Source organism: Micromonospora sp. HM5-17 (assembly GCF_003762835.1).
In the GTDB taxonomy this organism is placed as follows: domain Bacteria; phylum Actinomycetota; class Actinomycetes; order Mycobacteriales; family Micromonosporaceae; genus Plantactinospora.
In genome coordinates, this window is record NZ_RJWA01000005.1 from 288356 (window position 1) to 344075 (window position 55720).

Annotated in this window: 54 protein-coding genes and 6 pseudogenes (2 of these 60 cut by a window edge); 28 read left to right on the forward strand and 32 right to left on the reverse strand. The window is 72.5% G+C overall.

The annotated features are described in order from the left end of the window. Positions 1-112, reverse strand: the beginning of a protein-coding gene (tuf, locus tag EF879_RS16875; protein ID WP_123559681.1) for an elongation factor Tu. 1076 nt of this gene lie to the left of the window's left edge; 112 of the gene's 1188 nt are visible here — the first part of the coding sequence; its start codon is at positions 110-112; the stop codon falls past the left edge of the window. A gap of 449 nt (positions 113-561) precedes the next feature. Between tuf and bla the strand changes: the two genes are divergently transcribed. The 3 genes from bla (at position 562) to EF879_RS16890 (ending at position 2695) form a co-directional block, all read left to right on the forward strand. After that, positions 562-1425 (forward strand): class A beta-lactamase, encoded by an 864-nt coding sequence (gene bla, locus EF879_RS16880; protein WP_199736488.1) that lies wholly within the window; start codon positions 562-564, stop codon positions 1423-1425. Between the two features lie 94 nt (positions 1426-1519). Next, positions 1520-2176 carry a hypothetical protein gene (locus tag EF879_RS16885; RefSeq protein ID WP_123559685.1) on the forward strand — a complete coding sequence of 219 codons (657 nt, stop codon included), beginning with the start codon at positions 1520-1522 and terminating at the stop codon, positions 2174-2176. Positions 2177-2224: 48 nt separating this feature from the next. Then, a complete protein-coding gene (locus tag EF879_RS16890) occupies positions 2225-2695 on the forward strand; it encodes a hypothetical protein (RefSeq protein ID WP_199736470.1) in 471 nt (156 codons plus the stop codon). Positions 2696-2783: 88 nt separating this feature from the next. Here EF879_RS16890 and EF879_RS16895 read toward each other — a convergent pair whose 3' ends face one another. Next, on the reverse strand, positions 2784-3173 hold the full coding sequence (locus tag EF879_RS16895) for a hypothetical protein (protein ID WP_123559687.1): 390 nt from the start codon (positions 3171-3173) through the stop codon (positions 2784-2786). A gap of 494 nt (positions 3174-3667) precedes the next feature. Between EF879_RS16895 and EF879_RS16900 the strand changes: the two genes are divergently transcribed. From EF879_RS16900 to EF879_RS16910, 3 genes are all read left to right on the forward strand, one after another. Continuing rightward, positions 3668-4465, forward strand: a complete 798-nt coding sequence (locus tag EF879_RS16900; protein WP_123559689.1) for a helix-turn-helix transcriptional regulator — start codon at positions 3668-3670, stop codon at positions 4463-4465. Continuing rightward, a complete protein-coding gene (locus EF879_RS16905) occupies positions 4456-4656 on the forward strand; it encodes a DUF397 domain-containing protein (RefSeq protein WP_123559691.1) in 201 nt (66 codons plus the stop codon). The genes EF879_RS16900 and EF879_RS16905 overlap by 10 nt, the downstream gene beginning before the upstream one ends. A 234-nt stretch (positions 4657-4890) precedes the next feature. After that, the gene (locus EF879_RS16910; protein WP_123560009.1) at positions 4891-5913 is read left to right on the forward strand and encodes a DUF4331 family protein; all 1023 of its coding nucleotides are present in this window, start codon (positions 4891-4893) and stop codon (positions 5911-5913) included. Positions 5914-5967: 54 nt separating this feature from the next. Here the strand turns inward: EF879_RS16910 and EF879_RS16915 are convergent, their stop codons facing one another. Continuing rightward, positions 5968-6360 (reverse strand): DUF4260 family protein, encoded by a 393-nt coding sequence (locus EF879_RS16915; RefSeq protein ID WP_123559693.1) that lies wholly within the window; start codon positions 6358-6360, stop codon positions 5968-5970. A gap of 669 nt (positions 6361-7029) precedes the next feature. Continuing rightward, a complete protein-coding gene (locus EF879_RS16920; protein ID WP_123559695.1) occupies positions 7030-7836 on the reverse strand; it encodes a BTAD domain-containing putative transcriptional regulator in 807 nt (268 codons plus the stop codon). 233 nt (positions 7837-8069) lie between these two features. Between EF879_RS16920 and EF879_RS27695 the strand changes: the two genes are divergently transcribed. Beyond that, the gene (locus tag EF879_RS27695) at positions 8070-8975 is read left to right on the forward strand and encodes an NBR1-Ig-like domain-containing protein (protein WP_199736471.1); all 906 of its coding nucleotides are present in this window, start codon (positions 8070-8072) and stop codon (positions 8973-8975) included. Between the two features lie 155 nt (positions 8976-9130). Here EF879_RS27695 and EF879_RS16930 read toward each other — a convergent pair whose 3' ends face one another. The 5 genes from EF879_RS16930 to EF879_RS16950 form a co-directional block, all read right to left on the reverse strand. Then, complete coding sequence (locus EF879_RS16930; protein ID WP_123559697.1) at positions 9131-9532, reverse strand: serine/threonine protein kinase; 402 nt, start codon at positions 9530-9532, stop codon at positions 9131-9133. 116 nt (positions 9533-9648) lie between these two features. Then, positions 9649-10608 carry a S41 family peptidase gene (locus EF879_RS16935; protein WP_123559699.1) on the reverse strand — a complete coding sequence of 320 codons (960 nt, stop codon included), beginning with the start codon at positions 10606-10608 and terminating at the stop codon, positions 9649-9651. Between the two features lie 142 nt (positions 10609-10750). Beyond that, positions 10751-11098 carry a 2'-5' RNA ligase family protein gene (locus EF879_RS16940; protein WP_370375511.1) on the reverse strand — a complete coding sequence of 116 codons (348 nt, stop codon included), beginning with the start codon at positions 11096-11098 and terminating at the stop codon, positions 10751-10753. Positions 11099-11303: 205 nt separating this feature from the next. After that, a complete protein-coding gene (locus EF879_RS16945) occupies positions 11304-12047 on the reverse strand; it encodes an SDR family NAD(P)-dependent oxidoreductase (RefSeq protein ID WP_123559701.1) in 744 nt (247 codons plus the stop codon). Beyond that, positions 12044-12862, reverse strand: a complete 819-nt coding sequence (locus tag EF879_RS16950; protein ID WP_123559702.1) for an alpha/beta fold hydrolase — start codon at positions 12860-12862, stop codon at positions 12044-12046. The genes EF879_RS16945 and EF879_RS16950 overlap by 4 nt, the downstream gene beginning before the upstream one ends. A 114-nt stretch (positions 12863-12976) precedes the next feature. Between EF879_RS16950 and EF879_RS16955 the strand changes: the two genes are divergently transcribed. Further along, positions 12977-14314 (forward strand): PLP-dependent aminotransferase family protein, encoded by a 1338-nt coding sequence (locus tag EF879_RS16955; RefSeq protein WP_123559704.1) that lies wholly within the window; start codon positions 12977-12979, stop codon positions 14312-14314. Positions 14315-14390: 76 nt separating this feature from the next. Here EF879_RS16955 and EF879_RS16960 read toward each other — a convergent pair whose 3' ends face one another. From EF879_RS16960 to EF879_RS16970, 3 genes and pseudogenes are all read right to left on the reverse strand, one after another. After that, positions 14391-15989: a glycosyl hydrolase family 18 protein gene (locus EF879_RS16960; protein WP_123559706.1), complete on the reverse strand. Its 1599-nt coding sequence runs from the start codon at positions 15987-15989 to the stop codon at positions 14391-14393. 191 nt (positions 15990-16180) lie between these two features. Then, a pseudogene (locus EF879_RS16965) lies at positions 16181-16731 on the reverse strand (YceI family protein); the annotation flags it as partial. Positions 16732-16749: 18 nt separating this feature from the next. Beyond that, positions 16750-17718: a TrmB family transcriptional regulator gene (locus EF879_RS16970; protein WP_123559711.1), complete on the reverse strand. Its 969-nt coding sequence runs from the start codon at positions 17716-17718 to the stop codon at positions 16750-16752. A gap of 244 nt (positions 17719-17962) precedes the next feature. On the opposite strand from EF879_RS16970, the gene EF879_RS16975 reads away from it, so the two are divergent. After that, positions 17963-21688 (forward strand): S8 family serine peptidase, encoded by a 3726-nt coding sequence (locus EF879_RS16975; RefSeq protein ID WP_123559712.1) that lies wholly within the window; start codon positions 17963-17965, stop codon positions 21686-21688. A gap of 209 nt (positions 21689-21897) precedes the next feature. On the opposite strand, the gene EF879_RS16980 is transcribed toward EF879_RS16975, so the two are convergent. The 4 genes from EF879_RS16980 to EF879_RS16995 form a co-directional block, all read right to left on the reverse strand. After that, positions 21898-22248, reverse strand: a complete 351-nt coding sequence (locus EF879_RS16980; protein ID WP_123559714.1) for a DUF2203 domain-containing protein — start codon at positions 22246-22248, stop codon at positions 21898-21900. A 100-nt stretch (positions 22249-22348) separates the two neighbouring features. Beyond that, positions 22349-23167 carry a pyrroline-5-carboxylate reductase gene (gene proC / locus EF879_RS16985; RefSeq protein WP_123559716.1) on the reverse strand — a complete coding sequence of 273 codons (819 nt, stop codon included), beginning with the start codon at positions 23165-23167 and terminating at the stop codon, positions 22349-22351. A gap of 234 nt (positions 23168-23401) precedes the next feature. Beyond that, positions 23402-24430: a 6-phosphofructokinase gene (locus EF879_RS16990; protein ID WP_123559718.1), complete on the reverse strand. Its 1029-nt coding sequence runs from the start codon at positions 24428-24430 to the stop codon at positions 23402-23404. Between the two features lie 469 nt (positions 24431-24899). Next, entirely contained in the window at positions 24900-25394 is a 495-nt protein-coding gene (locus EF879_RS16995) for a polyadenylate-specific 3'-exoribonuclease AS (protein ID WP_123560013.1), read from the reverse strand. Positions 25395-25788: 394 nt separating this feature from the next. Between EF879_RS16995 and EF879_RS17000 the strand changes: the two genes are divergently transcribed. Beyond that, on the forward strand, positions 25789-26481 hold the full coding sequence (locus EF879_RS17000; protein ID WP_123559720.1) for a Crp/Fnr family transcriptional regulator: 693 nt from the start codon (positions 25789-25791) through the stop codon (positions 26479-26481). Between the two features lie 160 nt (positions 26482-26641). On the opposite strand, the gene EF879_RS17005 is transcribed toward EF879_RS17000, so the two are convergent. After that, positions 26642-26833, reverse strand: coding sequence for a hypothetical protein (locus EF879_RS17005; protein WP_123559722.1), 192 nt, complete (start codon positions 26831-26833; stop codon positions 26642-26644). A 252-nt stretch (positions 26834-27085) separates the two neighbouring features. Here EF879_RS17005 and EF879_RS17010 point away from each other — a divergent pair, with 252 nt between their 5' ends. After that, positions 27086-30691 (forward strand): adenylate/guanylate cyclase domain-containing protein, encoded by a 3606-nt coding sequence (locus EF879_RS17010; RefSeq protein WP_123559724.1) that lies wholly within the window; start codon positions 27086-27088, stop codon positions 30689-30691. Between the two features lie 232 nt (positions 30692-30923). Here EF879_RS17010 and EF879_RS17015 read toward each other — a convergent pair. Further along, positions 30924-31604 (reverse strand): annotated as a pseudogene (locus EF879_RS17015) (lysophospholipid acyltransferase family protein); the annotation flags it as partial. A gap of 242 nt (positions 31605-31846) precedes the next feature. On the opposite strand from EF879_RS17015, the gene EF879_RS17020 reads away from it, so the two are divergent. Further along, positions 31847-32689, forward strand: a complete 843-nt coding sequence (locus EF879_RS17020) for a DUF308 domain-containing protein (protein WP_123559728.1) — start codon at positions 31847-31849, stop codon at positions 32687-32689. A gap of 163 nt (positions 32690-32852) precedes the next feature. After that, complete coding sequence (locus EF879_RS17025; protein WP_123559730.1) at positions 32853-34265, forward strand: trehalose-6-phosphate synthase; 1413 nt, start codon at positions 32853-32855, stop codon at positions 34263-34265. A 69-nt stretch (positions 34266-34334) separates the two neighbouring features. Here the strand turns inward: EF879_RS17025 and EF879_RS17030 are convergent, their stop codons facing one another. From EF879_RS17030 to EF879_RS17050, 5 genes are all read right to left on the reverse strand, one after another. Further along, positions 34335-35156 carry an alpha/beta hydrolase gene (locus EF879_RS17030; protein WP_123559732.1) on the reverse strand — a complete coding sequence of 274 codons (822 nt, stop codon included), beginning with the start codon at positions 35154-35156 and terminating at the stop codon, positions 34335-34337. After that, entirely contained in the window at positions 35153-36553 is a 1401-nt protein-coding gene (locus tag EF879_RS17035; protein ID WP_123559734.1) for an NAD(P)/FAD-dependent oxidoreductase, read from the reverse strand. The genes EF879_RS17030 and EF879_RS17035 overlap by 4 nt, the downstream gene beginning before the upstream one ends. 186 nt (positions 36554-36739) lie before the next feature. Beyond that, a complete protein-coding gene (locus tag EF879_RS17040) occupies positions 36740-38824 on the reverse strand; it encodes an NACHT domain-containing protein (RefSeq protein WP_148086467.1) in 2085 nt (694 codons plus the stop codon). 181 nt (positions 38825-39005) lie between these two features. Beyond that, positions 39006-39305, reverse strand: coding sequence for a helix-turn-helix transcriptional regulator (locus EF879_RS17045; protein WP_123560015.1), 300 nt, complete (start codon positions 39303-39305; stop codon positions 39006-39008). Between the two features lie 4 nt (positions 39306-39309). Next, entirely contained in the window at positions 39310-39660 is a 351-nt protein-coding gene (locus EF879_RS17050; RefSeq protein WP_123559738.1) for a type II toxin-antitoxin system RelE/ParE family toxin, read from the reverse strand. A 74-nt stretch (positions 39661-39734) separates the two neighbouring features. Here EF879_RS17050 and EF879_RS27280 point away from each other — a divergent pair, with 74 nt between their 5' ends. Both EF879_RS27280 and EF879_RS17055 read left to right on the forward strand, forming a co-directional pair. Further along, the gene (locus EF879_RS27280; RefSeq protein WP_158624192.1) at positions 39735-39911 is read left to right on the forward strand and encodes a hypothetical protein; all 177 of its coding nucleotides are present in this window, start codon (positions 39735-39737) and stop codon (positions 39909-39911) included. A gap of 141 nt (positions 39912-40052) precedes the next feature. Continuing rightward, positions 40053-40973: a phosphotransferase gene (locus EF879_RS17055; RefSeq protein WP_233604525.1), complete on the forward strand. Its 921-nt coding sequence runs from the start codon at positions 40053-40055 to the stop codon at positions 40971-40973. A gap of 36 nt (positions 40974-41009) precedes the next feature. Here EF879_RS17055 and EF879_RS17060 read toward each other — a convergent pair whose 3' ends face one another. Beyond that, positions 41010-41381 carry a hypothetical protein gene (locus EF879_RS17060; protein ID WP_233604526.1) on the reverse strand — a complete coding sequence of 124 codons (372 nt, stop codon included), beginning with the start codon at positions 41379-41381 and terminating at the stop codon, positions 41010-41012. After that, positions 41378-41788, reverse strand: coding sequence for a hypothetical protein (locus EF879_RS17065; RefSeq protein ID WP_123559742.1), 411 nt, complete (start codon positions 41786-41788; stop codon positions 41378-41380). Before EF879_RS17065 ends, EF879_RS17060 begins: the two co-directional genes overlap by 4 nt. Before the next feature lie 329 nt (positions 41789-42117). On the opposite strand from EF879_RS17065, the gene EF879_RS17070 reads away from it, so the two are divergent. From EF879_RS17070 to EF879_RS17085, 4 genes are all read left to right on the forward strand, one after another. After that, positions 42118-42717: a Scr1 family TA system antitoxin-like transcriptional regulator gene (locus EF879_RS17070; RefSeq protein WP_199736473.1), complete on the forward strand. Its 600-nt coding sequence runs from the start codon at positions 42118-42120 to the stop codon at positions 42715-42717. Then, entirely contained in the window at positions 42708-42899 is a 192-nt protein-coding gene (locus tag EF879_RS17075; protein WP_123559744.1) for a DUF397 domain-containing protein, read from the forward strand. Before EF879_RS17070 ends, EF879_RS17075 begins: the two co-directional genes overlap by 10 nt. Positions 42900-43167: 268 nt before the next feature. Further along, positions 43168-43356 (forward strand): DUF397 domain-containing protein, encoded by a 189-nt coding sequence (locus tag EF879_RS17080; protein ID WP_123559746.1) that lies wholly within the window; start codon positions 43168-43170, stop codon positions 43354-43356. Positions 43357-43659: 303 nt separating this feature from the next. After that, complete coding sequence (locus EF879_RS17085) at positions 43660-44106, forward strand: hypothetical protein (RefSeq protein WP_123559748.1); 447 nt, start codon at positions 43660-43662, stop codon at positions 44104-44106. A gap of 106 nt (positions 44107-44212) precedes the next feature. Here EF879_RS17085 and EF879_RS17090 read toward each other — a convergent pair whose 3' ends face one another. Next, positions 44213-44800: a DUF4386 family protein gene (locus tag EF879_RS17090; RefSeq protein WP_123559750.1), complete on the reverse strand. Its 588-nt coding sequence runs from the start codon at positions 44798-44800 to the stop codon at positions 44213-44215. Positions 44801-44901: 101 nt separating this feature from the next. Between EF879_RS17090 and EF879_RS17095 the strand changes: the two genes are divergently transcribed. After that, on the forward strand, positions 44902-45564 hold the full coding sequence (locus EF879_RS17095) for a TetR/AcrR family transcriptional regulator (protein WP_233604527.1): 663 nt from the start codon (positions 44902-44904) through the stop codon (positions 45562-45564). A gap of 286 nt (positions 45565-45850) precedes the next feature. Next, positions 45851-46303 (forward strand): annotated as a pseudogene (locus EF879_RS17100) (SitI3 family protein). A gap of 73 nt (positions 46304-46376) precedes the next feature. Here the strand turns inward: EF879_RS17100 and EF879_RS17105 are convergent. After that, a complete protein-coding gene (locus EF879_RS17105) occupies positions 46377-46835 on the reverse strand; it encodes a hypothetical protein (protein WP_123559754.1) in 459 nt (152 codons plus the stop codon). Positions 46836-46962: 127 nt separating this feature from the next. Between EF879_RS17105 and EF879_RS17110 the strand changes: the two are divergent. From EF879_RS17110 to EF879_RS17130, 5 genes and pseudogenes are all read left to right on the forward strand, one after another. Further along, positions 46963-47388, forward strand: a pseudogene (locus EF879_RS17110) (ATP-binding cassette domain-containing protein); the annotation flags it as partial. Positions 47389-47413: 25 nt separating this feature from the next. After that, on the forward strand, positions 47414-48565 hold the full coding sequence (locus EF879_RS17115) for a sensor histidine kinase (protein ID WP_233604528.1): 1152 nt from the start codon (positions 47414-47416) through the stop codon (positions 48563-48565). After that, on the forward strand, positions 48562-49191 hold the full coding sequence (locus EF879_RS17120) for a response regulator transcription factor (protein ID WP_123559758.1): 630 nt from the start codon (positions 48562-48564) through the stop codon (positions 49189-49191). The genes EF879_RS17115 and EF879_RS17120 overlap by 4 nt, the downstream gene beginning before the upstream one ends. 59 nt (positions 49192-49250) lie before the next feature. Further along, on the forward strand, positions 49251-49916 hold the full coding sequence (locus EF879_RS17125) for a class I SAM-dependent methyltransferase (RefSeq protein WP_233604529.1): 666 nt from the start codon (positions 49251-49253) through the stop codon (positions 49914-49916). 191 nt (positions 49917-50107) lie between these two features. Beyond that, on the forward strand, positions 50108-50446 hold the full coding sequence (locus tag EF879_RS17130; RefSeq protein ID WP_123559762.1) for an antibiotic biosynthesis monooxygenase: 339 nt from the start codon (positions 50108-50110) through the stop codon (positions 50444-50446). A gap of 155 nt (positions 50447-50601) precedes the next feature. On the opposite strand, the gene EF879_RS17135 is transcribed toward EF879_RS17130, so the two are convergent. Next, positions 50602-51102: an Rrf2 family transcriptional regulator gene (locus tag EF879_RS17135; RefSeq protein WP_123559763.1), complete on the reverse strand. Its 501-nt coding sequence runs from the start codon at positions 51100-51102 to the stop codon at positions 50602-50604. 90 nt (positions 51103-51192) lie between these two features. Between EF879_RS17135 and EF879_RS17140 the strand changes: the two are divergent. Then, a pseudogene (locus EF879_RS17140) lies at positions 51193-51938 on the forward strand (SDR family oxidoreductase). A gap of 45 nt (positions 51939-51983) precedes the next feature. Here EF879_RS17140 and EF879_RS17145 read toward each other — a convergent pair. From EF879_RS17145 to EF879_RS17160, 4 genes and pseudogenes are all read right to left on the reverse strand, one after another. After that, a complete protein-coding gene (locus EF879_RS17145) occupies positions 51984-52691 on the reverse strand; it encodes an endonuclease/exonuclease/phosphatase family protein (RefSeq protein ID WP_123559765.1) in 708 nt (235 codons plus the stop codon). A gap of 28 nt (positions 52692-52719) precedes the next feature. Next, positions 52720-53667 carry an ROK family glucokinase gene (locus EF879_RS17150; protein WP_123559767.1) on the reverse strand — a complete coding sequence of 316 codons (948 nt, stop codon included), beginning with the start codon at positions 53665-53667 and terminating at the stop codon, positions 52720-52722. Positions 53668-54237: 570 nt separating this feature from the next. Beyond that, positions 54238-54840: pseudogene (locus tag EF879_RS28840) on the reverse strand (hypothetical protein); the annotation flags it as partial. A 38-nt stretch (positions 54841-54878) separates the two neighbouring features. After that, positions 54879-55334, reverse strand: coding sequence for an SRPBCC family protein (locus tag EF879_RS17160; RefSeq protein WP_123559769.1), 456 nt, complete (start codon positions 55332-55334; stop codon positions 54879-54881). 236 nt (positions 55335-55570) lie between these two features. Here EF879_RS17160 and EF879_RS17165 point away from each other — a divergent pair, with 236 nt between their 5' ends. Beyond that, a protein-coding gene (locus tag EF879_RS17165) for a long-chain fatty acid--CoA ligase (RefSeq protein WP_123560021.1) crosses the window boundary here: on the forward strand, positions 55571-55720 show its 5' end (the start). The gene runs 1662 nt beyond the window's last position; the window shows 150 of its 1812 coding nt (coding positions 1-150); the start codon lies at positions 55571-55573; the stop codon falls past the right edge of the window.

A 55720-nucleotide genomic window follows, 5' to 3' on the forward strand; every position in this document is an offset into this window, starting at 1 on the left:
CGGCGAGCACCTTGGTGATCGCGGCCGTGAGGGTGGTCTTGCCGTGGTCGACGTGCCCCATCGTGCCGATGTTCAGGTGGGGCTTGTTCCTGACGAACTGGCTCTTGGCCATGGCTCTGTCTGTCCTCAATGGATAGTCGTGGCTGGCGAACGACGAGCGCGGGCGGGTGCCACACCGCAATCGAGAGAAACCGCGCCAGAACCGCGCACCGGTGCGCGCGCACCGAACAGGGGGCGGCACCGGGATGGGCCACCCTCCTCCGTGGGTTCTGCTGGGGCGGGAGGAGGGTCAGCCTCGCGCGCCGGTATCCAGCCGAGCCATCGCCAGGGACACGGCGGTGGGGCCCAGCAGGAGGACCCCTGCGGGCCACGCCGAACCGGCCGTGCCAAACATGGCGCTCACGCTAGCGCCACACCCGGGGCACCGCGACCGATATTTCGCGCCCCCCGCGCGTACGAGAGGATCGCCGCATGCCACTCCACCGTCGGGCCGGCGCCGTCGGACGCGCCATCCTGGTGGCCACCGCCGCGCTGGCCCTCGCACCACTCGGCTCCTGCTCCATGGGCGACCCGCCGGACCGGGGCGGGCCGGCCTCGGCCGTTCCACCGGCACCGACCACGGCGCCGGCACCGACCACGCCGGCGACCAGCCCCGAGTTCGGCCGGCTCGAGTCGAGGTTCGACGCGCGGCTCGGCGTCTACGCGGTCGACACCGGCACCGGCCGGACCGTCGAGTACCGCGCCGACGAGCGGTTCGGCTACGCGTCGACGTTCAAGGCCCTGGCCGCCGCCGCGCTGCTGGACGCCACCACGTCGGCCGAGCTCGACCGGGTGGTCCGCTACACCGAGGCGGACCTCCTGGCGCACGCGCCGATCACGAGGCAACGGGTGCGCACCGGCATGACGCTGCGCGAACTCGCCGAGGCGGCGGTGCGGTACAGCGACAACACCGCGGCCAACCTGATCCTGGACCGGCTCGGCGGTCCGGACGGCTTTGAACGGGCCCTACGGGACCTCGGCGACCGGGTCACCAACCCGGAGCGCCGCGAACCCGGGCTCAACGACGTGCGGCCGGGCGACACCCGGGACACCAGCTCGCCCCGGGCGCTCGCGACCGACCTGCGGGCGTACGTCCTCGGCGACGCCCTCGCCGCCGAGGACCGTGACCTGCTGGTCGACTGGCTCCGGCGGAACACCACCGGCGACCGGCTGATCCGGGCCGGCGTCCCGGCGGGCTGGACCGTCGGGGACAAGACCGGCTCCGGTTCCTACGGCACCCGCAACGACATCGCCGTGGTGTGGCCGCCCGACGGCGCGCCCATCGTGCTCGCCGTCATGTCCCGGCGGGACGAGCGGCACGCCACGTACGACGACGCGCTGATCGCGGCCGCGACGAGGGCGGTGATCGCCGTGCTGCGTCCGTAGCCGGGACGCGCCGCACGGTTCGCGCCGGTCGCGCCCGGTCCGCGGCCGGCATCGTAGGGTCGATCCCACCCCCCCCCGATCCGGAGGACGGACGATGATCATTCCTGCCCGCTTCAACGGCCCTCCGACCTCGGGCAACGGCGGCTATTCGGCCGGGCTCTTCGCCGGCCCGGCCGGCGAGGTCCACCGGGAGGTCACGCTGCGGATGCCGCCGCCCCTGGACACCCCGCTCACGCTCCTCGACGGGATCGTCCGTGGGCCGGACGGCGCCGTCGTGGCCGAGGTCCGCCCGGCCGGCGACCTGGACACCGTGGTTCCGCCGATCGGGTACGCCGAGGCGGTGGAGGCCAGCACCCACTACGCCGGTTTCACCGACCATCCCTTCCCCACCTGCTACGTCTGCGGGCCTGAGCGGACCGACGGGTTACGGATCTTCCCCGGCCGGCTGGCCGACGGCACCACCGCCGCCCCCTGGACGGTCCCGGACGACGTCTCGGCCGCCACCGTCTGGGCCGCACTGGACTGCCCCGGCGGCTGGGCCATCATCGAGGCGGGTCGGCCGTACGTGCTGGGACGGATCGCGGCCCGCCTGGACCGGGTGCCCAGCCCCGGGGAGCGCTGCGTGGTCCGTGGCGCCCTGGTCGGGGTCGAGGGCCGCAAGGCTCTCGTTAACACCACGGTGTACGGCCCGTACGGCGACCCGCTGGCCCGCGCCCGCGCCACCTGGATCGCCATCGTCGCCGCGCACTGACGCGGGTGGCCGCGGGGTCGGGTTGACCGTCCGGGATACCCTGACGGCATGGTGCAGGCTCGCAGGCACAGTGTCTGGCGCAACCGGTACGACATCATGGTCGACGGCCGGACCGTCGCGACGTGGGACCCGGCCACCTGGCGCAGCGGCGGCAGCTTCACCCTCGAGGGGCGGAGCTACCAGCTCCGCAGCAACGCCTGGGGCAGCCGCTACACGCTGCTCGACGCGGCCGGTGCCCCGGTCGCCTCGGCGGACCGGGTCGGGCGGAAGCGCTGGACGGTCGAGTCGGACGGGCGGAGGTACGACTTCCAGCGGGCCTCGATCTGGGGCACCGAACACGAGCTGGTCGTCGACGGCCGGCGGGTGGGATCGGTGCGGCGGACCAGCTCCTGGCGAGGCGACCTGGCCGCCGACCTGCCGGGTATGCCCCTCCCGCTGCAGATCTTCGTCCTCGGAATCCTCATCATCACCTGGAACGAGGTGTCCGTCGCCGCCACCGCCGCGGCCGCCAGCGCCTGAGCACGCGCAGCCCGCGGCATCGAGCGGAGTACAGGTCTCCGGCCTGTTTCTCTTCGACCTGTTTCGCGGCGCCACGCCGGAACGGCGGTCACCGCAGGCCATGATCGTCATCGGTCTGCTCTGGCTCACCCCGCTCGCCACCCGCCTGCTGCCCCGCCTCACCGAGACCACCGCTCCTCGCGCGCGAGGCTGAGGTCGCGTCGGTGCCCCCGGCTCCGGTGTCGTCCCGACTCGCGGGCAGCGCGGCCCGGCGGACGTGCACGGCACGGGCGCGACCGTCGGTCCCGTTCGGCCGCACCTCCACCCCGAGCACCGGAATCCACTCCCCCGCCAGGATTTCCGGGCTACGCGGCGCGTACTGCACGCGGAGTCGGAGCGCGCTGGTGCCGTACTCGACGCGGTCCACGCCGTACCGGTAGTCGCCGGGGGCGAGCTGGAGCACGTCGCCGACCCGGACCGGCGGCCGCACCCCGGTCACCGCCCGATCCCCCGCCGGCCCACCCGTCGCCGGCCGACCGGCGGGGCCGGCACGACCGGGTCGCGATGGGCGTCCGGTCGGCGCGGCGGGACCGCGACCGCCGGCACCGACTGTGGCATCAGCACCGACAGCTCCCGGTACGGGCAGGAGCCCCACCGGCGGCCGCGTCGACAATAGATCCACAGTCGACGCCAATTCCGTCGGTGATGGAACACGAGTGGCACGGGCGAACCTTGATCAGCATTTCTCATCACGTCTCCTCGCTGGCGTTGGATGGGGGCCGACTCCCCGGAGAGGGAAGGCGGAAGTCGGCCCCCGCAGGTTCCGCCCGGCGGGTCACTGTGCCGCGTGGAATCCGGGCGGTTCCGCTACTGGAAGTCTGATGAGGAACACACTACGGTCGATACGTGCTCGCGCCGTCCGCGCAGGTCAGCGCAGCTCTTGGGCGGGTGTTGGAGGAACACCGTCGGCCACGAGCAGGAATGGGTGAATCAATGGGTCTCGCCACCCAGTACGTCATCGACGAACTGCGGATCTTCCGTACCGGGCAGAAGTTGAGCCAGGAGGAGTTTGGTCGCAAGATCGGTTATTCGGGGTCGCACGTCAGCTCGGTCGAGACCGGTCAACGACCGCCGACCGAGGAATACATGGCGCAGATTGACGCGGCATTCGACACCGGGGGCCGATTCACCCGGATGCTGGAGAAGCTCGGCCGGCTGGACCTCACCCCGGCGTGGCTGCGGGAGTGGATCGAGTTCGAGCGCAGCGCCAAGCTCCTACGCTGGTACGAACCCGCCTTCGTCCCGGGTCTACTCCAGACCGAGGCGTACGCCACCGCGATGTTGAGCGGAACGCGCCGGACGCCGGAGCAGGTCCAGCAGCGGGTCCGGGCTCGGCTCGACCGGCAGGCGGTGCTCGCCGTTGAGAATCCACCGCAGTGCGTCTTCGTGATCGACGAGATGGTGCTGCGCCGTAAGGTACGTGGAGATCGAAAAATCATGGCCGAGCAGCTCGACCACCTGCTGGCCTGCACCGAACTCCCGCACGTGCAGATCCTCGTGGTGCCTGAGGAAGTAGGGATCTACGCTGGACTCCAGGGCGGCTTCATCCTGGCGACGCTCGACGACAAGACGGGGATATCCCACCTCGACCACCAGGTGCGGGCCCAGATCGTCGACCGGGCGGAGGACCTACTCATCCTGGAGGGGACCTGGGAGGATATCCGCAGCGAGGCCCTGCCCCGGGCCCAGTCACTCAACCTGATCAAGGAAGCGGCGAAGAGATGGACCTGAGCAGCGCGATCTGGCGGAAGTCGACCCGGTCCGGCACCAACGGCGGCTCCTGCGTGGAGGTCGCCGACAACCTGCCCGGCGTGGTGCTCGTCCGCGACAGCAAGGACCCCAACGGCGCCGTCCTCGCCTTCACCCCGACCCAGTGGCAAGCCTTCGTCCGCCTCGCCCGCACCATCGACCCGGCCCGCTGAGACCGACCCCACCCGATCCGCCTGTACCCGCTCCTCGCCCGGGTCCAGTGTCCTCACGTCGCCGGGGTGGATGATTCACGCCTCATGCTGCGGCGACGCGGGAGGCCCCGGCCCCGCTGCCCGAGCCGGGGCCGGTGCGGTCGGGCGAGGCAGATTTCGACAATTCAGACTAGGGGATAAATCCGCGCGGGTATGGTCAAAACGACCTGAACTCACGGGCCGGGAGTGACCCCGATGTCGCACCACCTTGATACTCCGCTCGCGGCGCAGAGCGGCCAGCTCTTCATCACCGACCTGTACGTCTTCGACGGCGAGCACGGCACCGTCTTCGTCATGAACGTCAACAGCTCGATCACCGGCGCCGACATCAAACCCGGATTTCACCACGAGGCCCGCTACGAATTCAAAGTCCACGTTGACGGCGGCGAGGATGAGGAGCTGACCTACCGCGTGACCTTCGACGAGCCGGACCCGGAGGGCCGGCAGGCCCTGCAGGTGTACGCGCTCACCGGGTCCGAGGCCCGAGACGACCTGGCGACCGGCACGCTCGTACTCGAAGGCCGGACCGGCGAGACCGTCGGCGACCAGCGGCTGCGGGTCTGGGCCGGCCGGATCCGCGACCCCTTCTACATCGACCTCGACCAGCTCGCCGCCATCAACAAGGCCTTCAAGCACGGCACCCGGCTCGACCGGTCGGCCTGGCACCCCGAGAACCCCCGAAACAGCTTCGCCGACGCCACGGTCGAGTCGATCGTCCTGGAGGTGGGTGGGCAGGACTCGATGCTGCGGGACGGCATGCAGGTCGGCGTCTGGTGCGCCACCAAGCTGGCCACGGACGCGGGTGGCTGGTGGCAGATCAACCGCGCCGGCCACCCGATGATGTGGCCGATCTTCTGGCCCACCGACACCGACTTTTCCAACCCGGCCAACGTCCGGCACCCCCGTGACGATGCGAAGGGCGCGGGCGACGAGATAGCCAGCATCGTCGCCCGGGTCATCGACGCGAATGGAACCAGCGCCGACCCGGCGGCGTGTGGTCGTAGCGTGGCGCGGCAACTCCTTCCCGACGTGCTCTCGTACCGCATCGGTTCCCGCGCCATCTTCGGGTTCGCGGAACGCAACGGCCGGCAGATCCGGGACAACGCACCGGAGGTGATGTTCTCCCTGGTGATGAACACCGGGATCACCACCGGGTTCGACGCGGACGTGGCCCTGGAGGCCCGCAGCGAGAGCTTCCCCTACGTGGTGGCCGCCTGACCGGGTTCGCGGTCACCACCGGACCGACGCGTCCACGACCGTCCCCGGCCGCGCTCACCTGGCGTCGCCGCGCCGGGCCGGGCCGATCGGACCGAGGTGGGTGTGCGCGAAGCCCCTGGTCGTCTTGAGCCCGTAGCCGAGGGCGCGGTCGACGGCGATGTGGAACACCCAGGCGACGGCGACGACCCCGAGCCAGGTGACCGGTTCGTCGCGCGCGGCCATGACCACCGCCACCGCGCCGAGCAGCGCCGGCAGCGCGTAGGAGTGGCCGAGGTTGTAGCAGAGGGCACCGACACGGGGGCCCCGGAGGTAGCCGAGCATCGAGAGGTCGAAGAGGAGGAAGAGGGCCAGCAGCCACCACCACGCGTAGCCGGCGGCGACGGTCACCACGACCGCCAGGGCGGCGATCACCCCCGCCTCGACCCGCTGCGCGAGGACGGGATTCATCAGTCGGACCTCCTGGCCCCGTCGCCGGGTGCCCGCCCGGGCGCCTGCGGGTCAGAGCCTACCGGCCCGGTCCGCCTGACCGGAGCGGTGACCCGCCTGGAGGCGACCGAGGGGTAACGGGCGGCCGCCGGGGAGAACCGCCGTCCCCGGTACGCCGGGTTCGGCACCGTGGCGTCGCGCCGTACCCGGGCGCCGTCGCGGCGTACCCGGGTCGCGGCCCGCGGGCGGCGCCGGCGGCCGGCGTAATGCGGTACCTGGGAGGGGCCGGCCGGCCTGCCCTCGGTCTCGCCGGCCGGCGACGCAGGACGAGCCAGACCGCGAGCCCGCCCAGCGCGGCGCCCATCAGGGCCGCCAGCACGATCCGCACCGTCCCGGTGACGAGGACCTGCCCGACCGCCGTGGCCAGCACCCACCGGGTCACCCACCCCGTGGGTCCCGTTCTGCCGCGAGAACCGCCGCTCGCCTCCGCCGACATCACCCCTCCCCGGGATGCTCACCGATGCCGTCAAGGCCACAATGCCCCGTCGCGTACCTCGGAAACACCGTCACGACCGCCCGATGGCACGACGTGAAAAGTGGCATCGCGGGCCGGTGAGCCGCCGCACACTCGGGAACCGTGGCCCGGCTGGTCCTGCGGCTACCGAATCACCACGGCACCGCGCCGCCGGGTCACCACGGCACGGCGGAGCACAGGGGTGGCGTGACCGGCACCGGGGTCCCGGTACGGCGGTCCGTGGGTTCGCCGCGCAGGATCGCCCGGTGGAGGGCGCGCACCTCGGTCCCCGGTTCCACGCCAACCTCCTCGACCAGCCGGTGCCGGAGCCGGACGTAGCGGTCGAGGGCGTCGGCGGTACGGCCGGCCGCGTGCAACGCCCGCATCAGGGCGGCGGCCAGGTGCTCCGCCAACGGATGCTCGCCAACCAGGGCGGTCAGCGGCCCGATCACCCCGGCGGGATTGCCGATCTCCACCTCCGCCTGCGCCCAGGCTGCCACGGCACCGAGATAGTGCTGCCGCCAGGCCTCCCGGACGCGTCCTGCCCACTCCCCGGGTACGTCGGCGAGCGGCTCGCCCCGCCACAGCGCCATCGCCTGCCGCAGCGCCGTCACCCGCTCGGCCGCGTTCGAGGCCACATCGGCCTGCGCGACGAGACGGTAGAAGCGGTGCAGGTCGACCCGTTCGGCGTCGACATTCAGCACGTACCCGCCCGGCCGCCGGAGCAACCGGACCGGCGCGGACCCCGGGACACCCCGCTGCCCAAGCATCCGGCGAATCCGGCTGATGTGGGTGTGCAGCGTACGCCGGGCTCGCTCCGGCGGCCGATCGCCCCAGATCCGGTCGATGAGCGCCTCGGTACGGACCATCCGGTTGGCGTCGACGGCCAGCATCGCGAGTACCGCCGTCTGCTGCGGGCGCGCGGCGACCAGCGCCCGCCCGTCGACCCACACCTCGACCGGCCCCAGAACTCGAAAATCCATCGCCTTTCCGCCCCCACCGAATAATCGAACAACATCATTTCTGTCGTCGAGTCCGATTGCTGCCACCAGACCGGCGCAACGGCTTCAGGATCTCGATAGATCGATGGTGTTCGGTAGACTCTGACATCGGCTGACAACAGTTCTGACATCTTTACAGGGGGGCCTTGATGCCAGAGCGCGTCCCGCCCGATCGTGATCAACGAAAGCAAGCGATCACACAGTTTGCCGATGAGTTGCAGGCATTACGGGCAGCCAACGGAAATCCCTCGTTCCGAAAACTGGCCGGCCGGTCGGGACGCATCTCCCACACCGCGCTGCACGAGGCCGTCGCCGGCAACCGCCTCGCCTCCTGGGCGACGACCCGCGAGTTCGTCCGGGCGTGCGGTGGTGACGAGGCGGCGTGGCGGGCCCGCTGGGAACGGGCGGCGGCGCTCGCGCTCGGCCAGGCCGACGAGTCCTCACCGGACGGTCCGGCGACGTTCGAGAATGGGGAGCGACCGGCGGAATCCGAGCCGGCGCGGCCGGAGCCGGCCATCCCGCCGGCGCCGCTGGCGACATCCGGCGCGCCGGCGGAATCCGAACCGGTACGACCCGAGGCGTCCCGCCCCGCCCGTCGGTTCAGCCGAACAATCGCCGTGGTCGCCGGGATCATCACCATACTCGTCGCGGTCGGCGGCGCGGGCCTCATGCTGCGCTCCGGCTCCGACGAGACGCCGGACCCGGCGGCCGCCACGCCGGCAGGGCCGCGCGTCAGCGGCGACCGGAGTCGGTTCATCGCCGACGTCACCATCCCGGACGGTACGTCGGTGACGACGAACGAAACCTTCGTCAAGGTGTGGGAGATCCAGAACAGCGGCACCGTGCCGTGGTACGGCCGCTATCTTCAGCGCGAGGACCTGCCGCCGGCACCGGGTAGTTGCCGTACACCGGACCGGGTTCCGATCGGCAACACGTTGCCCAACGAACGGGTCAAGATCAGTGTGACCGTCACCGCCCCGGACCGTCCGGGAAGCTGCATGGTCAAGTGGAAGATGGTCGACGAGCAGGGCCGGCTCTTCTTTCCCAGCGCCCGGCCGGTCTACTTCCTCGTCAACGTCGTCGCCCCGGAGGAGCCGTCGCCGGAGGCCGAGGCGAACTGAGCCCCCGAGGGCCGAGGCGTCCGGAGATTCCCACGCGGCCTGGCCCGGACCGAGCCCCCCCGCGGCCACTCGGTCCGGGCCAGGCCGTCGCCTACCCGCTGATCCGCGCGGTCCGGCGGGCCGCCCCGTGGCCCGCCGAACCGCGCCGGCCGAGCTCAGCCGCAGTTACCCCACGGGCTGGTGTAGTTCTCGCCGCCGTGGTAGCCGAAGAAGCGGACGCACTTGCCCGCCGCCCGCGCCTTCACCGGCCCGGCGTAGTAGCGGTAAAGGCCGGTGTCCAACGCCCAGCCCTGGCCCTCCACCTGGAGCCCGGCGGTGATCCGCGTCGGCGTACCGACCGACGAGGTCTTGATGGCCACCACGCAGTTGTACGACCCGTTGTAGAGCAGGTAGACCCGGGCGCCGGACAGCCCGTGCGACCGCTGGACGTAGTAGTCGCTGCCGCACACCCCCTGCGGCGTGTACGCGGCCTGCGCCTGGCCCGGCGTCAGGGTGAGCGCAGCACCGACAGCGACCGCGGTCGCCCCGATCCTGGTCAATGCCTTGCGGGACAACATGATCCCTCTCCTCCTCGGGACGTCGGTATCCCTTGCCGGCTTCCAGGTTCCGGTGACCGTGTCGGCCGAAAGCTTGCCGCGTTGTCAACACGATCCGGGGTGTGGCGGGTGCGGGGTCACGCCGGATGGGTGGGACCGCCGAGCCGGTCGAGGGCGGCCCGAGCCTCGGCGCGGATCCCGGGCGCGGTGGTGGTGGCCAGGACGTGTTCCAGCGCCCGGCGGTAGGCGACGTCGTACGCCTGGTCCGCCGGCACCGGCACGTCGGGCTCGACGCCGGTCCCCTCCCAGTTGGTGCCGGTCACCGGATTGACGGACCGGGCGTACGGCACGGTGATCTCCAGGGTGGGGGTGATCGGGACGACGCGGGTCGGGTGGGCCCCGCCCCGGGTGGTCTCGCCGACCAGCGTGGCCCGGCCCTGGGCCTGGAGGTTGTAGCAGAACTCCTCGCCACCGGAGAACGTCGTTCCGCTGGTCAGCACGAAGACCGGCCGGTCGAGGTAGCGCTCCCCCGGCAGGTACGCCAGGCTCCAGTACTGCCGGGTCGTGCCGCTCTCCCTGTCGTGGATGCTGTTCAGGTGGGTCTGGTCGTCGGGGAAGAAGTAGCTGGTCCAGAAGATGACCCCGTTCGGTGAGCCGCCCCGGTTCCGCCGCAGGTCCACGATGAGCGCGTGGGTGTGCGCGACCAGTTCCATCGCGGCGGCGATGGCCCGGCCGCCGGCGCCGGCCTCGGCGATCATCCGCAGGTCGAGATAGCCGACGTTGCCGTCGAGCCGCTCGACCCGGGCGATCCCGTAGTTGTCGAGCCGCATCTGGGTGTGCCGGGCGGCCGCCCGGTCCGCCTCGGTCGTCGCCGCGGCGAGCGTCTCGTCCCGGAGCCGGACCCGCAGGTGCCGGTCCGCGCAGATCGCGAAGAGGTCCGCGGTCAGCCGCTCGGCCAACGCCTCGTCGGCGAGACCGTCGTACGCGCCGGCCGCCCGCCGGGCGCGGATCTCCTCGACGGCCCGCGCCGCCCGCTCCGGAAGGACGTACCCGGTGCGGAGCAGGGCCAATGCCTCCTCGATCGGGTCGACCGTCATGGTCGGAACCCTACCGAGCCCCGGGCCGGCGATTCCCCCCTCGGTCACCTCGCCGCCGGCACGGCGTGGTAGCCCTCGGCCGACTCCTGGCCACAGAGTCCCCGGAGCGCGGCCACTGGCGCGTCGGTGACCGCCCGGCCCCTCAGGGCAGCGGCCGGACGATGTCCCGCGCGTGGTCGACGACCGCGGCACCGACCACGGTCGCCTCGATCGGCAGCACCTCCAGGCACCGACGGACCGCCGCGGTCATCAGCGGATTCGGTACCCGCATCGAGAGGGTGCAGTGCGGCACCCAGTACCCCGGCCGGTGCTGGTCGCTCACCGCCACCCCGGCCCGGGTCAGCCGGTCGTACACCGTCGCCTGGTGGGCGAGGAGGTCGGCGGTGGGCGACGGGCCGAGCCACAGGACCCGGCCGACGAACTGGCCGGCGTACTGGAAGGTCAGCCGCAGCGGTGCCGCCACGACCATCCCGGCCAGCGCCGCGGCCACCCGCTCCGGGTCGAGCCGCGGGGCGACCGCCAGCGAGACGTGCGGCCGGTGCCGCCGGCCGAGCAGCGCTCTGCACCCCCTCGGACTCCAGCGCCTCCCAGAGCACCCGGATCCGCCGGGTGGCGTCGGTGTCGAGGTACAACTCCAGCGCCGCGACCACCGGCCCACCCTAGAGAGTGGCCGGTGGCCGACCCACGGCGGGTCGTCAGCGGGGTCGGCGATCCACCTGGAACGGGGCGAAACTCTGTGCGACCGGCATCAGCTCGATGGTGTTGACGTTGACGTGCGGCGGCTGCGCCACGCTCCAGTACACCGCCTCCGCCACGTCGTCGGCGGTGAGCGGCTCCATGCCCGCGTAGACCTGGGCCGCCCGCTCGGCGTCGCCGCCGAACCGGACGACCGAGAACTCGGTACCCCCGACCATGCCGGGCTCGATGCAGGTCACCCGTACCCCGGTGCCGTGCAGGTCGCTGCGGAGGTTGAGGCTGAACTGCCGGACGAACGCCTTGGTGGCGCCGTACACGTTGCCACCCGGATACGGGTACGTCGCCGCCGTGGAACCGATGTTGACGACGTGACCGCGCCCCCGGGCGACCATTCCGGGCAGGACCGCGTGCGTGCAGTAGATCAACCCTCGGCAGTTGGTGTCGAGCATCCGCTCCCAGTCGTCGAGGTCGGCCCGGTGCGCCGGTTCCAGTCCCCGGGCGAGGCCGGCGTTGTTGACCAGGATGTCGATGTCGGCGTGGGACGGGGGCAGGGCCTCGATGGCGGCGGCGACCGCGGCGCGGTCCCGTACGTCGAGCACCAGCGGGAGCACGTCCGAGCCGAGTGCGGCGAGCCGGTCGGCGCGCCGGGCGCAGGCGACGACCCGGGCACCGGCGGCGGCGAAGCGTCGGGCGATGGCGGCACCGAAACCGCTGCTGGCACCGGTCACGAAAACCGTCGTCACCGCCGCACCCCCGCTGCCGCGACCCGCTGGAGCAGCCGCCCGAGCGCGTCGTTGAAGGCCGCTTCCCGCTCCAGGTTGGGCAGGTGGCCGGCGCCGTCGACCACCACCAGCTCCGCGCCCGGCACGCACTCGGCGATGAGTTCGGCGTCGGGAAGCGGGGTGAACGCGTCCTCGCTGCCCACCACGACCAGGGTCGGCACCGCGACCTGGCGCAGCGTCGCCACGTAGTCCGGGCGGTCGGCGCGGCCCCGCAGCGCGGCGGCGGCACCGACCGGCGAGGTCGTGTGCATCATGACGCTCACCCGTCGGGCGACCTCCGGCATGGCCGCGAGGTTGTCGGGGGCGAGCATCTTCGGCAGCGTTTCCTCGGCGTACCCGGCCATCCCCTCGCGGAGCAGGCGGTCGGCGAGATCGTTGCGCCACCTCCGGCCCGACTCGGTTTCGGCGGTCGCCGAGGTGGCGGCGAGCAGGACCCCGGTGACGCGGTCGGGGAACAGCCGCAGGCACTCCAGGACGATCTGTCCCCCCATCGACAGCCCACCGAGGACGAACCTCGCTACGTCGAGCCGGTCGAGCAGGCCGGCGATGTCCCGGGCGAAGACGTCCAGGGTGGTGCGGCCCGGCACCACCGTGCTCTCGCCGTAGCCGCGCAGGTCCGCCACGATCACCCGCCAGCCCGTCCGGACGGCGTACGCGACCTGGGGTTGCCACATCGAGCGGTCGAACGGGTGGCCGTGGACCAGGACCAGGGTCTGTTCCCCGGTGCCGTGGTCGTCGTAGGCGATCTCGATGCCGTTGACCGGTGCAGTTGCCATGCCGGCTCCTTCGCGTTCGTGTCGCGCTGACCCGCTGATCTCGACAGCCGAGGCTATTCCGTGCAATATGCGAGTGCAATGGGATCAATATCCTCGGAGCAATCGGAGCGACGTGTGGACGACTACCGCCGGATCGCGGATCGGATCGCCGCGGACATCGCCGCCGGCCGGCTCACCGCCGGCCAGCGCCTGCCGACGCAGCGGGCCTTCGCCCGCCAACGTGGCATCGCCGCCTCCACCGCGGCCCGGGTCTACGCCGAACTCGCCCGGCGCGGCCTCGTCACCGGCGAGGTCGGCCGAGGCACCTTCGTCCGGGCCAGCACCCCACCGCCGGAGCCCGCCCTCGCCGAACCGGCCGACGCCCGGGTCGACCTGGAACTGAGTTTCTCGGTGCTGCCGGACCAACCCGCGCTCCAGGCCCGCGCCCTGGCCAGCCTGGTGCGACCCGACGCCCTGGCGGCCAGCCTGTCCCCGATCGGCGCCGCCGGCACACCCGCCGCGCGGGAGGCCGCCGCCCACCTGCTCGACCGGCCCGGCTGGGCCCCGGACCCCGACCGGCTGCTCTTCACCGGCAACGGCCGGCAGGCGATCGCCGCCGCCATCGCCGCCCTCGTCCCGGTGGGCGAACGGCTCGGCGTCGAGGCGCTCACCTACCCGGTCGTCAAGGCCCTGGCCAGCCGGCTCGGCGTCACCCTGGTCCCGCTACCCGTCGACGGGGACGGCCTGCTGCCCGAGGCGGTCGCCGAGGCACACCGCGCCGCTCCGCTACGGGCGATCTATGTGCAGCCGACCCTGCACAACCCCCTCGGGACGACGATGCCGGCGCACCGGCGCACCGCACTCGCCGACCTGGTCGACCGACTCGGGATATTCGTCGTGGAGGACGCCGTCTGGTCGTTCCTCACCGACGCCCCGGCGCCGCTGGCCGCCCTGGCCCCGTCCCGGACCGTGCTCGTCGACAGCCTCTCCAAGCGGCTCGCCCCCGGCCTCACCGTCGGCGTCGTCGCCGCACCGCCCCGGCTCACCGAGCGGCTCGCGACCGCGATCCGCTCCGGTGCCTGGACCACCACCCGCTTCGGGCTGGACGCGACGGTGCGGTGGATCGGCGACGGCACCGTCGCCGCCGTCGCCGCCGGCAAACGCCGGGACGCTCGCGGCCGGCAGGAGCTGGTACGAGACCGGCTGGCCGGCTACGCCGTCCGGTCCGACCCGGGCGCCTACCACTGCTGGTGGGAGCTACCGGCACCGTGGCGCGCCGACACCTTCGTCGCGGCCGCCGCGCGCCGGGGCATCGCGGTCACCCCCGCCGCCGCGTTCACCATCGGGACCAGCCACGCCCCCAACGCGGTACGGCTGGCGCTGGCCACCCCGCCACTGCCGGTCCTCGCCGGAGCGCTCGACACGCTCGCGGCACTGGCCCGCGCCACGCCGGAGGACATGGAGACCGAGTAACCGGTCACCGGAGACGCGGGTGCCCTGGCCGCCAATGGGCGACCAGGGCACGCGTGCCGGGCTGTCGGCGCCGGGGCTACCGCAGGCCGTTGGAGATGGCGGTGATCAGCTCACCGTTGCTGGTGTCGCCGGAGAGCTCCCAGAAGAACGAGCCGCCCAGCCCCTGGCTCCGGACGTACGCCATCTTGCCGCCGATCGTCGCCGGGGTGTCGTAGCTCCACCAGTTGCTGCCGCACCGGGCGTACGCGGTGCCGGCGATGGTGCCGGTCGCCGGGCAGGTGTTCCTGAGCACCTTGTAGTCCTCGACGCCCGCCTCGTACGTGCCGGGCGCCGGGCCGGTGGCCGTACCGCCCGGGGCGGACTGGGTGACGCCGGTCCAGCCTCGACCGTAGAAGCCGATGCCGAGCAGCAGCTTGCTGGCCGGGATCCCCTTGCTCTTCAGCTTCTGGATCGCCGCGTCCGACCAGAAGCCCTGCTGCGGAATCCCGTCGTACGAGTACAGCGGAGAGTGTGGCGCGGTCGGACCCTGCGCGGCCCAGGCACCGAAGTAGTCGTAGGTCATCGGCATCAGCCAGTCGAGGTTGCCGATCGCACCGGCGTAGTCCGCGGCGTCGATCTTGCCGCCGGTGCTGCCGTCCGCGGTGATCGCGGCGGTGACCAGCGCCGACGGGCCGAACCGGGCACGCAGCGCGGCGATCAGGTTCTTGAAGGCGTTCGGGCCGCTGGTGTCACAGGTGAGCCCGCAGGCGTTCGGGTACTCCCAGTCGATGTCGATGCCGTCGAAGACGTCGGCCCAGCGCGGGTCCTCGACCAGGTTGTAGCAGGACTCGGCGAACGCGGCGGGGTTCTGCGCCGCCTGGGTGAAGCCGCCGGACCAGGTCCAGCCGCCGAAGGACCAGATCACCTTGAGGTGCGGGTACATCCGCTTGAGCTTGCGCAGCTGGTTGAAGCTGCCGCGCAACGGCTGGTCCCAGGTGTCGGCGACGCCGTCCACACTCTCCGCCGCGGTGTACGCCCTCTCGTAGTCGGCGTAGCTGTCCCCGATGGTGCACCGGCCGCCCGTGGTGTTGCCGAAGGCGTACAGGATGTGGGTCAGCTTGCTCGCCGAGCCGCTGGTGTGGATGTTCTTGACGTGGTAGTTGCGGGCGTAGACGCCCCACTGGGCGAAGTAGCCGACGACCTTCTGCCCGGCCGGCGGCGGGTCGGTCGCCGGCGGGGTGGTCGGAGGTGCGGTCGTCGGTGGGGTGGTGGGCGGGGTGGCCGTCGGGTCCGACGCGCCGCCGCAGGCGGCGCCGTTGATGGTGCAGGTCAGCGGGGCGCGGTAGCCGCCGGTGCCGATGTACCCCCAACTGAAGGTGGCGCCGGGGGCGAGGCTGCCGGCCCAGCTCTTCTGCACCGCGACGTAGTGGTCGCCGCTGCGGGTCACGTCCGCATCCCAGAAGCTGCTGATCGTCGTCCCGGCCGGCAGGTCGAACTCCACCCGCCAGGTGGACACCGCCGCGTCGGTGCCGTTGGTGACCGTGACCCTGACCTCGTGGCCGGTGCCCCAGTCCGAGGTGGCGGTGAAGCTCGCGGTGAGGCTGCCGGCGCCGAAGGCCGCGGTGACCGGGACCGCCGCGACGGCCAGCGCCGCCGCGAGGCCGGCCCACAGCGCCTGGCGGAGGGGTCTTCTCATGGCGTCCCCCTTTAATTCTTAGGAAACTTTCCATATAGCGTGAGGTGACGCTACTCAGGGGTTCACCACTTCGTCAAGATGTCAATATTTCGATCTCCGTCCGCCCGGCGGTCGGAGGTCACACACGAGGTGACCGACGGTCAGCGGCGCGTACGCGCAGCGCCGGGACCGGCGACGTCCGGTCCGTACGGTCACGGCTGCCGGATCGCCTCACCGGCGATCTCGATCGCGACCGTCCTGCCGACCAGGACACCACCGCTGTCCAGGGCGACGTTCCACACCAGGCCGTAGTCCTCGCGCTCGATCTCGGCCGTCGCGCTGAACCCGAAGATGTCATTCCCGAACGGGTCGCGGCGCGCGCCGCCGAACTCCACCCGGAGATCGACCGGACGGGTGACCCCCTTCACCGTCAGCTCCCCGGTGAGCACGAACCGCCCGCTGGCCCGGTCCACCTGCTCCGGGACGGTCACCGCGCCGGCCCGTCGGCCCAGCCGGTTGCCGCGCAGCCGGGCCCAGTAGAAGATCGCCTCGTTCCGGTCCGGCTCCCACCTGATCCCCGTGCTCCGGTACTCCAGGGTTGGATACCGCTCCACGTCGAGGAAGTCGGGGCTGCGCAGGTGCGCGTCCCGGTCGCCGTGACCGGTGGTGATGCTCGCCGCCGCGATGGTCGCGGTCACCGAGGAGGCCAACGGGTCCTCGGCGACGAGGATCGTCCGGTCGCCTCGCGGAACTCGCCGCGTACGGGACGACCGGTTCCGGATCAGAGCCAGCCGCGTTCGTGTGCCTGCCATCCCAGCTGGAGTCGCGACCGCGAGTTGGTGCGCTCCATCAGCGCCCGCACCCGTCGGACGACCGTGCGGCGGCTGATCCCGAGCCGAGCGCCGGCCGCCTCGTCGGTGAAGCCCGCGACCAGCAACGCGAGCAGTTCCCGGTCCTCGGCGGAGATGTCGCCGGACTCCGGGGCGCGGTCGAGGCCGCCCGCCGTGAGCGGCGTCGCCTGGGACCACACCGTCTCGAAGAGCGCGATCAGGGCGTCCAGCAGGCCGCACGGATGCACCAACAGCGCCGCGTGGTGCGCGGCCGCGGTCCAGGAGAGCGGCAGCAGCGCGAGGGTCCGGTCCGCGACGGCGAGCTTGGTGGGGAGCGCCACCGCGAGCCGGGCCTGTTCCCCGGCCCGGATGTGGGCGGCGACCCCGGCGGCGACCTCCGGGTCCTCCAGCGCCGTGCTGTCGTACACCGCCCGGTAGACCACCCCGGCGGCCTCCCGGTCGAACTGGGTGGCGTTCACCGGGCTGCGGGCCGCGTACGGCGGCGCGACCAGGACCCGGACCTCGCGGCGGGCGCTGCGCTGCACCCGTTCGAACGCCCGTCCCACCGCCGCCCGGCCCGAGACGACCTCGATGAGGTCCTCGGTACGCCGGTTGCTCGTCCTACCCCGCAGCTCGGCGGCGAGCCGGTGTGCCGCCTCCCGGGTCAGCTCCAGCTCCGCGTACCGGCGCCGGATCAGCTGCTCCACCGCGAGTTCCGGCGGCACCGGCACGATCCGTTCTCCGGGTGGCGGGGTGCGGTGGACGAAGCCCTCCCGTTCGAGGAGGGCGACGACCCTGCGCACCCGGGCCTCCGAGAGCCCCATCCGGTCGGCCAGCTCCGCCACCCGAGCCCCGCCCCGGCGGATCAGCGTTAGGTAGGTGGACTCCGCCACCGGACTCAGTCCGGCGGACCTCAGCACGGCGACCTCCCTGGCGCATCTGCGTCATGGCGCAGCTGCGCTCAGCCTAGATCCTTTACCGCCGCGATGACGAGGTGTAACTCTCCCCATGATCGAGTAGCACGTCAAAGGAGGACCCGTGGCCAGACCATTACGGACGGTCATGGCGCTGGCGACCGTCGCCGCCGTCCTAGCGTCCGGCCCCTCGCCGGCCGTCGCATCGGCGGATGGCACAGTCACGCCAACCGAAGCCGGTGGCGCGCTGGTGAGCGTCCACACCGTCACCCTGATCACCGGGGACGTCGTCCGACTCTCCACCTTCTCCGACGGCCGGCAACAGGCCGAGATCGACGACGCCAGCCCATCCCGGGGGACGGGCTTCCAGTTCACCGAGCGCGACGGCGACCTCCACGTGACACCGCACGAGGCGTTGCCCCTGGTGGCCGCCGGCCGGCTCGACCCGGCCCTGTTCAACGTCACCGACCTGGTCGCCGAGGGCTACCACGACGCGGCTCGGTCGAGCCTCCCGCTGCTGATCACCGGCGCGTCGACCGGCCCCGAACCGCGGGCCGCCGCGCCGGCCACCCCGACCGGCGCGACCCCCGAGCGCCACCTCCCCAGCATCGGCGCGATCGCGGTACGGGAGGAGAAGTCCCGGGCCCGTGACTTCTGGGCCGAGGTCACCGGCGGCCGGCCCGCCGCCCCGGCCCGAGCCGACGGCCCGACAACCCTGGCCGCCGGGTTCGACCGGATCTGGCTGGACCGCCGGGTCCGGGCCGACCTGACCGACAGCGTGCCGCAGATCGGCGCCCCCGCCGCCTGGCGAGCCGGTTACGACGGCACCGGGGTGAAGGTCGCCGTCCTGGACAGCGGCTACGACCCGCACCACCCCGATCTCGCCGGGCAGGTCGTCGCCGCGAAGAACTTCACCGACACGCCCGACGCGACCGACCGGTACGGCCACGGCACCCACGTCGCCGCCACCATCGCCGGCAGCGGCGCCGGGCGCGGCGGCCGGGGCTCCGGCGGTCACGGCGCCGGAAACCCGGGCGGCAAGGGCGTCGCCCCGGGTGCCGACCTCCTGGTCGGCAAGGTCCTCGACGACAACGGCTCCGGCAGCCTCTCCTGGATCATCGCCGGAATGGAGTGGGCGGTCCAGGAGGGCGCCCGGATCATCAACCTGAGCCTCGGCGCCCCGGCCGCGGAGGGACCGGACCCGATCACCGAGGCACTTGACGCACTCAGCGCCAGCTCCGGTGCCCTCTTCGTGGTCAGCTCCGGCAACTCCGGCCCCGGCCGACACAGCGTCACCACCCCGGGCACCGCGGACCGGGCGCTCACGGTGGGCGCGGTCGACAGCCGCGACGCGATCGCCGACTTCTCCGGCCGGGGACCCCGGCTCGGCGACGCCGCGGTCAAGCCGGAGGTCACCGCCCCCGGCGTCGGGATCGTGGCGGCCCGCGCCGCCGGCACGACCCTCGGCAAGACGGTCGACGCCCGCTACACGGCGATGTCGGGCACCTCGATGGCCGCCCCGCACGTCGCCGGGGCGGCGGCCCTGCTCGCCCAGCGCCACCCCGACTGGACGGCCGAGCAGCTCAAGGCCGCCCTGGTGAGCAGCGCCGACCCGAGCCGCGACACCCCGGCCTGGGTGCAGGGCGCCGGCCGCGTCGACATCGCCGAGGCGCTCGACCAGGACGTCCGGGTCGACACCGCCACCATCGGATTCGGCGCCGTACCGGCCGGCACCGCATCCCGCACCGTCAGGGTCGGCTACCACAACACCAGCCGACGCCCGGTGACCCTCACCCTCGCCGCGGAGGTCCGCGATCTGGGCGCCGACGGTCGGCGGGCTGACATCGACGTCTCCCCGACCCGGCTCACCGTCCCGGCCGGCGGCCGGGCCAGCGCGACCGTCCGTCTCCACCCGAAATCGACCACCCCCAACCAGTACGCCGGCGTCCTGACCGCCCGGGGCGGTGGCGTCGAGCTGCGTACCCCCGTCGGGCTCACCGTCGTGCCACCGACCCGCACGCTGACCGTCGAGGCGGTGGACCGGGACGGGCGCCCGGCAACGGACTTCGCCAGCCGCAGCCAGCTGTGGAACCTGGACACCGGCGAGTCGTACTGGGCGCAGTCCTTCGGCGGACGCCCGGCCACGGTGGAGCTACCGGCCGGCCGCTACGCCCTGACGGCCTGGGTGCAGAGCCAGGACGACTCCGGCTGGCCGAAGGACGTCACGATGCTCAGCGAGCCCGAGCTGGTGATCGACCGAGACCGGACCGTACGACTGGACGCCCGGACCGCGCGCGAGATCCGGGTCGACACCCCGAAGCCGAGCACGGTGAACCAGGTCGCGCTGGTGTGGCGGCGCGAGACGGCGGCCGGCTCCCTCCTCGCCGGCGAGCAGTTCAACACGAACCAGATCCGCCGGTTCTACGCCGCGCCGACCCGATCGGTCGGGACCGGGAGCTTCTGGTTCTACAGCCGGTGGAGTCTGGCCGCCCCGCCGCTGGTCGCCGCGATCCCCGGTCCCGGTGGCTTCACGCTGCCGGAACCCCGGCCGGTGGAGGGGGCACCGCTGCTCGATGGCCGTCGCACCCTGCGGCTGGTCGACGGGGGCGACGGCACCCCCGACGAGCTCGCCGCAGCCGGCGCCCGCGGCGCCGTGGTGCTGCTCCGCCTCGCTCCCGGCAGCGACACCGAGGACCCGGGTATCGCACAGTTGCGCGCGGCGGGCGCGGCCGGGGCGGCGGCGGTACTCTTCGCCGGCCCGACCCCGGGCTACCACTACGCCAACGGCCACGGCTCGACGGTGCCGGCGTACCTCGTCGACGCCACCGTCGCGCAGCGACTGCGGGACCGGCTGGCCGCCGGGCCGGCGACGATCACCCTGGAGGGGGTCGCCAACTCGCCGTACCACTACGACCTCCTGCTACCGGAACGTGGCCGGATCCCGACCGACCTCCACTACACCCCGAACGAGCTGGCGCTGGCGGCGATCGAGTCCGAGTTCCACCAGCACTCCCCGGACCTGCAGGCGATGGAGACCCGCGCCGGCTATCCGGACGGGGTGAGCACGGCGTTCAGCTTCAGCCGGCAGATCACCGCCGCCGTACGCCGCACCACCTACGTCAGCACCCGGGGCGTCGCCTGGCGCGGCAGCGCCGTCCTCGAGTCGTACAACCTGGGCCGGCCGCAGGGCCAGATGTACGGACCGCTGCGGGCGTTCCGGGCCGGCGACCGGGCCCGCGAGGTGTGGTTCCCGGCGGTGACCCGACCCGCGACCCCGGCCGCGGTCACCCCGGACTACGGGTACGGCCTGCCGGCCAACCGGGCGCACGACACGATCCGGGTCACCGTTCCGCCGTTCGTCCACGGCGACGCCACGGTCTACGGTTGGGCCGACGGCCTGGCCGACCGGACCGAGCTGACGCTGCGGCGGGGCGGGACGCTGCTCGGCCGTACCAACGCCACCAGGGAGGTGCAGTTCACGGTGCCGGGCGACCGCGCCTGGTACGAGTTGCGCCTCGACGTGGCCCGGGAGGTCGCCCGAGAGCCCGACGACGACCGTGGTCCCCGCGCCCCGTGGTGGACCACCTCCACCGCCACCTCGACGACCTGGACGTTCCGGTCTGACCGGCCCAGGGGCGACAAGCCGGCGGTGCTCCCCCTGCTCCAGCTCGACTACGACGTCGAGACCGACCTGACCAACACCGTTCGGGCCGACCGGCCGTACCCGGTGGTGTTGCACCCCGGCTACCAGCCGGGAGCGACGGGCCCCGGCCGGTTCACCGTCGAGGTCGCGGTGTCGTACGACGACGGGGCGCACTGGCGGAGCGCGAGCACCCGAGGCAGCCGGGACGTGGTGGCGACGCTGCCGGCCGCCCCCGCCGGGGCCGAGTTCGCCACCCTCCGGGTCACCGCCCGGGACCGGGACGGCAACCGGATCAGCCAGACCATCACCCGAGCGTGGCGGGTCGCCCCCTGAGCACGCCGCCGACGGAGATCCCCGGGGCCCGGGCCGACCACGGCCCGGGCCCCGGGGCCGTTTCGTCACGGCCGTGGCCCGGCGCCACCACGGGTGTTCCGACGCGACGGTGACCCGGCGCCACCCCTACCGCCCCGAGAGGGGAGCCGCCGGCCCCGATCCGCACGCCATGGAGATCCGCGGACCTCGGCCGAGCTCGCGCCGGCCGGTCAGACCGGGCGCCGCCCCGGGAACCCGCACTCGATTCGGTGGTACCACGCCACGTCGTCGTCACCCTCCAACCAGCACCACAGCACCGGCCGGCCGTCCCGCTCGCCGGGGATGTCGAGCAGCACCGGGGCGACCCCCTTGACCTGGATGTCGTGCCTGGCCAGCTCCTCCAGGATGTTGAAGATCCGCGCCTCCAGGCCCTTGACCTCGGGCAGGCCGCCGAGCGGACTCGTCCCGCGCGTGGCCAGGTCAGCGCGGAGTTCGGCCAGGTCGGCGCGGAGCCGGATGAGTTCGTCGATCCGGGGACGCATCGTGGCGATCATGTGCCGCGCCTGGGCGAGGGTGAACACGTCAGACAGTATCGACCACGGCCGGGGACGGCAGGCCGACGGACCGGGGCGGTGCGAAGCCGGGGGTCGCCGAGCGGCACACGCGCCGGGACGGCCCGGCTCACTCGTGCTGGGCGGCGATCTCCCGGGCCCGGTCGCGGGCGGCCTCGAGCGCGGCGAGCAGCGCGGCCCGGACACCGTGGTTCTCCAGCTCGCGAATCGCCGAGATGGTGGTCCCGGCCGGCGAGGTCACCGCCTCGCGCAGCTTGACCGGATGCTCGCCCGAGTCCCGCAACATGATGGCGGAGCCGATGGCGGTCTGGACGATCAGCTCGTGGGCGACCTGGCGGGGCAGTCCGAGGAGGATCCCCGCGTCCACCATCGCCTCGACCAGCAGGTAGAAGTAGGCCGGACCGGAGCCGGAGAGCGCGGTGACCGCGTCCTGCTGCGACTCGGGCACCCGCATCGTCGCCCCCAGCGGCCGGAACATCTCCTCGGCCAGCGCCAGGTGCTCGTCGGTGGCGTGGGAACCGGCGGAGATCGCGGTCATCGCCTCGTCGACCAGGGCCGGGGTGTTGGTCATGACCCGGATCACCGGGGTCCCCTCCGGAAGCCGCCGGGCGAAGAAGCTCGTCGGCAACCCGGCGCAGAGCGAGATCACCAGCTTGTCGGCCGGCACCTTCGGCCCGATCTCCTCCAGCAGCGCCTCCGCGTCCTGCGGCTTCACCGCGACAGCGAGGACGTCCGCCTCGGTCACCGCCGTGAGGTTGTCCACCACGGCCACGCCGTACCGGGCGGTGATCTCCTCGGCCCGGGCCGGCCGCCGGGTGGTGGCGAGCAGCCGATCCACCGGCCACCCGGCCCGGAGCAGACCGGAGAGCATCAACTCGCCGATCTTCCCGGTGCCGATCACGGCCACCGTGTGTACGCCCGGCGCCATCGTTCCTCCTCAACTGGTGGTGGTGTCACGCCGTCGCGGGCAAACGCCCGCCCGGTCGGGGTCGCCCGCCGCCCGGCGCGAGCGTCGCCCGCCGACCAGGTGGGACGCGTCGTCCGCCGGCCGGCGGGAGGCCGAGTCCGACCGCGTGAAGCCGGAGGCGGCGGGCGGCCCACCCGAACGTGGTCCGCCCGCCGCCGTACAGCTCAGCGCGCGCCGGTGACCCGGCGCGGGGCGTCAGCTCCCGAAGAAGACCTCGGCCTCGGTGTAGCGCTCCAGCGGCACCGTCTTCAGCTCGCGGGTCGCCTCGGACAGCGGTACCCGGACGATGTTGGTGCCCTGCAACGCCACCATCTTGCCCCAGTCGCCGTCGTGGACGGCGTCGATCGCCTGAAGCCCGAGCCGGGTGGCGAGCACCCGGTCGAAGGCGGTCGGGGTGCCACCGCGCTGGATGTGCCCGAGGACGACCGTCCGGGCCTCCTTGCCGGTCTTGGCCTCCAGCTGCTCGGCGAGCCACTGCCCGATGCCGCCGAGGCGAACGTGCCCGAACGCGTCCCGCTCCTGGGTCTGGAGGATCATCTGGCCCTCCAGCGGCTGGGCGCCCTCGGCGACCACCACGATCGGGGCGTACTGGTGCTGGAAACGCTTCTCGACGTAGCCGGCGACCTGGTCCACGTCGAACGGCCGCTCCGGAAGCAGGATCACGTTGGCGCCGCCGGCGAGGCCGGCGTGCAGCGCGATCCAGCCGGCGTGCCGGCCCATCACCTCGACGACCAGGGTGCGGTGGTGGCTCTCGGCCGTGGTGTGCAGCCGGTCGATCGCCTCCATCGCGATGTTGACCGCGGTGTCGAAGCCGAAGGTGTAGTCGGTGGCGCCGAGGTCGTTGTCGATCGTCTTCGGCACGCCCACCACCTGGACGCCGAGCTCGTGGAGCTTGGTCGCGACGCCGAGGGTGTCCTCACCGCCGATCGCCACCAGGGCGTCGACGCCCTGCTCCGCGAGGTTGTTCTTGATCCGCTCGACACCGTTCTCGATCTTGAACGGGTTGGTCCGGGAGGAGCCCAGGATGGTGCCGCCGCGCGGCAGGATACCCCGGACCTCCGCGATGCCGAGCGGCTTCGTCAGCCCTTCCAGCGGGCCCCGCCACCCGTCGCGGAACCCGACGAATTCGTGGCCGTAGCTGGTGACGCCCTTGCGCACCACCGCTCGGATCACCGCGTTCAGACCCGGGCAGTCACCACCACCGGTGAGCACGCCGATACGCATGATCTGCTCATCCTCCAGGAGCCTTTGATGTAGCCCGTCAAGCCCCAGGGTCGAAGTCACGTCAGACCGTCGGCGTCGTTGCCGGCCGGGGCGGGCCGTCATTGCGCACTGTAGTCGCCCGCCCAAAGGCAGACCAGCGCGCCCCATCCCCCGCCGCCTGAGCAGCACGAAGAGAATGATTTGATCATGTTCCGGACGGTTCGGACCGGCGCCGGCCACCCGTCGGGCCGCACGGGACCGGTCTTTGGCGACACGGTCGACGGCGCCCGGCCCGGGTCGATGCTCCCGGACGCGACCGACGGTGTCGGCGGCGGGGCTCGGCACCCCACCCGGGACCGGGACGGGCTGGGTCGCTGTTTGAGCCCGGCACGGGCCCGTACGCGCGCCCACCGCCCGCAAGCCCTCCCCCACACCCTGGCCGCCTCACGGGCCCGAACGCGCGTCGCCCGCCGGCGCCGGCGACGCGGGGTCAGGCGTGCATCGCCCGCCAGCGGGCGAGGTTGTGTCGCGCGTCCACCAGGGCGTCATGCCGCTCGGCGGTGGCGTCCGGCAGCGGGGGGCGCCCCCGGTCGTCCCAGCGCTGCCGCAACTCCCGGGTGAAGCGGGGGATCTCCTGGGGCAACGCCGGCATCGGACCCCAGAGCTGCGCCAGCGCCACGTGGTCGTACGCCGCGTACCAGGCCCAGAGCTCCAGCTCCTCCCCGGGCCGGTCCCGGATCGGCTCCAGGAGAAACTCGTAGAGGTCGTCGCGGATCCGCGCCCGGGAGCGCCAGGCCCGGTCGCCGGGAGACGGCAACCGGTCCAGGACGTGCCGCCGTACCCACGGCACCGCCCTGGACTCGTCGAACTCGGTGGAAACGGCGTAGAACTCGCGACCGTACTCGTCGACGACGCCGATCGACACGAGGTCGATCAGCCGGCCGTCCTCGATGAACTCGCAGTCGTAGAAGTAGCGGTAGACCATCACCGCCATCCTCGCCCATCCCGCGCCGTCGCCACGGGCCGGGTCGGCGGAACCGCCCGTCCCGGGCACCCGTCCGGCGGGCGGTTCGGCGCAGCCACGCCGCGACGGCCGGTGGGTCCCCTCACCCGCCGGCCGTCCGGCCCCCACGCCCCCAGGACCCGCCACGCCCCCGTCCGGCCCCCACGAGCGGCGACTCCAGCCTCAGCATGCCGGCCGGTTGGCGACAGAACTGTCACAGAAGTGATTTGAGGGGTGTACAGCAAGCGACAGGGCCGTCATGATCTGATGTGTACCGCTGCCGGACTCCTACCGGTATCAGTTTCACGTTGCCACTTCGGTCGGTTGCGGGTCGTCCGAGGGCAATACGGGTATTTCACCGGGGAGGGGTTGAGCCTTGGAGGTTCGCCTGCCTGAGCCGGGCGACGCCCTCACCGGCGTCGAGATGTTCGCCGGCCTCGAGCCCGAGGTGCGTCAACGCGTGATCGCCGCCGCGGTCCCGCGCACCTACCGCAAGGGCCAACTGTTGTTCGTCGAGAACGACCCGGGCGAGTCCCTGATCGTGCTGCGCCGGGGGGCGGTGGCGGTGTTCCGCACCGCGCCGACCGGCGAGCGGGCCGTGCTCAACGTCATCCGCCCCCCCGACGTCCTCGGCGAGGTGTCCCTGCTGGACGCCTCCACCCGCTCGGCGTCCGCCGAGGCCATCGAGGACTGCAGCGCCCTGGCGCTGTCCCGGGGTGCCTTCATGGAGCTGGTGCACTCCAACCCGCGGATCCTCGACGCGGTGATGCGGTCGCTCGGCGGGCTGATCCGGCGGCTCACCGAGCAGAACGCCGACCACGTCTTCCTCGACCTGCCCGGCCGGGTCGCCAAGACGCTGGTCCGGCTCGCCGGTGAGAGCCAGGCACCGATGATCACCATCGAGCTGAACCAGAGCCAGCTCGCCGAGATGGCCGGGGGCTCGCGGCAGAGCGTCAACCAGGCCATCGGCTCGTTCGCCAGCCGGGGCTGGCTGCGGACCGAGGGGCGCCGGATCGTCGTCACCGACGTCGCGGCGCTACGCCGGCGCGCCGGCATGACCGAACGCTGAGCCCACCGCCGGCGATCACCCGGCCAGCCAAGATCTCCCGGTCCCGGGACACCGATCCCGGACCCCGGACCCGGACCCCGCTCCCGAGACACGAATCGGGCGCCCCGGAGCGGCGCCACGCCAGCCCCGGGACGCCCGAGCAACGGGACGCGGAGGATGATCAGGTCGGCCCCAGCCAGTCCGTCCCCTCCTGGCCGCCGCCCGTCGACCCCGGCTCGGCGCTCTCGCCGGCAACGATCCCCGCGGCCTGGAGCTTGGCCAGGGTGGCGGCGTCCACATCGATCATGTCCCCCGCGGAGTGACCGACACCGTTGCCGTCGGTCCACTCCTTCTCCAGCCGGACGTACACCATCGCCCCATCTCCCTGTCAGTCGCCGATCGTCGGCGGCACCGAGAGTATCGTGGATCTCCACTCCGCGGAGTGTCCGCTAGCCAACAGCCTGGTTCCCGACACTGGACTCCGCCGGCAATACTCGGCAATGGCGATCGATGACCTCTGGTCCGCACCCGACCCGGTCGCCCACGACTCGCCCCACCGGCTTCGGCCGGGGCCGGGTGCCGCCCCGGCAGACAGCACACCACGACGACGCTGTAGGAGGTCGGCATCTCCGCTCCGTGTGCCACCTGCGGCCGAACCGCCGCGGCCGGCGACCGATTCTGCGGCGGCTGCGGGCGCGAGCTCACCCCGCTCTGCTCGCGGTGCGAGCGGCCGCTCGCCCCCGACGTCGCCTTCTGTACGGCCTGCGGCGCGCCCCGGCCCGGTCGGCCAGAACGGCAGACAACCGTGTCCCAGGAGGACCGGCGGCGGGTCAGCGTGCTCTTCGTCGACCTCATCGACTTCACCCCGTACGTCGAACGCGCCGACCCGGAGCTCGTCCGCGGGATGCAGACCGCCTTCTTCTCGGCGGCCCGCCGGGTCATCGTCCAGTACGGCGGGGTGGTGGAGAAGTACATCGGCGACGCGGTGATGGCACTGTTCGGGGCGCCCGTGGCGACCGAGACCGACGCGCTGCGCTGCGTCCACGCCGGACTGGAGCTCCAGCGGGTGCTGACCCGGCTCGCCCCGACCGGCGCCGACCACCTGCGGTTCCGGGTCGGGGTCGCCACCGGCGAGGCGCTGGTGGACGTCTCGGCGGCCCGGGACGGCGGCCAGGCGATCGTGGCCGGCGACGTGGTCAACACCGCCTCCCGGATGCAGTCGGTGGCGCCGCCGGGCGGGGTGCTGGTCTGCGGCACCACGTACGCGTTGACCCGCGACGCGATCCGGTACGCCGAGCAGGCCCCGGTGACGCTACGCGGGCGCTCCTCGCCGACCGAGGTCTGGCTGGCGCTCTCCGCCGTCCTCCGGCACCCCCCGGAACGGGAGACCGACACCACGCCGCTGATCGACCGCGAACACGAACTGGGCCTACTGGTCAACGCCCTACACCGGTCCATCCAGGACCGGCTGCCCCAGTTGGTCACCGTGCTCGGACACGCCGGGATCGGCAAGAGCCGCCTGGTCCGGGAGCTGTTCCGGCACACCGAACGGCTGACCGACCAGCCGCTGACCTGGCGGGTCGGCCGCTGCCCGCCGTTCGGGGAGAACGTCACCTTCGCCGCGCTGGCCGACATCGTCAAGGCCGAGGCGGGGATTCTCGACACCGACTCCGCCGACGTCGCGACCCGGCGGCTGGAGTCGACGCTGGCCGAGCTGGTCGGCCCGGGCGAGGCGGACCGGCTGATGGACGCGCTGCGACCGGTGGTCGGACTGCCCGGACCCGCGCTGCCGGCCGAGGAGGCCGAGTCCGCCTGGCGACGCTTCCTGGTCGCGCTCGCCGCGCGCCGGCCGACGGTGCTGGTCTTCGAGGACCTGCACTGGGCCGACGAGGCGATGCTCAACTTCGTCGAGCTGCTCGCGGCGTACGCGCAGAACGTGCCGCTGCTGCTGCTCTGCACGGCCCGGCCCGAGTTGGTCAAGCGGGATCCGAGCTGGGCGGGGACGATCACGGGCTCGCTGACCATCACCCTCCCGCCGCTGCGGGACACCGCCATCGCCGCGCTCTACCGCCACATCTTCGGCCAGGCGGCGTTCTCGACCGAGATGCTCAGCCCGCTGGTGGAGGTCGCCGACGGCAACCCGCTCTACGCCCACGAGTACGTCCGGATGCTGATGGAGCAGGGCGCGTTACGCCAGGCCGGGCGGGGGTGGTCGTTGGAGAAGCGGCACGAGCTGCCGATGCCGGAGAGCGTGCACGCGGTCATCGCCAACCGGGTCGACCTGCTCGACACGCCGGACCGGGCGGTGCTGCTGGCCGCCTCGGTGGTCGGCATGCAGTTCTGGCCGGGCGCGGTCGCCGCCGCGCTCGGGCAGCCGGTCGAGGCGGTCGAGCGGTCCCTGCGCCGGCTGGAGCAGCGCGACTTCGTCCACGAGCAGCCCACCTCCACGATGGAGGGCCAGCCGGAGTTCCGGTTCCGGCACATCCTCGTCCGCGACGTCTGCTACCAGCGGCTGCCACGGACCGAGCGGGTCGCCCGACACGAACGCACCGCCGACTGGCTGAACAGCATGTCGCAGGGCCGGGAGACGGACCTGGCCGAGGTGCTGGCCCACCACCGCTGGGCGGCCCACGAGATCGCCCACACCCTCGGGGTGGACACCGCCCGGTACGCCCCGCCGGCCCGGGAGGCGCTGCACCGGGCTGCCCGCCGGGCGTACGCCCTGCACGCGCTGGACGTGGCGGCCAACCACGCGGCCCGGGCGCTGGGGCTGGCCGACGACACCGACCCGGTGGGCCGGCTCCGGCTGGAGCTGCTGAGTACCGAGATCGCGTACTTCCGGGACGGCACCGCCTTCCTGGCCGGCGGCGGCACCGACCAGCTCCGTACGCTGGCGGAACGCCTCTTCGCGTACGGCGAGCACGGTGACGCGGCCCGGGCCTGGACCCTGCTCGGACAGGCCGCCTGGCTGCGGGCCGACCGCGCCGGCGCGCTGTCCTGCCTGGACCGGGCCGTCGAACTCTTCGACGCGCTGCCGGACACGCCGCAGAAGGCGGACGCCTACGCCGAGCTGGGCCGGCTGCACATGCTCAACTACGAACACGAACCGGCGATCGCGGCGGCGGGTGCCGCGGCCGACATCGCCGAACGGCTCGGGCTGGTCGAGACCCAGGCCAACGCCCGGATCACCGTCGCGACCGCCCGCTACCAGGCCGGGGATCCGGCCGGGCTGGCCGAGCTGTACGACATCCACCAGTTCTGCCAGACCCACCAGCTGCTCGCCCTGCCCCGGGCGGTACAGAACCTCGCCTACGCGGTCCGCGAGGAGGGCGACTGGATCCGCTCGGGCGAGATCCTCGCCGCGTGTCCCGCCCTGGCCCGGGGCGAGGCGCTGGCGACCGGCGGCTCGGGGGAGGCGATGCGGGCGTACTGCGAGGGCGAGTTCGGTCGGCTGCTGGCCGCCGCGGACGCCTTCGTCGACACCCCGGCCGGGCGGTGGGACATGCAGGTCCGCGGGGTACGGGCGTACCTGCGGGTGCTCCGGGACGAACCGGTGCCCGGCGCGACGGCCGGCCCCCGGACGGCGGGCGACCCCACTTCCGGTGGCCGGACGGGCGAGGCGACGCCGATCCGGCGGGCCGCGCCGATGGTCGACGACGTGACCGACGCGCTGGAGACGGCCCGGCGCAGCGGCTTCCACCGGCTGCACTGGACCATGCTGGGGCTGGGCGCGCTCTGCCGGTCGCTGCAGGGACGCCCGGCGGAGGCCACCGAGCTGATCGAGGAACTCGCCATCTCCTGGTCGGCGGTGCCGGCGCTGGCCAGCGGCGAGTGGATCCCGGCGGCCGCGTACGCCGCCGCGCTCGCCGGCCGCCCCGCCGCGGCCCGGATCCAGGGCATGCTCGACCGGGTCCGCCACCGCACCCCCTGGGTGGAGGCGGCGGCGAACACGGTGACCGCCGCGCTGGCCGCCGCGAGCGGTGACCACGCTCGCGCCGGCCGGCTCTACACCCGGGCGGCGGAGATCTACGCCGGCATTCCGGACGCCACCGACCGGATGCTCGCCCTGGCGCTCGCCGCCGGCGAACTGCACCTGGCCGGCGACCGGGCCGCGGCCGAGCAGGTGCGCGCCGAGGTGCGGAGCTTCGCGCTACGCAATCGCGCCCCGGGGCTGCTCCGGCTGAGCCAGGGCCCGCCGGCCCCCGGTACGACACCGATGCTGGCCTCCTGACCCGGATCTCCCGCCCGGCGGCCGGATGGATGCCCGGGGCGGATCAGGCCGCGACCGATTCCCCGGCCGGCCCGGCCGGGGTGGCATCACCGACCCGCCCGGTCGCGGCGACCGTGTCCGTCGGCCCCGCCGGGGCGGCAGTGTCGGCTCGCCCGGCCGGGGTGACAGTGCCGGTCCGACCGGCCGGGGCGACGCTGTCCGTCCGCGCGGTCGCGGCGGTGGCCGGGACCGCCGCCGCCAGCTGCTGGTTCTTGACCTTCTGGGCGTAGACGTCGACGTACTCGCGGCCGGAGAGCTCCATCAGCTTGTACATGATCTCGTCGGTGATCGCCCGCTCCACGAACCGGTCTCCCGCCATGCCGGCGTACCGGGAGAAGTCCAGCGGCTTGCCGAAGCGGATCCGCACGCGCTTGATCTTCGGGATCAGCTTGCCGGGCGGCTGGATCTCGTCGGCGTTGAGCATCACCACCGGGATCACCGGGGCGCCGCTCTCCAGCGCGAGCCGGGCCACCCCGGTCTTGCCCCGGTAGAGCCGGCCGTCCGGGGACCGGGTCCCCTCGGGGTAAATCCCGGCGAGCTTGCCGGCGCGCAAGACCTTGAGCTGGGTGTCCAGCGCCGCCTGCGCGGCGCGACCACCGGAGCGGTCCACCGGGATGGTGCCGGTGCCGATGAAGAACATCCGCACCAGCCAACCCTTCAGCCCCGTGCCGGTGAAGTATTCGGCCTTCGCCACGAAGGTCACTTTTCGCTTGACCATCAGCGGCATGAAGATCGAATCGGAGAAGGAGAGGTGGTTGCTGGCGAGGATCGCCGGACCGGTGTCCGGCACGTTCTCCCGCCCCTCCACCTGCGGCCGGAAGATCAGCCGCAGCCAGGGACCGAGGACGACGTACTTCAGCAGCCCGTACAGCACCGGTGTCCTTCCCGAGCGTCCCGCGTGCGTCCACCGCTGGCCCCCGGCCGGCAGCGGGAGACGGGACGCACCCGGCGACGGCCGTGGCGGGAACTGTCGGCAATGAGCCTACGAAGCGGGTACGGCACGCCACAACGCACTCCCGGAACCGGCGCCCCCCGTGTCACGATTCATTGCACGGTAGGTGGAGCCGGCGGCGGAGGCACCGGCGCGCGCCACGAGCCGGGTAGGGAGGGGTCGGAGTGTCAGCGGGAGGGGCCCGCCGGGGACGGCGAGACAACGGGCTGCAGGCGACGGAGTACGCGGTCGCCGGCGACGTGGACCCGCGCCTCGGCGAACACCTGCTCGACGTCCTGGCCGCCGGGGGCATCGCCGCCTATCTCCAGCCCTCCGCCGACCTCAACCCGGTGACCCGGACCACCACGATGCCGTCCCGACCCGTCGACCGGCTGTACGTCGACCGGAGTCACCTGGCCACCGCGCGCGACTACCTCAACCAGCTCACCGAGGACGACGTCCCGAACCCGTCGCCGGCGCCGCCGTCCGACCCGGACGTGGAGGCCGAGTGGGCCCGGATCGTCGCCGGCTACCACACCGAGGTCGCCGCCGAGGAGCGTTCCTGGCCGGCTGCCGAGGACGTCACCGAGACCGAGGCGGACGAGCCCGGCGGGATCGCGGCCCCGGCCCGGTCGGGCCAGGATCCCACCCGTCCGGGTGGTCCGGGTGGGCACCGGCTGCCCTCGGCCATCGACGTCGCGGGCATCTCGGTCGGCCGCGACGACGAGCCCTCACTCCTGGACGGGCTCGACACCTTCGGCGCGGGCCTGCCCGACGAGGACGAGGAGCGCTACGTCCCGCCTCCGCCGCCCCCGCTGCCCCGGCCGTCGAAGTACGCCGTCGTCGGGGTCCTGGCGATCGTCGCCGGCTTCATCCTCTTCCTCTTCCCGACGCTGCTCCCGGTCGACCGAGGGCTGGCCACCCTGGTCGGCTTCACCGGCATCATCACCGGCTTCGTCACGCTGATCCTGCGGCTGCGGTCCGGTGACGAGGAGGACGACGATCCGGACGACGGTGCGGTGGTCTGACCCCAACCGTCCAGATCGCGAGATTCATCGCCGTGTGGTCTTCGGGCGTAACCATCGCGTAATTTCGCATCAGTAGGAATACTGCTGTACGTCACCTTCCCCTCACGACTACGCGATCGCTCGTCATTCGCGGTGGTCGCCTCGCCCGGAACGAGGTGCCCGAATGCGACAGAGTTCCCTCGTGGTGGTGGCCAATCGGCTGCCTGTCGACGACAGCGTGGCGCCGGACGGTGCCTGCGAGTGGCGTCGCAGTCCCGGCGGCCTGGTCTCCGCCCTCCACCCCCTGCTCCAACAGACCCCGGCGACCTGGGTCGGCTGGGCCGGCGGCACCGGTCCGGCCCCCACCCTCGCCGACGTCGACGGCGTACGCATGCACACCGTGCCCCTGGCCCACGACGACGTCCGCGACCACTACGAAGGCTTCGCCAACTCGACCCTCTGGCCGCTCTACCACGACGCCGTCGAGCAGCCGGTCTACCACCGCCGCTGGTGGGAGGCGTACCAGCGGGTCAACCGGCGGTTCGCCGAGGCGGCCGCGGAGGCCGCCGAGCCGGGCGCGGTGGTCTGGGTCCAGGACTACCACCTCCAGCTCGTGCCGGAGCTGCTCCGCACACTCCGACCCGACCTGCGGATCGGCTTCTTCATGCACGTGCCGTTCCCGCCACCGGAGCTGTTCATGCAGCTCCCCCGCCGCGCCGAACTGCTGCTCGGCATGCTCGGCGCCGACCTGGTCGGCTTCCAGCGCCCGCAGGCGGCGCACAACTTCGCGCAGCTCGCCACCAAGGTGCTCGGCCTCGCCGCCACCGACCGGCGGATCGCGGTCGGCGAGCGGGTGGTCCGGATCGGCGCCTTCCCGGTCTCCATCGACATGCGCGAGATGGAGGCGCTGGCCGGCCGCCCGGACGTGGTCCGGCGAGCCGCCCAGATCCGGCGCGACCTCGGCGACCCGCAGCACGTGATCCTCAGCGTGGACCGGATGGACTACACCAAGGGAATCGAGCAGCGGCTGAAGGCGTACAGCGAACTGCTCGCCGCCGGCCACGTCAAGGTCCGGGACACGGTGATGGTCCAGGTCGCGGTGCCGAGCCGGGAACGGGTCGAGCAGTACCAGGTCCTGCGTGACCGGGTGGAGCGGGAGGTCGGGCGGATCAACGGGGAGTTCGGCCGGGTCGGCGAACCGGCGATCCACTACCTCACCCAGCCCTTCGACCGCGCCGAACTCGCCGCCCTCTACCGGGCCGCCGACATCATGGCCGTCACGCCGCTGCGGGACGGGATGAACCTGGTCGCCAAGGAGTACGTGGCGGCCCGGGTCGACGGCGGCGGCGCGCTCGTGCTCAGCGAGTTCGCCGGTGCCGCGGCCGAGTTCACCCAGGCGTTCCTGGTCAACCCGCACGACCTGGAGGGGCTCAAGTCGACCCTGCTCCAGGCGTTGCAGGCCAGCGAACCCGACCGGGCCGCGCGGATGCGGGCGATGCGCGACCACCTACGGGTGCACGACATCCGGGCCTGGGCGCGGTCGTACCTCACCGCACTGGACCAGAGCGGGGTCCTCGTCAACCGCCTGACGACGTGAAAGGAAGGGCCCCTTCCTATCGCTTTTGGTAGAAGAAGGGGCCCTTCCTAACACAGGTCGCGGCGCGGGCTAGCCGACCAGGTCCTTGTCCAGCCAGTCCAGGATCGCGTCGATCGGCTCCCGCCACCGGGCATCGAGCATCAGGTCGTGCCCCATGCCGGGAAAGAGCAGCGGCGCCACGCCGTACCGTCGCGCCGTCCGGGTCAGCGCCGAGGCCGGCACCACCCGGTCGTCCGGGCTGCCCACCACCAGGATCGGCGGTTTGCCGACCGGCGGCTCCGGCGCCCGGTGGATCAGCAGCTGCCACTGCGCCCGGGTCGACGCCCGGCCAAGCCGCTCGGTGTACGTCTGGGCCACCGCGTCCGGCAGCTCGCGGCTGAACAGTTGCCGACGGCGCAGCCGCAACGCCCCGCCGACGACCGCCGGCACCGTACCGGCCGGGTTGCGGCGCAGCGCCGCACCGAACGTGCCCCAGCCGCCGAAGACCGGCGCCACCAGCACCCCGGCCCGCGCCGGATAGCGGGCGAGCGCGTACGCCACCACCAGCGCGCCGGCACCGTGCCCGACCAGCACCGCCTGCCGGGGCAGGCTCACCGCCACCTGGACCACGTCATGGGCGTACGCCCGCAGCGTCGCCGTCGGGGCCGCCCCGCTGCCGCCGTGGCCGCGCAGGCTGACCGCGTACGCCGGGAAGGCCCGCGACGCCGCGTGGTCGAGCCAGTTCTCCGCGAAGGCCCAGGCCCCGTGACCGAACCCGGGTACGAAGAGCAGCGGCGGCTTGCCCTCGTCCGCCTCCGGGCTCGCGGTGAGGACCTCACGGCGTACGGCCGGCACCGGGCGGGTCCACTCCGGGGTACGGATGATTCGGGTCCGTCCACTCCGTCCGCTCACGCCGCCACCTCCAGCTCGTCCAGGGTGCGCTGCACCGCGCGCAGGTACTCGACGTGCCCGACCTCGAACCAGTGCCGGGTGCTCTCCTTCACCTTGGCGGAGTTCCACCGCTCGCCGGTGTCGGCGGCGATCCGGGCGGCGAAGGACCGGGCCCGCTCCGGGGCGAGCTCGCGCAGCCGCAGCCACCGGGCGATCATCACCGCCTGCCAGTGCACCAGCGGGAAGAGACCCGCGTCCGGCTGCAACAGGCCGGCGACGGCCAGCGTCGGATGGCGTCGGGGAAACATGTTGAGGTGCAGCGAGGGCCGGCCGGCCGCGTCCGTACCGAGGATCTCCGGGGCGAGGAACTCGAAGCGCGGCAGGTAGCCGGTCGCCAGCACGACGAGGTCGGGCTCGATCTCGCGCCCGTCGGTCAGGACCACTCCGGTCCGGGTGAAGCGGGCGACGTCCGGCACCGGGGTGATGGCGCCGTGCCCGATGTAGTGCACGAGCTGGCTGTTCACGATCGGATGGGTCTCGTAGACCCGGTGATCGGGCCGGGGCAACCCGAACCGGGTCAGGTCACCCACGGTCAGCTTCAGGGCCCGGTGGAACAGCCACTGCCGCAGCCACAGCGGCAGCCGGAGCGCCGCGGCCGCGTGCCCCACCTGGTCGGCGGGGCGGCCGAAGGCGTACTTGGGGAGGTACCAGTAGCCGCGGCGGATCGAGTGCCAGCAGCGGGCCGCCTGCTGGCCGGCCTCGACCGCGATGTCGCAGCCGGAGTTGCCGGCGCCGACCACCAGCACCCGCTTGCCGCGCACCTGGGTGGCGTCCTTGTACGCCGAGGCGTGGATCACCTGGCCCCGGAACTCGTCCAGGCCCTCGTAGGCCGGCATCTTCGGGGCCCAGTTGTGTCCGTTGGCCACCACGACCGCCGCGTACCGGGAGGTCCGTTCCGCGCCGTAGCCGCCGGTGCTACGGGTGGTGACGTCCCACCGCTCACCGTCGGCGGGTTCGACCCGGACCACCTCGGTGCCGAACCAGATGTGCGGGCGCAGGTCGAAGTGGTCGGCGTACCGCTCCAGATAGGACAGCAGCAGGCTGTGGTGCGGGTAGTCCGGCCAGGTGTCCGGCATCGGGAAGTCGGGGAACTCGGTCAACGGCCGGGACGAGACGAGGTGGGTGCTGGCGTAGACCGGGCTGCGGTCGTGGCGCCAGTTCCACGCCCCGCCGACCCCGGTCTCCCGCTCGTAGCAGTCGACGCCGAAGCCGTACTCCTTCAGATTCTTGATCGCGGCAAGGCCGCTGGCCCCGGCGCCGATCACGCAGATCGTGTCGCCGCGGTCGTAGACCGGACGCCCGTCTCGCCACAGGGTCGCGGCCGGTTCGAGGCTCTCCTGCTCGCTATGGGTGGACACCGAGAAGTCTCCTTCTGTCCGGCACCGGTGCCGACGTGCGGGGGGAATCCTCCCGGCTCTCGTCACCTTTTGTCCAGCCCGCCGCGCAGCGCTTCCGGTCGGGTCGACGTCCTCCGGTACGGCGACCTCGGTCTGACGCCGACGGGCAACCCCTGGCACCGCACCTCACGCCGGCCGGGTGGGCGATCAGGGTGTCGACGCCGCTCGCGACGAAGCGTGCTGCTGCGCCAGGTAGGTTTGCAGCCGGCGGTGCCGGAACTGATAGACCGCACCCGCCTGACGCAGGATGCCGCGCTGGTGGGCGTCGCGCAGGAACGCGACGCAGCGCCAGGGCAGCCGACGGGTGACCGCCAGGTACAGCCTCACCACCAGCAGCCACTGGCCCCACGCGAAGGGCAGCAGCATCGCGGGAGCGATCACGAGCCCGGTCATCAGACCCGCCACCACACCGGCGACCAGGCCGTACCGGAAAGCCACACCGAAGACGATCCCGCTGGCGACCATGATGCCGGCCCCGCCCACGAGCATCCGGCGAAGGGTGTGGGTCCGGTCGGCGGACAGGGAGTCGGCGACACTGACCGCCCAGGTCTGGTCGAACGGGCGGGAGACGCCGACCGCGACCCCGAGCGTCACGGCGGTCCCGACCGCGACCCCGATCACGCTGCCGATCACCGGGTCGGCGGCCATGGCGGACATGACCAGTCCCGCCGGGATCCCGGCCATGACCCCGTACGACAGCGCGGAGAGCAGTTCGCGGGCCGTGGGCCGGACCCGTCTGGGCTGCGGGTCGGGTGCCGCGTTCCGGATCCAGCGCCGCTCGCTGAGGAGGAGTACGTTCCCGCCGATGTACAGGTAGCCGATCGCGAGCACGATGTTCTCGATCACGAGCCCGGTCACCACGCTGGCCACGATCATGACCCCGAGCCACCCGTAGGTCAGGAAGCGGAGCCGCTCGGACCGGGGGACGCTGTCGCGCAACCGCCACCAGGTCAGGTCGGCGGCGCCCTGCGTCTCCAGGTGGGCGGCGAGCCAGGCCAACCACGTCCGCGCCTGGTCGGGCCGCCAGGTACGGCCGCCCGGCGGCGGCTCCCGCTGGTAGACGGCGGGGAGGTACGCGGCGATCAGGTGCTCCTCGACCGCCTCCTGGGTCGGGAACCGCTCCTGGTCGAGGAGTTCGGCCGGATCGTTGCCCGGCGTGTCGGAGTAGCTGGCGCGGGCCAGGAACACCATCAGGGGCGTTCGCAGGACCTGTCGGAGCACCGCCGCCGCGGGGTCGTCGGGCCGTTCGCGTAGCCGGGTGAGCACCGGTTGCCACACCCCGTCGTCGGTGCCGGGTGCCCGGCGGCTGGTGGTGCGGGGCAGGTATTCGGCCACGGTCTCGAAGTCGAGATCGTGCAGCATGACGCCCTCGGCGCGGGAGAGCACGCCGGCCCGCTCCACCGCGCGCCGGTATTCGTCGCGACGACTCGTCAGGACGAGGGGCAGCCTCGCCGCCTTGTTGAGCTGCCGCAACGCCGCCTTGTGCAGCCCGGGGTTGATCTCGTCGAAGCCGTCGAGGATCGGCAGGATCAGGCCGGCGTCCAGCAGCGCCGCCGCCCGGGTGAGCTGCCCGTTCAGCGGGCCGTCGTACGGGAGGGCCAGCGCCGGGTTGCGCCGGGCGAGCTGGTCGGCCAGCCAGGTCTTCAGGTTCGACTCGGGATCCCAGGACTGGAGGCCGAACAGCACCGGCACCCGTTCGCCGGGCTGGCGGCTGTCGAGGAGCTGGCCGAGCAGTTCACCGGCGAGGACGCTCTTGCCGGACCCGGCCTTGCCGAGGATCACCAGCCGCCCGGACGGTATCCGGGCGTAGACCTCCGCGATCTCCTCCAGTCGGCCGCTCAGGTTCACCCGGGTCGCGCGGGTCCCCACCCGCGTTCCGCGGACGTTCGCCGGCTGGTCGACCAGGCGCGGCTCGGCCGGATGCCAGGAGACCGGCAGCGGCACCGGGTCACCCGACCGGTGCTCCGCCCGTTGCCGCTCCCATTCGGCTGCCACCGCCACGGCCAGGCTGTCGGCGAGGGCCGGCAGGTCGACGTCGGCGGCGCGCGCGGGTGGCCGCCTGTCGCGCCGCGTCTCCTCCCAGACCACGGCCACGGTGAGCAGGACGCTCGCCGGGACCACGATCCACAGCCATCGGCTGGACAGGTTCATGTTCTCGACGAGCAGGCCCGTGACCAGGGAGAACGCGGTGGGCAGTGACGCTTTCCCGATCACCGAAAGCCGTGACCGCACGACGCGTTCCTCCCTGGTTGCGACTGCCCAGCGAGTCCACCGTAGTCACACGGTCAATCTCCGGTTCCAGCCCACGCTCGGCCTCGGTGGCCCACGCCGCGTCGAGCGTCGTCAGCTTTTATCAAAACGTCGGGCCATGGCCAGAATGCCGGTGTGCGCCATCATCACGCGTCCGCGCCCGTTATGCGGCGGCGTCGCGTGGCTCGAACCCGACTTTGAGACTTACATCCAGTGCTGTCGCCAGCCGCTCCAACACAGCCAGAGTCGGGACCGTCCCGCCGGCCTCGAATCGGGCCACGGCCGACTGCGTCATTCCGGACGCCGTCGCCAACTGTTTCTGGCTCCAACCTCGGCGCTCGCGAAGCTCACGCACGGCGCGGCCGAGCTCGAAGGCCAGCCGCGTCGCCTCGTACGCCTCCTTGGCTCCCGGCTCAGCCATACGTCGCTCGCGCATCGCGGCCCAGCCACCAGCCTCGCCCATCGGTCTAACCCTCCTCATCCATAGCCTGGTGTGCTTCATCGATGCACCGTGCCAACGCTCGGCGCGCCCGGTCGATCTCCCGCTCGTCGCGCATGCGCGTCTTCGTAAAGACCGTCAAGAGGACGATCCTCCTCTCGGGCCCGATCCAGTAGGTGATCCTCACCGACTCGCGACCCAGGTGGAACCGCAGCTCACGGAGCTTTCGATCGAGCTGCTTCGTGTAGGGCTCGCCCAGTAGCGGTCCCTGTTCGGCAAGCAGATCGATGTAGAAGGCGACGCGGGCGAACAGATCCGTCGGCAGGCTCTCCAGCCACTTCTCTACCTCCGGTTCCAGCTCGACCACACCCCAGGCCATAGCATCGATGCTATATTAGCTGCTGGCAGCACGTCGAGGAGCTGCCGCGACCGGTCCGCGAGCTGCGGCCGGACGTGCCCGAGCGCCGCGACATCGGCTGGCTGCTGCTCACCGAGGGTCGGGCTGCCGAGGCGTACGCCGAACTCCAGCCAGTGCACGAGGATCTCTGCCTGCTCTACGGGCCGGATCACCCGGACGCCCGGGAGGTCGCCGACGCGCTGGCCCGGCTGCGCCTCTCCGGCGCCGGCTGACTGTCTGGTGCACGGGCTGCGGTGCTGGCTGCGGCTGTGCAATGGCGTGTGTAACCGGCGGGATCGGCAGGGAGGTCCGATGATCGCCATGCAGATGATCACGCCTCCGGCGCGGTCGGTGGCTGTGGCACCGTCTTGAGGGTGCGGTTCGATGGGATGCCGGACTGGTTGCCGGCTTGGTGTCGTGAGCATCTGGGCGACGAGCCCGCGGACGTGCTGTTCCAGTCGCGCCAGGTCTCGATGGTGTTCGGTCTGCGGCTGGTCGGTGGCAGGGACGTCGTGGTCAAGGCGCGCCCCGACGAGGGCCGGGCGGCGTCATGCGTCGCGGCGCAGTCCTGGCTGGCCGAGCGGGGTTTTCCGTGTGCCCGACCGCTCACGCCGGTGATCAGCGTCGGCACGCTCGGGGTGCACGCCGAGGAGTTCCGGCCCGACGGCGAGGTGTTGCACGGGGACTCGCCGGAGATAGCCGAGCGCTGCGCAACCGTGTTCGCCCGGCTGATGGCCGCGCTTGCCGACGTGAGCGTCGCGCCGCCGCTGCCGAACCCGCCCTGGGTGCGGTGGGACCGCACTGATGCCGGGCTGTGGCCGATGATCGACTTTCTCGACCGCCGGGACCAGAGCGTCGTACCCGACCACATCGTCGAGACGGCCGAGCGGGCCAGAAAGCGGCTGCTGGCGGCCGACCTGCCGGGCGTGCTTGGGCACGCCGACTTCGAGGCGCAGAACCTGCGGTGGCGGGGTGGGCAGGTGTGGGCGGTGCACGACTGGGACAGCCTGGCGTGGCAGCCCGAGGCGGCGCTGGTGGGAGCCGCGAGCGGGGCGTTCGCCAGCTCCGGGCCGCCCACGCTGGCACCGATCGCCAGCTCCGAGGCGTTTCTGAGGGCGTATCAAGACCGTCGAGGACGCGTGTTCACGGCCGCGGAGCTGGAGGTCGCGTGGGCGGCCAGCCTGTGGATGGCCGCGTACAACGCTCGGGAGATGGCACTGTGCGGTGGCGGCTCGGCGGGCGCCGACGCGCTGCGGGTGCAGGCAGCCGAACGTCTCCGCCGAGCCAGGGTGTAGCACCAGCACGAACTTCCGCGAGCCGCCCCGGCTGGCTCACTCGGGTGGTTCCGCCTGGCCGTCGAGGCGGGCGCGGGTGACGGCGATCCGGGGACGTGCCCAGGCCAGGAAGCGCGCCTGGAGCGCCGCCGGGTCCGGGCCGGGATCCGGGTTGAGGGCGGCCAGATCGACGTACGCCTGTTGGAGCTGGGCGGCGAGATAGACCGCCAGCCCGGCCGGGTCGGTCACGTAGTCGACGGCGAGCAGCGAACGGGCGGCCAGGCAGGGCCAGTCGACGGCACAGGTACGACAGATCCAGAGCGGCCGGCGCGGCGTGTGCGGCTCGATGCCCGAGGTGGGTGACCGGGGCGCCGGGGTGGCCGCACCGGTCACCGGCTCGGTGGGACGATCGTCCGCCGGCTGGGTCATCGGGCGCCGAGCCCGGCCCGTTGCGCCTGGGCCGGGGTGAGCCGCCCGGCCCGGCCGACCAGGTGGGATCCGGTGGGTGCATTCCACCCTGCGGACTGGTTACGCAGCGGGGCGCCGGCCGGCTGGGGCCGTCGCGGCGACCGTTCGGCGCCGGTCGTGCTCGCCGCACGCGGCATCGTTTCGCCCGCCGGAGGCGACGGTCGCGGCCCGGCCGGTACGGCGGCCGGGGCCGGCGGTACGTACGCCGACGCCAGGTCGGAGGCGAACCGGTCGGGGCAGGGCCAGCGCAGCCCGCACCGGCAGTACCGCCAGAGTCGACGCCAGTCCCGGCGGTGCCGGGGCGCGAAGCGGATCGGCCGCGATCGGCGCCATGACCATTCCATGTCGATCACACCTTTCTCGATCATGCGATTACCCGTGATCTTTTTCCGGTACGCCTGCACCGGCCGCGATGCCGAAGAGTTGCGGCGCGCGAGGGGCGATTGATGCTCGCTATTCGATGCGGGGAACCGCCCCCAGGGGGAAGTCGGGTCGGGCGGTTCCCCGCGCGGTTCCGCCCGGGTGTTTGCCGCCGCGCCGAACGGTTCCGCTAATGACAGTCTGCTATGGACGCGACTAGCCTCGGGAGAGCTGACCCGGGTACGACCAGTGCGTATGTCAGCTCGTCGCGCCGGTGGGAGCCCTGTCCGACATCGACACCGAAATTGTCCGGAGGTTGTCCGTGGAACGTCCGCCCATGCTCGAACACTTCGCCGAGGAGTTACGCCTCGCCCGCGTCAGGGCCGAGATGTCGCAGGCCGAACTCGCCGAGGCGTGCAACTATTCGGCAGCGATGATCGCCAAAGTGGAAACGTGCGAGCGCCGCCCCAGTCTTGATCTCGCTCGCCGCTGCGACGCCGTCCTCGGCACCGGCGGACTGCTGGAACGCATCCAGCGGCGGATCGGCCAGGAGAGCGTGGTCGGCTACTTCCAGGAGTTCGCCGGCATCGAGCAGGAGGCCAAGGCTCTACGCTGCTTTCAACCCACGTTCATTCCCGGGCTGCTCCAGACCGAGCCCTACGCCCGCGCCGTTCTATCCAGCAGCGGGCTGCTCACTTCCGAGGAGACCGAGGAGCAGGTGGCAACCCGGCTGCACCGGCAGGAGATCCTGACCCGCGCCACTCCCCCGCTCGGCGAGCCGGTCGCCTATCTGGAGGGGCACATTCATGGCAAAGTCATCGATCATCCGGAGCAGGTCCGGCATATGCTCGATGTCTGGGACTCGATCCGGGGCGAGGCACTGCCTCACCAACGGTCGATCGAGCTGATCGCGGAGGTGGCGCAAACATGGAGCTGACCGGCGCGCGCTGGCGCAAGAGCAGCCGCAGCAACAGCACGGGCGGCGACTGCGTCGAGGTCGCCGACAACCTACCGGGCGTGATCGGCGTACGCGACAGCAAAGACCCAACCGGCCCCACCCTGACCTTCACCCCAACCGCCTGGCGAACCTTCGTCACCAACCTCGCCCGCCGGCCCTGACCCCAGCGACCCAACCCGCACACGCGACGCGGCCCCGCCTCCCGCACGTACGCCGGGACGCGGGGCCGCCGCGTCGCCACCGATCCTCATTCGTGTCGGCTCCTCGGAACTACGTGTGGGCGGCACGATCGGCCGCATCGTGAACGGCAAGCTCTGCCATCGACCATCTTGAGCAGACGCGGCATATGCTCGACGCCTCGGACTCGATCCGGGGCGAGGCACTGCCCCACCAGCAGTCGATCGAGCTGATCGCGGAGGTGGCGCAAACATGGAGCTGACCGGCGCGCGCTGGCGCACAAGCAGCCGCAGCAACAGCACCGGCGGCGCGTGCGTCGAGGTCGCCGACAACCTACCGGGCGTGATCGGCGTACGCGACAGCAAAAACCCAACCGGCCCCACCCTGACCTTCACCCCAACCGCCTGGCGAACCTTCATCACCAACCTCGCCCGGCCCTGACGGGCGCGACCAACACTCTGCCCCGTCGCTCGCTCACCGTCCGAAAGGGAACGCGTGGAATCCTCACCGCCGCCAGACCCCACGCCGTCGCCAGATCCCACGCCACCCGGTCCCGCGTCGTCGCCGGATCCCACGCCGCCAGGCCCGGCGTCGGCCGCGGAACCCCCACCGTCAGGTCCCACGTCCGCACCGGATCCCACGCCGCCAGGATCCGCGCCGCCGGGTCTGACGCCGTCAGGATCCGCGTGGGCAGGTCCTGCGCCGCCGGGTCCGTCGTCGTCGCCAACCGGCCGGCGCTGGTCCATGAAGTGGTACTACCTGGTGATTGCCGGCGTTGTCGTTCTGTGCCTGTTCTGCTCCTGCCTGGGTGCGGGCGCCTATCTGCTTCTTCGCGATGATTCGAGCTCTGGCCTCGCCTCGGCCGACCCGACCGCCGGGTGCGAGGAGGCGATCCGCGGGGCGCCGGCCGACACGACCGGCGAGGCCACCAGCCCTGAACTGAATCGCAGGTGGGCGGAGCACTTCCGGGAGGCCGCCGCGAAGGCCAACCGCCCCGAGATCAGGTCGGCGATCCTCGACGAAGCGGCCGCCTGGGACCACTACGCGGACGTACAGGAGGAGGTCGACGCCAAGAGGCGGGCGGGCACCGATGACGTGGACGACACCCTCGCCCTCACGAGGGCCCTGCGCGAAAAGCTCGCCGCCCACCGACAGGTGATGGACGTCTGCGCGGAGGCCGGCTACGAGTAGGGCGATCGGTCACCCCGCCGATGCGGGAACGGGCCCCTTCAGCCGCTGAACGCGGTGCGGTAGGGGCCCGTCCGAGGACTGGACGCGTACCGGGGAGCTGATCTCCTCAGCGCAGCGCCGCATCGGGCGCGGTGTCCGGCCGCACGGCGTTGGTCGGCCGCGCGCCGGTGGCCGGTGCGACGCCGCGAACGAGCAACAGCAGGCCGAGGACGACCTCGAACAGTCCTCCCGGAATCGACAGGACGAGCCCGACCCCGGCGCCCAGCAGTTCGGCGGCCGAACCCGCCGCCAGCAGCGCGTATCCCGCGAATCCCCAGATCGCCAGCCAGCGCGGCAGCCAGTGCAGCCGGCTGACCGCCAGGCAGAGGGGCAGACTGCCCAGGCCGAGCGACAGCATGGCCATCTGGTACGCGAGGTCGGCGGCCTCGACCCCGACCCGGTCCAGCAGGACGATCCCGACGGTGAGCAACAACGCCTCCGCGCCGCGGGCCACAAGGTACGTCCAGGCGACCCCCGGATGACTCCGCCGCAGCGCCAGAAAGACCAGCGCGCCGATGGCCGCCACCAGGACGGAGTTGAGTACGACGAGCGCCGTCCCGGCGAGCTGTCCGGGCAGGGAGCTGCCGATGCCGTAGGCGACGATCGCCAGCAGGAAGAACGCACCGACACATCGGCCGGCCGAGTGCAGGAACATCGTCGCCTCCCAGGGTTTCGTACTTAGTACGTCGTACTAAGTACGGTACGCTCGGCAACGACGTCGGTCAACGGAATGGCGAGGAGATGGGGAACCAGACGGTGAGCGAGCCAGCCCGACAGCTGAGTCGCGAGCGAGTCCTGAGCGCGGCGGTCGCCATCGCCGACGCGCACGGCCTGGCGGCGTTGACCATGCGGTCACTGGCCGCCGCGCTCAACGCCAAGCCGATGTCGCTCTACCACTACATCCGCAACAAGGAGGAACTCCTCGACGCCCTCGTCGACCGGGTCTTCGCGGAGATCGAACTGCCACAGGTGGGCAACGACTGGCGCGCCGAGCTGCGCCGACGATGCCTCTCGGCCCGTACGGTCCTCGCGCGGCACCCCTGGGCACTGGCCCTGGTCGAGACCCGGACCAGCCCCGGGCCGGCCACCCTGCGCCATCACGATGCCGTGCTGGGCGTGCTGCGCGCCGGCGGCTTCTCGCTCCCGATGACGGCCCGCGCGTACGCGATCATCGACGCGTACGTCTACGGCTTCGTGCTACAGGAGGCATCACTGCCGTTCGACAGCGGAGACTCCGCCGCCTCGGTCGCGGGTTCGATCGTGGATGCCTTCGCGGCGGGCCAGTACCCGCACCTGGTCGAACTCGCCACCCAACACATCCAGCAACCCGGTTACCACTTCGGCGGGCAGTTCGAGTTCGGCCTCGATCTGATCCTCGACGCACTGGCCGCGTACCGCGATGCCGCCCGGCCATCGTGACTCCACCGCCGGGACCACCCCGCCGTCAATGCGCTGATCACGTTTTCGGCGAAGCCACTGATTGACGACAGACGGTCGACGATCGTCGCAGCAGGCTGGCCAGCACGATCTTCACCGTCTTCAATTAAGTGAATTCACGTGGCACGCTACGGCCATGGAGAAGGTCGACACCCTGCCGAAGTAGTTCGCCGATTGGCCGATCGAGGGATTGCGGGAGCTGGTGGCGGTCAGACGCGGCCGCACGATAGTACAAATCGTTTAACCGGACCGAAGAGAGGCTACGACGATGTCCATAGATTACCGGTTGACCCTGGCGGGTGAGATCCCCCTGGAGCAGGTGGCGGAGCTGGTCGCTCCAGGCGCCAGGCGGACCACGACCAGATCCGGCAAACCGATGCTCAGCGCCCCGCTCTACGAAGAGTACGGGTACCTCGTCGACATCACCTCTGGCAGCAACGGCTACCACGAAGCCGAGGACGACAGCGGCTCTCCGTGAATCTGGGAGCCGGAAACCTACGTCGACATCAACTTTCACATGAATAAGGAGGCGCTAACCGAAAAGGGGAAGCCGAACATGTTGGCAGCCGTGGCCCGGGTGCTGGCGGAACGACCGGAAGACGCGGCGCTCGTCCTCAACAGCAACTGGCTGTTGCTGACACGCGTCGCAGGCGTACTTCGCAGGCATGGAACGACGTGGTGGAGCCACCACGACATGGACAACGGCATCATTCGTCAATGAGCGGCCGAGATACGGCTCAGCGACGACCCCGCCCCCAGCGGCCTGATCCGGCTCCTCGGCTGGGCTCGCCCCCTCAGCGGAGGGTGGCGGTCGAGTCGTCGCTGGTTGGCGGCTCGGCCGGATGCTCGTGGAGCGACACCACCCGCTGGCGCCGGCGGCGTCTCCGCCCGGGATGCGCGTCGTACGTCCCGAGGTGGGTCCCGGGCTGCGCCGGCTGGCCGGTCCAGAGATTCGGGGATCGGATTCCGGGGAAGACCAGGCCGGCTGTCACGCCGGCGATCCCCATGCAGCAGAGCAGCGCATCGACGACCGCCGACACCAGCGGCCAGAGCGGACTCTCCGCATGTCCGACCTGCTGATAGCTGACATAGCCGAGTGCGACGGCGGCGACCAGCAGCGCAACCCCGACCCAGAACAGCCAGGCCCGCCACCGGCGGGTCCGGCTGGCGCAGAGCACGGTGAACCGAACCGTCTCGCCGCAGTGGCCGCACCGGATCGTCTCCTCGGCCTTGCCGTGCGCCGGCCGCGCCACGACGCCGGGCCTCGGGCCGAGGTCGCCTTATCCACCGATCGGTTGATCGGCGACCCCACCGCACCAGACGCGGGCCATCGCCGCGTGGTCGATTCGACTCCGGGTCACGGACGGCAGGCTTCCGGATATGGCAATCATCGAACTATCCGGCCTGGTCAAGCGCTACGGCGACCGCACCGTGGTGGACGAAATCAGCTTCGCCGTCGAACAGGGCGAGATCTTCGGCATTCTGGGGCCCAACGGGGCGGGCAAGACCACGACCGTCGAGTGTGTCGAGGGGCTGCGCACCCCGGACGCGGGCAGCATCCGGGTCTGCGGCATCGATCCACACCGCGACCCAGCCGGTGAGCTGCGGCACGTGCTCGGCGCGCAGTTGCAGGAGAGCGAGCTGCCCGACAAGCTCACCGTCGCCGAGGCGATGCGGCTGCACAGCTCGTTCTATCGACAGCCGGCCGACTGGCGGGAGCTGGTCGACGCCCTGCGCCTCGCCGACAAGCTCGACACCCAGTTCCGACGGCTGTCCGGTGGGCAGCAGCAGCGGCTGTCGATCGCGCACCCTGCTTCAGCCGATGTGGGGCATGCCGGTACACCTACCGGCCGCGCTCGGCCTCGCTACCGCGATCACGCTCTGGTTGCTCTGGTTCCACACGCTCAACCCGCGTTGGCACCACATCGGTCCGCGGATGGGCCTGTACTACACCGGACTGATGGCGCTGACCGCCAGCCTGGTGGCCGTCGCGCCCTTCTATGGCATCTTCGCGTTCATCGGATACCCGCAGGCGTTCCTGTATCTGCTGGGACACTGGCGCTACGCCGGCGTTGCCGCCACCGCGACGATCTCGGCGGTGGCGTACCTGGGCGGGGCGGCCCAGATCGCCGCCGGCGGGTGGTGGGAGTGGACCGCGCTCAGCCTGATCAGCGTCCTGCTGGCCGGGACGTTCTTCCGCCTCGCCGAGACGACCGACCAGCGCAACCGCAGGCAGAAGCAGGCGCTCGTCGAGCTGCACGACGCCAACGTCAAGCTGGCCGCCGCGCTGGAGGAGAACGCCGGCCTGCACGCCCAACTGCTGGTCCAGGCCCGCGAGGCCGGGATGCTCGACGAGCGACAGCGGATGGCCCGGGAGATCCACGACACCCTCGCCCAGGGGCTCGCCGGCATCCTCACCCAGCTCCAAGCCGCCGAGCAGACGCTGGACGAGCCCTCGACATCACGACGGCACCTGGCGAACGCGATGCAGCTGGTCCGGGAGAGCCTCGCCGAGGCCCGCCGGACGGTGCACGCGGTGGAGCCGGCGGTGCTCGCCGAGGCCCGACTTCCGGACGCGATCAGCGACGTGGCCAGGCGCTGGGCGGAGGTGAACCACATCGATGTAACGCTGACCACCACCGGCAACGCCCGACCGATGCACGCCGACGTCGAGGTGACGCTGCTGCGCATCGCGCAGGAGGCACTCGCCAACGTGGCCAAGCACGCGCGGGCCAGCCGGGTCGGGCTGACCCTGTCGTACATGGAGGACGTGGTGACCCTCGACGTGCGCGACGACGGAGTCGGCTTCGAGCCCGGCGTACGGCGTGCCAACGGTTCCGCGCCGGACGGTGGCTTCGGGCTCGCCGGGATGCGGCAACGGGTGCAGCGCCTCACCGGCCGGTTGGACATCGAGTCCGAGCCGGGCGGGGGGACGGCGATCTCGGCCACCGTACCGGCCATCCCACCGGGAGGTAAGGAGTGATCTCGCTGTTGATCGTCGACGATCACCCCGTGGTGCGGGACGGGTTGCGGGGCATGTTCGGCGCCGACCCGCGCTTCACGGTGCTCGGCGAGGCCGGTGACGGCGCGGAGGCCATCGTCGCCGCGGAGCGACTCCGGCCCGACGTCATCCTCATGGACCTACGGATGCCGAAGACCGACGGGGTCACCGCCATCAGGGAACTGGCCAGCCGCGGGGTGCCGGCCCGGGTCCTGGTGCTCACCACGTACGACACAGACAGCGACGTCCTGCCCGCGATCGAGGCCGGCGCCATCGGCTACCTGCTCAAGGACGCGCCTCGGGAGGAGCTGTTCCGCGCGGTCGAGGCCGCCGCGCGGGGACAGGCGGTCCTCTCCCCCACCGTCGCGAGCCGGCTGATGGGCCAGATCCGGCAACCGGCGTCGGAGCCCCTGTCCCAGCGCGAGCTGGAGGTCCTGCGACTGGTCGCCCAGGGTGCGACCAACCGCGAGGCCGCCCGGCAGTTGTTCATCAGCGAGGCGACGGTCAAGACGCACCTGCTGCACGTGTACGCGAAGCTCGGCGTCAACGACCGGGCCGCCGCCGTGGCCGCCGCGTTCTCCCGTGGCTACCTGGCACTCCCCACCTGAGCCGGCGCGAGACTCGCCTGGCTGCGCCCGCTCGGCGTGCAGGTACGATGATGCGGCGCGTGACTTCCTCCCCCACAGAACTGCTCGACTTCCGTGGCGTACGACGTGCCTACGACACCGTGGCGCAGGACTACGCGGCCTACTTCCCGGACACCCGCGGGGAGGCTCGACTCGACCTGGCCATGGTGGACACCTTCGCCGAGGCGGTGACGGCGGCCGGCGACCCACGGGTCCTCGACGCCGGGTGCGGGGCGGGTCGGCTGAGCCGCTACCTCACCGAACGCGGCTGTCGGGTGACCGGGGTGGACCTGTCGCCGGGGATGATCGCCATGGCGCGGCGCGACCATCCGGACCTGGTGTTCACCGTGGGCTCGGTGACCGAGCTGCCCTACCGGGACAACCAGTTCGCTGGCGTCCTGCTGTGGTACTCGATCATCCACACGCCGCCCGCCGGTCAGGCACGCATCTTCGCGGAGGCCGCACGGGTGCTCCGCCCCGGCGGTCACCTGCTCGTCGGGTTCCAGGCCGGCGACGGCGTCCGCGACGTCGCTCCAGCCTACCGCCGGTTCGGCCACGACATTCGCCTTGAGCGCTACGCCTACTCCGCCGAGGAGGTCGCCGGTCGGCTCACGGCCGCCGGCCTGAGCGAGGTGTGCCGCGTGGTGCGGTGCGCTCAGGGCCAGGAGCGGGACGGCCAGGCGTTCCTGCTGGCCAGAGCCGGCTGACCGGACCCGCCGCGGCAGCCGGACCCCGCCGGTGGGATGTGGGGACGGGGTCCCGGTCACGGCCACGGTGAGCGACAGGCTCGCCGGCACCACGAGCCACCTCCACCGGCGGGACGGGTCGAATAGGATCGACGGCCATCCTCAGGCGGCTGGAGACACAGCCACGGAAACCGAAAGGGGCGAGGTATCGAATGATCGCGCGGACGTGGCGGGGCTGGGCCCCGGCGGCCACCGCCGACGACTACCAGCGACACTACGAGACCGAGGTGGCCGAGCACCTCCACCAGGTTCCGGGCTTCCGCGGCGCCCACCTGCTCCGCCGCGACGACGGCGACGAGGTCATGTTCACCTCGATCACGTACTTTGGCGGCATGGACGACGTGCGGGCGTTCGCCGGCGACGACCCCGAGCGGGCCGTGGTCGAGGAGGCGGCCCGCCGCGTCCTGAGCCGGTGGGACGACCGCGTCACCCATCACGAGGTCGCCGTCGACCTGCCCACCGTCACCCGCCCGGTCGACCGACGATCCTGAGCCTCCTCGGATCGGTCGCGGTGGTCAACGCCGCCCCGGTCGACCGGACCACCACCCCGCCCCGGGCGGCCTTCTCGGTACCCCTACCGCCGGCGGCCGGCTGACCGGGTCGGCCGCGGCCCGTCCGGCGCCCCGCGCCGAATCGCGCCGCGACGTCAGGTACGCCCGCTCCGGGCCGCGGTCCCGGCGACGCTCTGCATGCGGGATCGGGTCCGGGCGGGCGCCCACGACGGCAACTCGGCGATGATGTCGGTGAGCGAGACGGCGGCGAGGCTGCGCCGCCAGGCCTCGTGCGCCTCGGCCATCTTCTCCGCGAGGATGCAGGTGCGCTGGCACTCCTCGGGCGGCAGCGCGCCGGCGCCCTGTTGGCGGATCTCGCGACACTCGTACGGCGAGGAGTACCCGTCGACGGCTTCGACGATCTGGAGCAGAGTGATCTCGCCGGGCGGGCGAGCGAGCCGAAACCCGCCTCGGGGCCCTGTCGAGGCGGTCAGGACGCCGGCCCGGACCAGCGCCTGTAGCTGCTTGGCGAGGTAGGGCGCCGGCAGGTCGTAGTACTGCGCGAGCTGCGTCGCCGACGCGGTGGCCCCCGGTTCGAGCTGGGCCAGCGTCGTCGCGCAGTGCAACACCCATTCCGTGCTGACAGGCAGTTTCACGATCGCCAGTCTATCGGAGATATTGCGGACCCATATTGTCCGTGATTCGGTGCCGCCGACTGGTGAGAGTCAGCCGTGAAGGAGATCGTCATGCGCGTCGCTGTTGCTGGCGCGACCGGAAACATCGGCACCCTGACCGTCGCCGCCCTCGAAGCCGGGGCCACGACGTGGTGCGAATCAGCCGTTCTCTCGGGATCGACCTGTTGACCGGGACGGGGCTCGACGCCGCGCTGGCCGGGGTCGAAGCGGTCATCGACGTCACCAACTGCACCGCGTCCGACCCGGCCGAGACGGTGGCGTTCTTCGGCACCACGACCCGCAACCTGCTCGCCGCCGAGCAGCGGGCCGGTGTCCGCCACCACGTCCTGCTCTCCATCGCCGGCGTCGACCGGGTCGAGGGCAACGCGCACTACGTCGGCAAGCGGGAGCAGGAGCGCCTGGTGGCCGCCGGGCCGGTGCCGTGGACCATCGTGCCGGCCACCCAGTTCCACGACTTCGCCGAGATGGTGGCGGGCTGGACCGAGCAGGACGGCGTCGCCACCATCGCCCCGCTGCTCGTGCAGCCCATCGCGCCCGAGGACGTGGCCGCCATCCTCGCCGAGATCGCGGTTGGCCAGCCGCAGGGCCGTTACGTCGACATCGCCGGTCCCGAACCGCAGGACCTGGTGGACATGGCCCGGCGTACCCACCAGGCCCGCGGCCGGGAGGTGAAGCTCGTACCGACCTGGTCGACGGTGTTCGGTCCGGAGATGGCTGGCAACGCCCTGCTGCCCGGCAAGGACGCCCGGATCGCACCGACCACCTTCGACGAGTGGCTCGCCCGGCAGCGGCGATAGATTCCCCTGCTCGGGACGCCCCGGGACTCGGAACGCAGGCCCGGGTTAGAGGCGCAGGTCGGCCATGATCGGGAAGTGGTCGCTGGCCCGACGCGTCTGCTCGGTGTCCACCACCTCGTAGCGGAGCACGCTGATCCGGGGGTCCACGAAGATCGCGTCGATCCGGTTGCGCGGGTTGGCGCAGGAGAAGGTGGGCCGCTCCGCGCCGCCGGCCGCCACCGCGGCGTCGGTCAGGCCGTCCGCGACCGTACGCCAGGCGGCGCCGCCGGAGCCCTCGTTCAGGTCCGCCCCCACCACCACCGGCTCGGGCGCGCTGGCCAGCTCCTGCTTGAACAGGACGGCCTGGCCGGGGCGCTCGGCCGGGTCGGTGGAGAGGTGCGAACCGGCCAGGGTGAACCGGCGCCGCCCGACGGCACACTCGGCGAAGGCCGCGCCGCGCAGGTGCCGCCCGGGAGTCAACGGATACTGCCGGCACCAGGTGCGGTACACCCGGACCCGGAGGCTCGTCAGCAGCAGGTTGCCCAGCGCGGGCAGGCCACCGGCGGCGACCACCAGCCCGAGCCGGTGGGCCAGCGCCGCGCACCGGTACCGCCAGCGGAACCGCCGGGGTCCCTCCTGCACGATCACCACGTCGGGCGCGACCTCGCGGACGGCGGCGGCCAGCGCGTCGACGTCGTCCCGCTGGCCGTGCACGTTGTACGAGAGCACCCGCAGGCGTACCGCCGACGTGTCGTCATCGGACGTACCCGTCACCGCCCCTCCACTCGCTCGTCCGCGGCGGCTAGCGCCGCCGGGCCAGGTCGGCCGCACCGACCACCCCGGCGATGTTGCCCAGCTCCGCCGGCCGGATCTCCGCCACCGGGATCGCCGCGCGCGCCGCGAGCGCCTCGGTGAACGCCTGCCGGGTCGGCCCCATCAGCAGCTCACCCGCCTCCACCACGCCACCGCCGACCACCAGGACCTCCGGGTCGAGGATCTGCGCCATGTCGGCCAGCCCGATCCCGAGCCACCGGCCGATCTGGGCGAAGGCCGCACAGGAGACGGGATCGCCGGAGCGGGCCGCCGCCGTCACCATCGGCCCGGTGACCGCGTCGACGTCGCCGTCGGCCAGCTCGAGCAGAATGGCGGCGCGGGTCGGCTCCTGCCGGGCGCCCGCGCGGGCGAACCGGACCAGGGCGTTGCCGCTGGCGTACTGCTCGATGCAGCCGAGCCGGCCGCAGCCACAGAGGTGCCCCTCCGGCACCGAGAGCATGTGCCCCAGCTCGCCGGCGATGCCGTGGGCGCCGCGCAGCAGTTCGCCGCCGAGCACGATGCCGCCGCCGACCCCGGTGCCGATGGTGAACAACACCATCGAGTTCTCCGCGTCCCGAGCGGCGCCGTACCGGAACTCGGCCCAGGCCGCCACGTTGGCGTCGTTCTCGACGATCACCGGCAGCCCGACGGCGTGGCTGACGTAGTCACGCAGTGGCTCGTCCCGCCACGCGATGTTGGGCGCGAAGAGCACCGTGGAGCGGGCGGCGTCGATCCACCCGGCCGCGCCGATCCCGACCGCCGTCACCTCGTGCTCGGCCGCCAGCTCGGCAACCACCTCGACGATGACATCCCGAGTCTTGGCGACGTCGTCGGCGGGGGTGTCGCGGCGCACGCGCACCCGGACCTCGCCCGCCTCGTCGACGACGCCGGCAGCCACCTTCGTACCCCCGACGTCGACTCCGATGGTCAGCGTCACCGCTGCCGCTCCCCTCTGCCGTACCGCTGCCCGCGGTCGTTTACCCGCCACTGCCGCCGTCGCCGCCGGCCGCCCACGCTGGCGATCGGCCGACCACCCCGCGGGGCGGCCGCGGCCTCACGCCCCGCCGGACGCTACCTGGTCCGCCGGGCCGGCGACCGTTCCCTCTGGCGTCCGCGACGCGGGCACCGCTGCCCGCCGCTCGCCCGCGCCGGCCCGGAAGTCGCCCGATCCGGTCCGGCAGGACCGTTCGTCCGACGTCGGCCCGTCCGACGTCGGCCGATCCGGATCGGCGGGGTCGTCGCTGACCGCCGCCCCCGGCTCAGCCCGGGTGGCCGCCGCCCAGACGTCCGTCTCGGCTGCCGGCCACGAATCATGCCCGGTACGGGTGGCCTCCCGCCATACCAGGTCGGCCTGACTTTCCCCGGCCTCGCTCGGGAGTCCGTCGGCGAGGCCCTGGTCCGTCGGGCCGCTGTCCGATCGGGTGCCCGCTGCCCGGTCGGCCGCCTCGGCGAACCGGGCGGCGGAACCGGCGGAACCCTCGCCCGCGAACCGCCCGGGATCCCGGTCGGCGGCGCTCCGCCCCGACGTCGGATCGGCCGCGCTCCGGCCGGACGTCGGATCGGCGGCGCTCCCGGTGGGCGTGAGGTCGGCCGGGGCGGCGTCGCGGGCGGCGCCGGCGACCCCGGAGAACGCCCGCAGCAGGCTGGCCACCCCGGCGGCGAAGTCCCCGGCGCCGGTTGCCAGCCGTTCGACCAGGTCGGGGCTCGGGTCACGTAGCGCCGCGATCGTGCGGCAGACGGGGCAGATACAGCACTCCGCGGTTCCCGTGGCGAACCCGGCGCCCGTCGGCGTACCACCGTGGGAGGTGGACCCGCCACCGGCCGACCCGCCACCGTCGGGGCCGGCCGCGCCCGCCCCCGGACCGCCCGAGGCGGCCGGGCCCGGGGTATCCCCGGACACCGAACGCCCGACGGACGCGTCCCGGCCGGACGGGCGCCCGACGTGGTCGAGCACGTCGGAGATCAGGTTGCCCACCGGGCCGAACGCGCCGGCCCGCGCCCCGGAGGCGGCGGACTGGGCCATGGCGAACACGGTGGCGACGAGACGTTCCGCCTCCTCCCGCGCCGACCCCGGCTCGGTCGCGCCGCCGAACGTCCCGTGTTCTCCCATGATCGGCTCCTTCACGCCCGCCGCGCCCACCGGTGGGGTCAACGCGCCCCATCCACGGATTCCACCCGCCGCTTCAGCTGCGTCAACGCCGCATCCATAATCATCTTCTCGGCCTTGCGCCGGAACATCCCGAGCATGCCGACGGAGAGTTCGACCTCCAGCGTGTACGTCACGGTCGAGGTGCCGTCCCCGTTGTCCTCGACGTCGTACGACCCGCGCTGGGACCGCTGCATCCGCGACGGCTGGACCAGGTGCCACTCGATCCGCGAGATGTCCTCGGCGTACTCGTACGCGAGGGTGTACTCGTCGGTCATCACCCCGGCGTCGACCACGAACCGGACCTGGGCGGCGTAGCCGTCCTCGTACTCCTCCAGCACCTCGACCCGCTTCACGGCGCCGGCCCACTCCGGGTACCGCGGAAAGTCACAGATCACCGATGCCACCTGGGCCGGCGGCGCGGCGATGACGATCGACTGGGTGGAGGAATCCGCCATGTCCGGCAGGCTACCCCGCGGCGGCGCGGATCGTGCCGCCCACCTCGCCGCCCACGCCGGTCCGCCGGCCGGTCCGCCGCCAGTACGCCCGCCGGTCCGCCGCCGGCGCCCCGGCGTCGGGCCGGCGGGTGCGGGCCTGCTCGGGCGGACAGACCCGGCGGCCAGGTAGGTTGCGGAGGTAACCGGACCGGTCAGTCGAGGGCAGACCGGATCGACACGAGCCCGAGGGAGTGCAGGTGCGCGAGTTCTCGGTCCCGCCGGCGGCCACCGTCGGCGACGCGGCCAACCTCACCGACCCCGTCTGGGGCAACGCCGAGGAGGCGCCGGAGAGCGTGCAGTTCATCCGTCGCACCGCCGGGGAGGGCGGCGCGAACGGCTGGGTCGAG

What these genes read in the sequence shown, in the direction of transcription:
- bla (WP_199736488.1), top strand. Translation starts at nt 562, where the DNA reads ATGGGCGACCCGCCGGACCGGGGCGGGCCGGCCTCGGCCGTTCCACCG.
- EF879_RS16885 (WP_123559685.1), top strand. Translation starts at nt 1,520, where the DNA reads ATGATCATTCCTGCCCGCTTCAACGGCCCTCCGACCTCGGGCAACGGC.
- EF879_RS16890 (WP_199736470.1), top strand. Translation starts at nt 2,225, where the DNA reads ATGGTGCAGGCTCGCAGGCACAGTGTCTGGCGCAACCGGTACGACATC.
- EF879_RS16900 (WP_123559689.1), top strand. Translation starts at nt 3,668, where the DNA reads ATGGGTCTCGCCACCCAGTACGTCATCGACGAACTGCGGATCTTCCGT.
- EF879_RS16905 (WP_123559691.1), top strand. Translation starts at nt 4,456, where the DNA reads ATGGACCTGAGCAGCGCGATCTGGCGGAAGTCGACCCGGTCCGGCACC.
- EF879_RS16910 (WP_123560009.1), top strand. Translation starts at nt 4,891, where the DNA reads ATGTCGCACCACCTTGATACTCCGCTCGCGGCGCAGAGCGGCCAGCTC.
- EF879_RS16915 (WP_123559693.1), bottom strand. Translation starts at nt 6,360, where the DNA reads ATGAATCCCGTCCTCGCGCAGCGGGTCGAGGCGGGGGTGATCGCCGCC.
- EF879_RS16920 (WP_123559695.1), bottom strand. Translation starts at nt 7,836, where the DNA reads ATGGATTTTCGAGTTCTGGGGCCGGTCGAGGTGTGGGTCGACGGGCGG.
- EF879_RS16930 (WP_123559697.1), bottom strand. Translation starts at nt 9,532, where the DNA reads ATGTTGTCCCGCAAGGCATTGACCAGGATCGGGGCGACCGCGGTCGCT.
- EF879_RS16935 (WP_123559699.1), bottom strand. Translation starts at nt 10,608, where the DNA reads ATGACGGTCGACCCGATCGAGGAGGCATTGGCCCTGCTCCGCACCGGG.
- EF879_RS16950 (WP_123559702.1), bottom strand. Translation starts at nt 12,862, where the DNA reads ATGGCAACTGCACCGGTCAACGGCATCGAGATCGCCTACGACGACCAC.
- EF879_RS16960 (WP_123559706.1), bottom strand. Translation starts at nt 15,989, where the DNA reads ATGAGAAGACCCCTCCGCCAGGCGCTGTGGGCCGGCCTCGCGGCGGCG.
- proC (WP_123559716.1), bottom strand. Translation starts at nt 23,167, where the DNA reads ATGGCGCCGGGCGTACACACGGTGGCCGTGATCGGCACCGGGAAGATC.
- EF879_RS16990 (WP_123559718.1), bottom strand. Translation starts at nt 24,430, where the DNA reads ATGCGTATCGGCGTGCTCACCGGTGGTGGTGACTGCCCGGGTCTGAAC.
- EF879_RS16995 (WP_123560013.1), bottom strand. Translation starts at nt 25,394, where the DNA reads ATGGTCTACCGCTACTTCTACGACTGCGAGTTCATCGAGGACGGCCGG.
- EF879_RS17005 (WP_123559722.1), bottom strand. Translation starts at nt 26,833, where the DNA reads ATGGTGTACGTCCGGCTGGAGAAGGAGTGGACCGACGGCAACGGTGTC.
- EF879_RS17025 (WP_123559730.1), top strand. Translation starts at nt 32,853, where the DNA reads ATGCGACAGAGTTCCCTCGTGGTGGTGGCCAATCGGCTGCCTGTCGAC.
- EF879_RS17045 (WP_123560015.1), bottom strand. Translation starts at nt 39,305, where the DNA reads ATGGGCGAGGCTGGTGGCTGGGCCGCGATGCGCGAGCGACGTATGGCT.
- EF879_RS17050 (WP_123559738.1), bottom strand. Translation starts at nt 39,660, where the DNA reads ATGGCCTGGGGTGTGGTCGAGCTGGAACCGGAGGTAGAGAAGTGGCTG.
- EF879_RS17060 (WP_233604526.1), bottom strand. Translation starts at nt 41,381, where the DNA reads ATGACCCAGCCGGCGGACGATCGTCCCACCGAGCCGGTGACCGGTGCG.
- EF879_RS17065 (WP_123559742.1), bottom strand. Translation starts at nt 41,788, where the DNA reads ATGATCGAGAAAGGTGTGATCGACATGGAATGGTCATGGCGCCGATCG.
- EF879_RS17070 (WP_199736473.1), top strand. Translation starts at nt 42,118, where the DNA reads ATGCTCGAACACTTCGCCGAGGAGTTACGCCTCGCCCGCGTCAGGGCC.
- EF879_RS17075 (WP_123559744.1), top strand. Translation starts at nt 42,708, where the DNA reads ATGGAGCTGACCGGCGCGCGCTGGCGCAAGAGCAGCCGCAGCAACAGC.
- EF879_RS17080 (WP_123559746.1), top strand. Translation starts at nt 43,168, where the DNA reads ATGGAGCTGACCGGCGCGCGCTGGCGCACAAGCAGCCGCAGCAACAGC.
- EF879_RS17085 (WP_123559748.1), top strand. Translation starts at nt 43,660, where the DNA reads ATGAAGTGGTACTACCTGGTGATTGCCGGCGTTGTCGTTCTGTGCCTG.
- EF879_RS17090 (WP_123559750.1), bottom strand. Translation starts at nt 44,800, where the DNA reads ATGTTCCTGCACTCGGCCGGCCGATGTGTCGGTGCGTTCTTCCTGCTG.
- EF879_RS17115 (WP_233604528.1), top strand. Translation starts at nt 47,414, where the DNA reads ATGCCGGTACACCTACCGGCCGCGCTCGGCCTCGCTACCGCGATCACG.
- EF879_RS17130 (WP_123559762.1), top strand. Translation starts at nt 50,108, where the DNA reads ATGATCGCGCGGACGTGGCGGGGCTGGGCCCCGGCGGCCACCGCCGAC.
- EF879_RS17160 (WP_123559769.1), bottom strand. Translation starts at nt 55,334, where the DNA reads ATGGCGGATTCCTCCACCCAGTCGATCGTCATCGCCGCGCCGCCGGCC.